At 62.8% G+C, this 57,671-nt stretch carries 33 protein-coding genes, 2 tRNA genes and 4 rRNA genes (1 of these 39 cut by a window edge); 19 read left to right on the top strand and 20 right to left on the bottom strand.

What is annotated here, in order from left to right; all coding sequences use genetic code 11:
• Both ACYUME_RS01270 and ACYUME_RS01265 read left to right on the top strand, forming a co-directional pair.
• A protein-coding gene (locus ACYUME_RS01270) for an immunoglobulin-like domain-containing protein (RefSeq protein WP_460417851.1) crosses the window boundary here: on the top strand, positions 1–11,854 show its 3' portion. It extends 4,769 nt beyond the left edge of the window; 11,854 of the gene's 16,623 nt are visible here — the last part of the coding sequence; its start codon lies beyond the left edge, outside the window; the stop codon is at positions 11,852–11,854.
• 162 nt (positions 11,855–12,016) lie between these two features.
• Positions 12,017–12,358: a tryptophan synthase subunit beta gene (locus tag ACYUME_RS01265; protein ID WP_279888350.1), complete on the top strand. Its 342-nt coding sequence runs from the start codon at positions 12,017–12,019 to the stop codon at positions 12,356–12,358.
• A gap of 103 nt (positions 12,359–12,461) precedes the next feature.
• On the opposite strand, the gene lapD is transcribed toward ACYUME_RS01265, so the two are convergent.
• Positions 12,462–14,408, bottom strand: a complete 1,947-nt coding sequence (gene lapD / locus ACYUME_RS01260; protein ID WP_460417849.1) for a cyclic di-GMP receptor LapD — start codon at positions 14,406–14,408, stop codon at positions 12,462–12,464.
• A gap of 10 nt (positions 14,409–14,418) precedes the next feature.
• Positions 14,419–15,120, bottom strand: coding sequence for a cysteine protease LapG (gene lapG, locus ACYUME_RS01255; RefSeq protein WP_460417847.1), 702 nt, complete (start codon positions 15,118–15,120; stop codon positions 14,419–14,421).
• 269 nt (positions 15,121–15,389) lie between these two features.
• Between lapG and ACYUME_RS01250 the strand changes: the two genes are divergently transcribed.
• The 6 genes from ACYUME_RS01250 to ACYUME_RS01225 all read left to right on the top strand — a co-directional run bounded on the left by ACYUME_RS01250 (position 15,390) and on the right by ACYUME_RS01225 (position 22,958).
• A complete protein-coding gene (locus tag ACYUME_RS01250; protein ID WP_279888341.1) occupies positions 15,390–16,082 on the top strand; it encodes a GntR family transcriptional regulator in 693 nt (230 codons plus the stop codon).
• A 78-nt stretch (positions 16,083–16,160) separates the two neighbouring features.
• Positions 16,161–16,718: a thioesterase domain-containing protein gene (locus tag ACYUME_RS01245; RefSeq protein WP_460417845.1), complete on the top strand. Its 558-nt coding sequence runs from the start codon at positions 16,161–16,163 to the stop codon at positions 16,716–16,718.
• 598 nt (positions 16,719–17,316) lie between these two features.
• Positions 17,317–18,093, top strand: a complete 777-nt coding sequence (locus tag ACYUME_RS01240) for a DUF3050 domain-containing protein (protein ID WP_460417844.1) — start codon at positions 17,317–17,319, stop codon at positions 18,091–18,093.
• Positions 18,090–19,019: a diiron oxygenase gene (locus ACYUME_RS01235; protein WP_279888346.1), complete on the top strand. Its 930-nt coding sequence runs from the start codon at positions 18,090–18,092 to the stop codon at positions 19,017–19,019. Before ACYUME_RS01240 ends, ACYUME_RS01235 begins: the two co-directional genes overlap by 4 nt.
• Before the next feature lie 10 nt (positions 19,020–19,029).
• Positions 19,030–22,461 carry an amino acid adenylation domain-containing protein gene (locus ACYUME_RS01230; protein ID WP_460417843.1) on the top strand — a complete coding sequence of 1,144 codons (3,432 nt, stop codon included), beginning with the start codon at positions 19,030–19,032 and terminating at the stop codon, positions 22,459–22,461.
• A 29-nt stretch (positions 22,462–22,490) separates the two neighbouring features.
• Positions 22,491–22,958: an SRPBCC family protein gene (locus tag ACYUME_RS01225; RefSeq protein WP_279888348.1), complete on the top strand. Its 468-nt coding sequence runs from the start codon at positions 22,491–22,493 to the stop codon at positions 22,956–22,958.
• A 371-nt stretch (positions 22,959–23,329) separates the two neighbouring features.
• On the opposite strand, the gene rrf (ACYUME_RS01220) is transcribed toward ACYUME_RS01225, so the two are convergent.
• The 8 genes from rrf (ACYUME_RS01220) to ACYUME_RS01185 all read right to left on the bottom strand — a co-directional run bounded on the left by rrf (ACYUME_RS01220) (position 23,330) and on the right by ACYUME_RS01185 (position 32,151).
• Positions 23,330–23,445, bottom strand: a 5S ribosomal RNA gene (rrf, locus tag ACYUME_RS01220).
• A gap of 109 nt (positions 23,446–23,554) precedes the next feature.
• Positions 23,555–23,670: ribosomal RNA gene (gene rrf, locus ACYUME_RS01215) — 5S ribosomal RNA — on the bottom strand.
• A gap of 164 nt (positions 23,671–23,834) precedes the next feature.
• Positions 23,835–26,727, bottom strand: a 23S ribosomal RNA gene (locus ACYUME_RS01210).
• Positions 26,728–26,971: 244 nt separating this feature from the next.
• Positions 26,972–27,047 (bottom strand) — tRNA-Ala (locus ACYUME_RS01205).
• Between the two features lie 6 nt (positions 27,048–27,053).
• A tRNA-Ile gene (locus tag ACYUME_RS01200) sits at positions 27,054–27,130 on the bottom strand.
• A 77-nt stretch (positions 27,131–27,207) separates the two neighbouring features.
• Positions 27,208–28,744, bottom strand: a 16S ribosomal RNA gene (locus ACYUME_RS01195).
• Together the 16S, 23S and 5S rRNA genes with 2 tRNA genes alongside form the textbook arrangement of a ribosomal RNA operon.
• A 987-nt stretch (positions 28,745–29,731) precedes the next feature.
• Positions 29,732–30,952, bottom strand: a complete 1,221-nt coding sequence (locus tag ACYUME_RS01190) for a CaiB/BaiF CoA transferase family protein (protein ID WP_460417841.1) — start codon at positions 30,950–30,952, stop codon at positions 29,732–29,734.
• A gap of 17 nt (positions 30,953–30,969) precedes the next feature.
• Positions 30,970–32,151 (bottom strand): acyl-CoA dehydrogenase, encoded by a 1,182-nt coding sequence (locus tag ACYUME_RS01185; protein WP_460417839.1) that lies wholly within the window; start codon positions 32,149–32,151, stop codon positions 30,970–30,972.
• Positions 32,152–32,314: 163 nt separating this feature from the next.
• Here ACYUME_RS01185 and ACYUME_RS01180 point away from each other — a divergent pair, with 163 nt between their 5' ends.
• The 5 genes from ACYUME_RS01180 (at position 32,315) to ACYUME_RS01160 (ending at position 38,221) form a co-directional block, all read left to right on the top strand.
• Positions 32,315–33,214 carry a LysR family transcriptional regulator gene (locus tag ACYUME_RS01180; RefSeq protein ID WP_460417838.1) on the top strand — a complete coding sequence of 300 codons (900 nt, stop codon included), beginning with the start codon at positions 32,315–32,317 and terminating at the stop codon, positions 33,212–33,214.
• A gap of 439 nt (positions 33,215–33,653) precedes the next feature.
• Entirely contained in the window at positions 33,654–34,775 is a 1,122-nt protein-coding gene (locus tag ACYUME_RS01175) for a Re/Si-specific NAD(P)(+) transhydrogenase subunit alpha (RefSeq protein WP_460417836.1), read from the top strand.
• An 11-nt stretch (positions 34,776–34,786) separates the two neighbouring features.
• Positions 34,787–35,101: an NAD(P) transhydrogenase subunit alpha part 2 gene (locus ACYUME_RS01170; RefSeq protein WP_008097413.1), complete on the top strand. Its 315-nt coding sequence runs from the start codon at positions 34,787–34,789 to the stop codon at positions 35,099–35,101.
• Between the two features lie 2 nt (positions 35,102–35,103).
• Positions 35,104–36,540: an NAD(P)(+) transhydrogenase (Re/Si-specific) subunit beta gene (locus tag ACYUME_RS01165; RefSeq protein ID WP_279888403.1), complete on the top strand. Its 1,437-nt coding sequence runs from the start codon at positions 35,104–35,106 to the stop codon at positions 36,538–36,540.
• 187 nt (positions 36,541–36,727) lie between these two features.
• Positions 36,728–38,221, top strand: coding sequence for an acetyl-CoA hydrolase/transferase family protein (locus ACYUME_RS01160; protein ID WP_279888405.1), 1,494 nt, complete (start codon positions 36,728–36,730; stop codon positions 38,219–38,221).
• Between the two features lie 152 nt (positions 38,222–38,373).
• Here ACYUME_RS01160 and ACYUME_RS01155 read toward each other — a convergent pair whose 3' ends face one another.
• Complete coding sequence (locus ACYUME_RS01155) at positions 38,374–40,041, bottom strand: putative bifunctional diguanylate cyclase/phosphodiesterase (RefSeq protein WP_279888407.1); 1,668 nt, start codon at positions 40,039–40,041, stop codon at positions 38,374–38,376.
• 256 nt (positions 40,042–40,297) lie between these two features.
• Between ACYUME_RS01155 and rep the strand changes: the two genes are divergently transcribed.
• Together rep and ACYUME_RS01145 are read left to right on the top strand one after the other, a co-directional pair.
• The gene (gene rep / locus ACYUME_RS01150) at positions 40,298–42,307 is read left to right on the top strand and encodes a DNA helicase Rep (RefSeq protein WP_050707509.1); all 2,010 of its coding nucleotides are present in this window, start codon (positions 40,298–40,300) and stop codon (positions 42,305–42,307) included.
• Positions 42,308–42,371: 64 nt separating this feature from the next.
• Positions 42,372–42,944 carry a xanthine phosphoribosyltransferase gene (locus ACYUME_RS01145; protein WP_460417835.1) on the top strand — a complete coding sequence of 191 codons (573 nt, stop codon included), beginning with the start codon at positions 42,372–42,374 and terminating at the stop codon, positions 42,942–42,944.
• Positions 42,945–43,098: 154 nt separating this feature from the next.
• Here ACYUME_RS01145 and ACYUME_RS01140 read toward each other — a convergent pair whose 3' ends face one another.
• The 5 genes from ACYUME_RS01140 to dadA form a co-directional block, all read right to left on the bottom strand.
• Positions 43,099–44,958, bottom strand: a complete 1,860-nt coding sequence (locus tag ACYUME_RS01140) for an acetyl-CoA hydrolase/transferase C-terminal domain-containing protein (RefSeq protein ID WP_460417834.1) — start codon at positions 44,956–44,958, stop codon at positions 43,099–43,101.
• 168 nt (positions 44,959–45,126) lie between these two features.
• A complete protein-coding gene (locus tag ACYUME_RS01135; RefSeq protein WP_279809024.1) occupies positions 45,127–45,531 on the bottom strand; it encodes a c-type cytochrome in 405 nt (134 codons plus the stop codon).
• Between the two features lie 154 nt (positions 45,532–45,685).
• Positions 45,686–46,234: a cupin domain-containing protein gene (locus tag ACYUME_RS01130; protein WP_011536384.1), complete on the bottom strand. Its 549-nt coding sequence runs from the start codon at positions 46,232–46,234 to the stop codon at positions 45,686–45,688.
• Between the two features lie 107 nt (positions 46,235–46,341).
• Complete coding sequence (alr, locus tag ACYUME_RS01125) at positions 46,342–47,415, bottom strand: alanine racemase (RefSeq protein WP_279888934.1); 1,074 nt, start codon at positions 47,413–47,415, stop codon at positions 46,342–46,344.
• 196 nt (positions 47,416–47,611) lie between these two features.
• A complete protein-coding gene (gene dadA, locus ACYUME_RS01120) occupies positions 47,612–48,913 on the bottom strand; it encodes a D-amino acid dehydrogenase (RefSeq protein ID WP_460417832.1) in 1,302 nt (433 codons plus the stop codon).
• 156 nt (positions 48,914–49,069) lie between these two features.
• Here dadA and dadR point away from each other — a divergent pair, with 156 nt between their 5' ends.
• Positions 49,070–49,558, top strand: a complete 489-nt coding sequence (gene dadR / locus ACYUME_RS01115; RefSeq protein WP_039581953.1) for a transcriptional regulator DadR — start codon at positions 49,070–49,072, stop codon at positions 49,556–49,558.
• 4 nt (positions 49,559–49,562) lie between these two features.
• Here the strand turns inward: dadR and ACYUME_RS01110 are convergent, their stop codons facing one another.
• Positions 49,563–49,916, bottom strand: coding sequence for a YkgJ family cysteine cluster protein (locus tag ACYUME_RS01110; RefSeq protein WP_460417829.1), 354 nt, complete (start codon positions 49,914–49,916; stop codon positions 49,563–49,565).
• A 173-nt stretch (positions 49,917–50,089) separates the two neighbouring features.
• Here ACYUME_RS01110 and ACYUME_RS01105 point away from each other — a divergent pair, with 173 nt between their 5' ends.
• On the top strand, positions 50,090–51,382 hold the full coding sequence (locus tag ACYUME_RS01105; RefSeq protein ID WP_460417828.1) for an NAD(P)/FAD-dependent oxidoreductase: 1,293 nt from the start codon (positions 50,090–50,092) through the stop codon (positions 51,380–51,382).
• A 31-nt stretch (positions 51,383–51,413) separates the two neighbouring features.
• Here the strand turns inward: ACYUME_RS01105 and ACYUME_RS01100 are convergent, their stop codons facing one another.
• Positions 51,414–51,644, bottom strand: a complete 231-nt coding sequence (locus tag ACYUME_RS01100) for a DUF1127 domain-containing protein (RefSeq protein WP_460417827.1) — start codon at positions 51,642–51,644, stop codon at positions 51,414–51,416.
• Between the two features lie 178 nt (positions 51,645–51,822).
• Here ACYUME_RS01100 and ACYUME_RS01095 point away from each other — a divergent pair, with 178 nt between their 5' ends.
• Complete coding sequence (locus tag ACYUME_RS01095; RefSeq protein ID WP_460417825.1) at positions 51,823–53,253, top strand: aminotransferase-like domain-containing protein; 1,431 nt, start codon at positions 51,823–51,825, stop codon at positions 53,251–53,253.
• Between the two features lie 52 nt (positions 53,254–53,305).
• Positions 53,306–54,856: a phospholipase D family protein gene (locus tag ACYUME_RS01090; RefSeq protein ID WP_460417823.1), complete on the top strand. Its 1,551-nt coding sequence runs from the start codon at positions 53,306–53,308 to the stop codon at positions 54,854–54,856.
• A gap of 44 nt (positions 54,857–54,900) precedes the next feature.
• Here ACYUME_RS01090 and ACYUME_RS01085 read toward each other — a convergent pair whose 3' ends face one another.
• Positions 54,901–56,265 carry a GTPase/DUF3482 domain-containing protein gene (locus tag ACYUME_RS01085; RefSeq protein ID WP_460417822.1) on the bottom strand — a complete coding sequence of 455 codons (1,365 nt, stop codon included), beginning with the start codon at positions 56,263–56,265 and terminating at the stop codon, positions 54,901–54,903.
• Positions 56,258–57,649, bottom strand: coding sequence for a DUF2868 domain-containing protein (locus tag ACYUME_RS01080; protein ID WP_460417820.1), 1,392 nt, complete (start codon positions 57,647–57,649; stop codon positions 56,258–56,260). The genes ACYUME_RS01085 and ACYUME_RS01080 overlap by 8 nt, the downstream gene beginning before the upstream one ends.
• Between the last annotated feature and the right edge of the window lie 22 nt (positions 57,650–57,671).

The raw sequence follows: 57,671 nt of genomic DNA, 5'->3' as shown, positions 1-57,671 counted from the left end.
CCAGCAGCCAGCGTTCACTGTCAAAGTCAGCCAGAAGCTGGACCACGACCTGACCGTCACCCTCTCGAACGGTGACAAGGTCGTTATTCCGGCCGGTCAGACCGAAACCGAGTACAAGGCCAAAGCCCAGGGCGACGACGTCTTCAAGGACGGCGACACCCTGACTGTCGGCATTACCGATGCCGCCGTTGATGGCAAAACCTTCGAGAATCTGGAGTTCGGTGGCGATGCCAGCGTCCAGATCACTGACACCATCAGCGAAGTCGTCGCCACCTTGTCTGCTGACAAGACCACCGTCACCGAAGGCGGCCAGATCACCTACACCGTGACCCTGACCAATGCCCAGGGCCTGGCGGTCACCGGCCACAATGGCCTGACCTTCACCCTCACCGACGGCACCAAGGTCACCATCCCAGCTGGCAGCGCCAGTGGCACCTTCACCATCACCGCTCCAGACGATGTGTTCGTTGGCGGTCAGCCTTCGATCGTGAACAAGATCGAATCGGTGGTTGGTGACGACAACTTCGAGAAGCTGACCCTCGGCAAAGACGAAGTGAAAACCGAGGTTACCGACGAGCCAGGTACTGGTACTCCAGGCACTGACAACGAAGGCGACAAGGTCACCGTCACCATCGTCGGCAAAGGTGGCGTCACCGAAGACCAGCAGCCGGCCTTCACCGTCAAAGTCAGCCAGAAGCTCGATCACGATCTGACCGTCACCCTCTCGAACGGCGACAAGGTCGTGATCCCGGCTGGTCAGACCGAAACCGAGTACAAGGCCAAAGCCCAAGGCGACGACGTCTTCAAGGATGGCGATACCCTGACTGTCGGCATTACCGATGCCGCCGTTGATGGCAAAACCTTCGAGAATCTGGAGTTCGGTGGCGATGCCAGCGTCCAGATCACTGACACCATCAGCGAAGTCGTCGCCACTTTGTCTGCTGACAAGACCACCGTCACCGAAGGCGGCCAGATCACCTACACCGTGACCCTGACCAACGCCCAGGGTCTGGCGGTCAACGGCCACAATGGCCTGACCTTCACCCTCACCGACGGCACCAAGGTCACCATCCCAGCTGGCAGCGCCAGTGGCACCTTCACCATCACCGCTCCAGACGATGTGTTCGTTGGCGGCCAGCCTTCGATCGTCAACAAGATCGAATCGGTGGTTGGTGACGACAACTTCGAGAAGCTGACCCTCGGCAAAGACGAAGTGAAGACCGAGGTTACCGACGAGCCAGGTACCGGCACTCCGGGTACTGACAACGAAGGCGACAAGGTCACCGTCACCATCGTCGGCAAAGGTGGCGTCACTGAAGACCAGCAGCCAGCCTTCACCGTCAAAGTCAGCCAGAAGCTGGACCATGACCTCACCGTGACGTTGAGCAACGGCGACAAGGTCGTTATTCCTGCCGGCCAGACCGAAACCGAGTATAAGGCCAAGGCCCAGGGCGACGACGTCTTCAAGGACGGCGACACCCTGACCGTCGGCATCACCGATGCTGCCGTTGATGGCAAAACCTTCGAAAACCTCGAACTGGGCGGTGACGCTTCGGTTCAGATTACCGACACCATCAGTGAAGTCGTCGCCACTCTGAGCGCCGACAAGACCACGGTTTCGGAAGGTGGCCAGATCACCTACACCGTGACCCTGACCAACGCCCAGGGCCTGGCGGTCACCGGCCACAACGGCCTGACCTTCACCCTCACCGATGGCACCAAGGTCACCATTCCAGCTGGCAGCGCTAGCGGGACCTTCACCATTACCGCGCCGGACGATGTGTTCGTCGGCGGTCAGCCGAGCATCGTCAACAAGATCGAGTCGGTGGTCGGCGACGACAACTTCGAGAAGCTGACCCTCGGTGATAACACCATCACCACGACTGTGACTGACGAGCCGGGTACCGGCACTCCGGGCACCGACAACGAAGGCGACAAAGTCACCGTCACCATCGTGGGCAAAGGCGGTGTCACCGAAGACCAGCAGCCAGCGTTCACCGTCAAAGTCAGCCAGAAGCTGGACCATGACCTCACCGTCACCCTCTCGAACGGCGACAAGGTCGTTATTCCAGCCGGCCAGACCGAAACCGAGTACAAGGCCAAAGCCCAGGGCGACGACGTCTTCAAGGACGGCGACACCCTGACCGTCGGCATCACCGATGCCGCCGTTGACGGCAAAACCTTCGAAAACCTCGAGCTGGGCGGTGATGCTTCGGTTCAGATCACCGACACCATCAGCGAAGTTGTCGCCACCTTGTCTGCGGACAAGACCACCGTCACCGAAGGTGGCCAGATCACCTACACCGTGACCCTGACCAATGCCCAGGGCCTGGCGGTCACCGGCCACAATGGCCTGACCTTCACCCTGACCGATGGCACCAAGGTCACCATCCCAGCTGGTAGCGCCAGTGGGACCTTCACCATCACTGCGCCGGACGATGTGTTCGTTGGCGGCCAGCCTTCGATCGTCAACAAGATCGAATCGGTGGTTGGTGACGACAACTTCGAGAAGCTGACCCTCGGCAAAGACGAAGTGAAGACCGAGGTTACCGACGAGCCAGGTACCGGCACTCCGGGTACTGACAACGAAGGCGACAAGGTCACCGTCACCATCGTCGGCAAAGGTGGCGTCACTGAAGACCAGCAGCCAGCCTTCACCGTCAAAGTCAGCCAGAAGCTCGATCACGATCTGACCGTCACCCTCTCGAACGGTGACAAGGTCGTTATTCCGGCCGGTCAGACCGAGACCGAGTACAAGGCAAAAGCCCAGGGCGACGACGTCTTCAAGGACGGCGACACTCTGACCGTCGGCATTACCGATGCTGCCGTTGACGGCAAAACCTTCGAAAACCTCGAACTGGGCGGTGACGCTTCGGTTCAGATCACCGACACCATCAGTGAAGTCGTCGCCACTCTGAGCGCCGACAAGACCACGGTTTCGGAAGGCGGCCAGATCACTTACACCGTGACCCTGACCAACGCCCAGGGCCTGGCGGTCACCGGCCACAACGGCCTGACCTTCACCCTCACCGACGGCACCAAGGTCACCATTCCAGCCGGCAGCGCTAGCGGGACCTTCACCATCACGGCGCCGGATGACGTGTTCGTCGGTGGCCAGCCTTCGATCGTCAACAAGATCGAGGGTGTCACGGGTGCGGACAACTTCGAGAAGTTGACCCTGGGTGATGACACCATCACCACCACCGTGACCGACGAGCCAGGTACCGGCACTCCAGGCACCGACAACGAAGGCGACAAAGTCACCGTCACCATCATCGGCAAAGGTGGCGTTACCGAAGACCAGCAGCCGGCCTTCACTGTCAAAGTCAGCCAGAAGCTCGATCACGATCTGACCGTCACCCTCTCGAACGGTGACAAGGTCGTTATTCCGGCCGGTCAGACCGAGACCGAGTACAAGGCAAAAGCCCAGGGCGACGACGTCTTCAAGGACGGCGACACCCTGACTGTCGGCATTACCGATGCCGCCGTTGACGGCAAAACCTTCGAAAACCTCGAACTGGGCAGCGATGCTTCGGTTCAGATCACCGACACCATCAGCGAAGTCGTTGCGACCCTGAGCGCCGACAAGACCACGGTTTCGGAAGGCGGCCAGATCACCTATACCGTGACCCTGACCAACGCCCAGGGCCTGTCGGTCACCGGCCACAACGGCCTGACCTTCACCCTCACCGACGGCACCAAGGTCACCATCCCGGCCGGCAGCGCCAGCGGGACCTTCACCATCACCGCCAAGGACGACGTGTTCGTTGGCGGTCAGCCGAGCATCGTCAACAAGATCGAGTCGGTGGTCGGCGACGACAACTTCGAGAAGCTGACTCTGGGTGATAACACCATCACCACCACCGTGACGGACGAGCCGGGCACCGGTACTCCAGGCACCGACAACGAAGGCGACAAAGTCACCGTCACCATCGTCGGCAAAGGTGGCGTCACCGAAGACCAGCAGCCGGCCTTCACCGTCAAGGTCAGCCAGAAGCTGGACCATGACCTCACCGTGACGTTGAGCAACGGCGACAAAGTCGTTATTCCTGCCGGCCAGACCGAAACCGAGTACAAGGCAAAAGCCCAGGGCGACGACGTCTTCAAGGACGGCGACACCCTCACCGTCGGCATCACTGATGCCGCCGTTGATGGCAAAACCTTCGAAAACCTCGAACTGGGCGGCGACGCTTCGGTGCAGATCACCGATACCATCAGCGAAGTCGTTGCGACCCTGAGCGCCGACAAGACCACGGTTTCGGAAGGCGGCCAGATCACTTACACCGTGACCCTGACCAACGCCCAGGGCCTGGCGGTCACCGGCCACAACGGCCTGACCTTCACCCTCACCGACGGCACCAAGGTCACCATTCCAGCTGGCAGCGCTAGCGGCACCTTCACCATCACCGCGCCGGACGATGTATTCGTCGGTGGCCAGCCTTCGATCGTCAACAAGATCGAATCGGTGGTTGGTGACGACAACTTCGAGAAGTTGACCCTGGGTGATAACACCATCACCACCACCGTGACGGACGAACCGGGTACCGGCACTCCAGGCACCGACAACGAAGGCGACAAAGTCACCGTCACCATCGTCGGCAAAGGTGGTGTTACCGAAGACCAGCAGCCAGCGTTCACCGTCAAGGTCAGCCAGAAGCTCGATCATGACCTCACCGTCACCCTCTCGAACGGCGACAAGGTCATTATTCCAGCCGGCCAGACCGAGACCGAGTACAAGGCCAAGGCCCAGGGCGATGACGTCTTCAAGGATGGCGACACCCTCACCGTCGGCATCACTGATGCCGCCGTTGATGGCAAAACCTTCGAAAACCTCGAACTGGGCGGTGACGCTTCGGTTCAGATCACCGACACCATCAGCGAAGTCGTTGCGACCCTGAGCGCCGACAAGACCACGGTTTCGGAAGGCGGCCAGATCACCTATACCGTGACCCTGACCAACGCCCAGGGCCTGTCGGTCACCGGCCACAACGGCCTGACCTTCACCCTCACCGACGGCACCAAGGTCACCATCCCAGCTGGCAGCGCCAGCGGGACCTTCACCATCACGGCGCCAGACGATGTGTTCGTCGGCGGTCAGCCTTCGATCGTGAACAAGATCGAGGGCGTCACCGGTGCGGACAACTTCGAGAAGTTGACCCTGGGTGATAACACCATCACCACCACCGTGACTGACGAACCGGGTACCGGTACTCCAGGCACCGACAACGAAGGTGACAAAGTCACCGTCACCATCGTCGGCAAAGGTGGCGTCACCGAAGACCAGCAGCCAGCCTTCACCGTCAAAGTCAGCCAGAAGCTGGACCATGACCTCACCGTGACGTTGAGCAACGGCGACAAGGTCGTTATTCCTGCCGGCCAGACCGAAACCGAGTACAAGGCCAAAGCCCAGGGCGATGACGTCTTCAAGGATGGCGATACCCTGACTGTCGGTATCACTGATGCCGCCGTTGACGGCAAAACCTTCGAAAACCTGGAGCTCGGCGGCAACGCCAGCGTGCAGATCACCGACACCGTCAGCGAAGTCGTCGCGACCCTGACCGCCGACAAGACCACCGTCACCGAAGGCGGCCAGATCACCTACACCGTGACCCTGACCAATGCCCAGGGCCTGTCGGTCACCGGCCACAACGGCCTGACCTTCACCCTGACCGATGGCACCAAGGTCACCATCCCAGCCGGCAGTGCCAGCGGCACCTTCACCATCACCGCCAAGGACGACGTGTTCGTCGGCGGTCAGCCGTCGATCGTCAACAAGATCGAAAGCGTCACCGGTGCGGATAACTTCGAGAAGCTGACCCTCGGCAAGGAAACCCTGACCACCACCGTCACCGACGAGCCGGGCAGCGGCACGGGCACCGGTACCGGCAACCAGGGCGACAAGGTTTCCGTCACCATCGTCGGCAACGGCGCGGTCACCGAAGATCAACAGCCAAGCTTCACCGTCAAGGTCAGCCAGAAGCTCGACCAGCCGCTCACCGTCACCCTGTCCAACGGCGACAAGGTGGTGATCCCGGCCGGCCAGACCCAGGTCGAGTACAAGGCCAAGGCCCAGGGCGATGACGTCTTCAAGGACGGCAGCACCCTCACCGTCGGCATCACCGATGCCGCCGTTGAAGGCAAGACCTTCGAGAACCTGGAGCTCGGCGGCAACGCCAGCGTGCAGATCACCGACACCGTCAGCGAAGTCGTCGCCACCCTGACCGCCGACAAGACCACCGTCACCGAAGGCGGCCAGATCACTTACACCGTGACCCTGACCAATGCCCAGGGCCTGTCGGTCACCGGCCACAACGGCCTGACCTTCACCCTCACCGACGGCACCAAGGTCACCATCCCGGCCGGCAGCGCCAGCGGCACCTTCACCATCACCGCCAAGGACGACGTGTTCGTCGGCGGTCAGCCGTCGATCGTCAACAAGATCGAAAGCGTCACCGGTGGTGACAACTTCGAGAAGCTGACCCTCGGCAAGGAAACCCTGACCACCACCGTCACCGACGAGCCGGGCAGTGGCACGGGCACCGGTACCGGCAACCAGGGCGACAAGGTCTCCGTCACCATCGTCGGCAACGGCGCGGTCACCGAAGATCAACAGCCAAGCTTCACCGTCAAGGTCAGCCAGAAGCTCGACCAGCCGCTCACCGTCACCCTGTCCAACGGCGACAAGGTGGTGATCCCGGCCGGCCAGACCCAGGTCGAGTACAAGGCCAAGGCCCAGGGCGATGACGTCTTCAAGGACGGCAGCACCCTCACCGTCGGCATCACCGACGCGACCGTAACCGGCAAGACCTTCGAGAACCTGGAGCTCGGCGGCAACGCCAGCGTGCAGATCACCGACACCGTCAGCGAAGTCGTCGCCACCCTGACCGCCGACAAGACCACCGTCACCGAAGGCGGCCAGATCACTTACACCGTGACCCTGACCAATGCCCAGGGCCTGTCGGTCACCGGCCACAACGGCCTGACCTTCACCCTCACCGACGGCACCAAGGTCACCATCCCGGCCGGCAGCGCCAGCGGCACCTTCACCATCACCGCCAAGGACGACGTGTTCGTCGGCGGTCAGCCGTCGATCGTCAACAAGATCGAAAGCGTCACCGGTGGTGACAACTTCGAGAAGCTGACCCTCGGCAAGGAAACCCTGACCACCACCGTCACCGACGAGCCGGGCAGTGGCACGGGCACCGGTACCGGCAACCAGGGCGACAAGGTCTCCGTCACCATCGTCGGCAACGGCGCGGTCACCGAAGATCAACAGCCAAGCTTCACCGTCAAGGTCAGCCAGAAGCTCGACCAGCCGCTCACCGTCACCCTGTCCAACGGCGACAAGGTCGTGATCCCGGCCGGCCAGACCCAGGTCGAGTACAAGGCCAAGGCCCAGGGCGATGACGTCTTCAAGGACGGCAGCACCCTCACCGTCGGCATCACCGACGCGACCGTCACCGGCAAGACCTTCGAGAACCTGGAGCTCGGCGGCAACGCCAGCGTCCAGATCACCGACACCGTCAGCGAAGTCGTCGCCACCCTGACCGCCGACAAGACCACCGTCACCGAAGGCGGCCAGATCACTTACACCGTGACCCTGACCAATGCCCAGGGCCTGTCGGTCACCGGCCACAACGGCCTGACCTTCACCCTCACCGACGGCACCAAGGTCACCATCCCGGCCGGCAGCGCCAGCGGCACCTTCACCATCACCGCCAAGGACGACGTGTTCGTCGGCGGTCAGCCGTCGATCGTCAACAAGATCGAAAGCGTCACCGGTGGTGACAACTTCGAGAAGCTGACCCTCGGCAAGGAAACCCTGACCACCACCGTCACCGACGAGCCGGGCAGTGGCACGGGCACCGGTACCGGCAACCAGGGCGACAAGGTCTCCGTCACCATCGTCGGCAACGGCGCGGTCACCGAAGATCAACAGCCAAGCTTCACCGTCAAGGTCAGCCAGAAGCTCGACCAGCCGCTCACCGTCACCCTGTCCAACGGCGACAAGGTCGTGATCCCGGCCGGCCAGACCCAGGTCGAGTACAAGGCCAAGGCCCAGGGCGATGACGTCTTCAAGGACGGCAGCACCCTCACCGTCGGCATCACCGACGCGACCGTCACCGGCAAGACCTTCGAGAACCTGGAGCTCGGCGGCAACGCCAGCGTCCAGATCACCGACACCGTCAGCGAAGTCGTCGCCACCCTGACCGCAGACAAGACCACCGTCACCGAAGGCGGCCAGATCACCTATACCGTGACCCTGACCAACGCCCAGGGCCTGTCGGTCACCGGCCACAATGGCCTGACCTTCACCCTCACCGACGGCACCAAGGTCACCATCCCGGCCGGCAGCGCCAGCGGCACCTTCACCATCACCGCCAAGGATGACGTGTACGTTGGCGGTCAACCGAGCATCGTCAACAAGATCGAGTCGGTCACCGGTGGTGACAACTTCGAGAAGCTGACCCTCGGCAAGGAAACCCTGACCACCACCGTCACCGACGAGCCGAGCGGCCAGGGCGACCTGACCACCGTCGGCATCAGCGGCGACACATCGGTGACCGAAGGCGACACCGCCCACTACACCCTGACCCTGAGCAACCCGTCGAAGTCGGAGGTGACCATCACCCTGACCTACAGCGGCACCGCCACCGACGGCCAGGACTTCACCGGCGTAGTCACCGTGAAGATCCCGGCGGGCAGCACCGGTACCACCTTCGACATCAAGACCATCGACGACAAACTGGTCGAAGGTTCGGAGAACTTCACGGTCAAGATCAGCGGCGCCACGGGCGGCGGCTTCGAGAACCTGCAGGTCGACTCGGGCAAATCGAGCGTCACCACCACCATCATCGACAACGACCACATGCCGGTGTCGACCGGCGGCGCCGTGACCGGCAGCGAAGACACCGACTACGTGTTCAAGTGGGGCGACTTCAACGTCACCGACGCCGACGGCAACACCGGACTGTCGGTGACCATCAGCAAGCTGCCGGACCTCGGCAGCCTGAAGTTCTTCAATGGCACCTCGTGGGTCGATGTCTCGCTGAACCAGAACATCAGCCAGGCCGACATCGCCGCCGGCAAGCTCAAGTTCGTGCCGCTGGCCAACCAGTCGGGCGCCGACGGCTACGGTGGCACCGGGGTGGGCAACAAGCAGGCCGACTACGCGCAGATCAAGTACAAGCCCAACGACGGCACCAACACCGGCGGCGAAGTGACCATGAAGGTCGACATCACGCCTGTGGCCGACAAGCCGGACCTGAACATCGGCAACAACAACGTCAACTCGATCGGCCTGCTCAAGGAAACCTGGAACAGCCTCACCGGCCTGGGCAGCGGCGGCAACGGCATCACCGGCGACGCACTGAAGAACGTCTTCAGCAACTCCGGCAATGCCAGCAAGAGCGAGACCGTCACCGGAGTCGACACAGTCGCCACAGTGACGCCGGGCAGCGGCTCGAAAACCTCCGGCCTGATCTACCTCGAAGCCGGCAAGACCTACTCGTTCAGCGGCACGGCCGATGACAGCCTGCAGATCGTCGTGGGCGGCAAGAACGTCGCCAGCGGAACCTGGGGCAATGCCAGCGGCGCGATTTCCGGCAGCTTCACTCCGACCACCAGCGGCTACTACACCCTGGAGATCTACAACGCCAACCAGTCGGGCCCCGGCAGCCTGGACGTCAACATCAAGGTCGGCAACGGCGCGGTCACCGACCTCAACAGCTCGAACATCCCGATGTACCCGAGCGTCAAGGATCTGGCCAACGCCGGCGTGACCGTTGGCGACCTGCACGGCAGCAACAACCAGGGCTACTACGACGGCTACAAGCTCAACGAGGGCAGCGAGAACGGCGCGCCGGTCAAGCTGGTGGGCATCAGCACCAACCTGACCGACACCGACGGTTCGGAAAGCCTGAGCGTCAAGCTCAGCGGCATTCCGGCAGGCTCGGTGATTGCCGACAACGCCGGCCACACCTTCACCGTCGGCAAGGACGCGGTGGACGTCACCGGCTGGAACCTCGGCAGCCTGACCATCAAGCCGCCGGCTTACTACCACGGCCAGTTCGACGTGAAGGTCAGCTCGACCTCCAGCGAAAGCGTCGGCGGCAGCACCGCGACCAGCGAAGGCACCATCAAGGTCACGGTCTACCCACAGACCTACACCACCAGCAACCTGTCCTCGGACAGCGACAACATCACCGGCACCGACGGCAACGACGTAGTGGTGTCCGATGTCAGCGGCCTGCACGTGGTGCCCGGCCAGGACTACAACCTCGCCTTCATCGTCGACACCTCGGGCAGCATGGGGACGTCCGGCGTGGATGCGGCGAAAAAATCCATGGAGTCGGTGTTCAAGACCCTGGCCGCCAGCGTCAAGGGCGATCAATCGGGTACGGTGAACATCCTGTTGGTGGACTTCGCCACTCAGGTCAAGAGCAGTGTTGCGGTCACGCTGAACGATGCTGGCCTGCAGCAATTGCTCAATGCACTGAATTCGCTCAAGGCGGACGGCGGCACCAACTACGAGGATGCCTTCAAGACCACGGCGAACTGGTTCCAGTCGCTCAAGACCGCTGGCAACACCGGCAACAACCAGACATTCTTCATTACCGACGGCAAGCCGACCTACTATCAGGGCAACGAGCAGGGCAACCCAACCCTGGGCACCACGGGTACCAGCTTCGACAGCTACCTGGCTTCGATCAACTACAAGCCAGGGATGACCGTCAGCAAGTACCTGGACAACACCAACTACATCACCATCGACAGCAACGGCACGATGACCGTGCAGACCAACAGCTGGGGCAGCTGGCGTACCACGCTGTCCGGCGACATTCGCGCCGACGGTGTCGGTGGTTATGAAATGTCGACGCGCGGTGGTCTCGGCTACGACACCAACAGTGCCACTCAGAACAACTCGCTGGACAGCTTCAAGCTGCTCTCGGGCCTGTCCACTGTCGAGGCCATCGGCCTCAACAGTGGCGTCAACAGCAACGACCTGAAGCCATTCGACACCGACGGCAAGCCCCAGACCAACATCGACCCGAGCCATCTGGCCGAGGCCATCCTCGGTCATACCGAAGTCACCCAGCCGGGCAACGACACGGTCAACGGCGGCGACGGCAACGACATCATCTTCGGCGACCTGATGACCTTCGACGGTGTGGCCGGTACCGGTGTCGAGGCGATCCGCGGCTATGTCGCCAACAAGCTGGGGGTCGACGCGGGCGATGTGGATGCGCGGGCGATGCACAAGTACATCAACGAAAACTATTCCGAGTTCGATATCTCGCGCAGCAACGATGGCAGCGACACCCTGCTCGGCGGTAACGGCGACGACATCATCTTCGGCCAGGGTGGCAACGACTACATCGATGGCGGCAAGGGTAACGACATCCTGCTCGGCGGCACCGGCAACGACACCCTGCTCGGCGGTGAAGGCAACGACATCCTGTTTGGCGGTGCCGGCAACGACATCCTCAACGGCGGCAAGGGTGACGACATCATGACCGGTGGCACCGGCGCCGACACCTTCGTGTGGAAGGCCGGCGACCTGGGCAACGACGTGATCAAGGACTTCAAGGCCAGCGAAGGCGACCGCCTCGATCTGCGCGACCTGCTGCAGGGCGAGAAGGCCAGCACCATCGACAACTTCCTGAAGATCACCACGGTCAACGGCGAGTCGACCCTGCAGGTCAGCACCGAAGGCAAGCTCAACGCCGCCGGTGGCCTGGCCAACGCAGACGTGACCATCAAGCTCGAAGGGGTGAACTGGTCGAACACCACGATCAACTCGTTGATCAGCGGCGCCGACCCGACCATCAAGATCGATAATTCCAACAGCTGATCCCTCACCCCCGACCACGGCCCGCAAGGGCCGGCGTCGGGGGCATGGGCTTTTCCAGCCATCCCTTCACGCGCATACTCGTGCGCCGGGCTGACAGGCCCGGTGAACTTTGCCTATGCTGCTGACTACCTAGAAGGATTCATCGTGACGAGGGACGCCGCCATGTTCTACGTGCAACGCAACGCTGACGGCCAGTTGCAGCGGGTAGAAGTCGCCGAGTTCGCCGGTTTTACCGACATGGTCCCGGCAGATAATGCCGAGATCCAGGAATGGTTCGCCGACGACGTCGTGGAAAACAGCCTCAGGCAGCTCAAGCAGAGCGACCTGGACATGATCCGGGTACTGGAAGACCTGATCGAAGTGCTGACCGCCAAGGGCGTGTTCAGCATCACCGACCTTCCCCCCGGCGCTCAGGCCAAGCTGCTCAACCGCTCCACCGCGCGCAAGGCGCTGGGCAGCCTGAACAACCTGATCGAAGAAGACGAGGAAGGCGGGTTGATCTGATCACTGCGCTTTAGACACATCTCCTGTGGGAGCGGGTTTACCCGCGAATACGTCAGTACAACCACCGACGCTTTCGCGGGTAAACCCGCTCCCACGGGCCCGCTCAACGCCAGGGCGCCGGCTCGCCCACCAGTTGCCCCTGAATCCCTTGCACCCCCATCTCCCGCAATACCTTCAGCTCCCCTTCGGTCTCCACCCGCTCGGCGATCAGCGGCAGGTCGATGCTGTGCGCCGCCCGCTGAATGGCCTCGATGAACAGGCGCTTGTGCCGCTCGTGGTCGATGTTGCGGATATAACCACCGTCGATCTTCAGGTAGGCCAACCCCAGGTGCGCCAGGTTGCCGATCATGCTGAAGCGACCGCCGAAGCGCTGCAGCGCCAGGCCGAAGCCCAGACCTCGCAGGCGACGGGTCAGCTGCTCCAGCACGGACTGCTCGGGTAGTTGCTCCTCGCCGATCTCGAACGTCAGCCGCGGGCCCAGCGTGCTGTTCTGCCCCAGCAGCTCATACACCCGCTGCAGCGCCTTGGGGTCGGCCAGGGTCGCCGCGGACAGGTTGAGCGCCAGCGACTCGCCATGCCCGTGCAGGTGCTTGAGCACCTTCTCCAGCACCAGCAGATCCAGGCGTGGCATCCAGCCGAAGCGCTCCAGCCATGGCAGGAAACGGCCGGCTGCCAGGGCCTCGCCGTGCTCGTCGTGCAAGCGCGAGATGACCTTGTAGTGCAGCACCCGCTCCGGCGCCTTGGCATCCACCACAGGCTGGAAGAACAGTTGGAACTGCCCCTTGGCCAGGGCCTGGTCCAGGCGCGTATGCCAGGCGTGATGACTGTCGGCGGCCTGGCCGGCAGCGCCCTGCTCCAGGCAGACCCAGCCCGGCGCGGGCTGGCTCTCGGCCCGGGCCAGGGCCTCGTCGGCCAGCTTGAGCAGCGCCTGTGGCGCATCGCCCGGCGCGTAGGGAGCAAGGCCGATGCAGGCCACCGGGTCGACATCGCTGGCACCGGTTTCGTGCAAGCTCTGCAGGGTGGCTTCCAGGGCCTGCGCCAGGTGGATCGCTTCGTCGTGGACCATGCCCGGCGCCAGCACGGCGAACTCGCCGCCGCGGCTGCGGGTGATCAGGTCCTTGGTTTCCGGGAAGTTCACACAGGTGCGACGCAACTGCTCGCCGACCGCCTGCAGCAGCTGGTCGGTGCGCTGGCCGCCCAGACGGGCATTGAGACCCGCCAGGTCCTGCACACGCAACAACAGCAGGTAACCGGCGCGCCCCTCCTCCACGTTGCTGACTCGGGCATTGAGCTGCATCTCGAAGTAGCGCCGGTTGGCCAGCCCCGTCAGGCTGTCCTGATAAGACTCGGCACGCAGCTTCTCGCTGCGCTCGGCCTGCTCGGTGAACAGTGCCTTGAGCTTTTCGACCATCTGGTTCATCGCTTGCACCACCCGGCGCAGCTCGGGCGTGCGTGGCAGCTCCGGCAGGCTGAGAAACTCGCGGCGGGCAATGGCGTGGGACTGCGCGACCATGTAGTCCAAGGGACGCAGCTGGCGACGCAGCAGCAGCGCCCCGAGCACGGCGCTGACCGCACCGCACAGCAGCAGCCAGCCCAGGCTGCCCAGGGCGCTCTGCCAGAGCTTGGCCAAGGCGAACATCGGGTGGCTGATCACCTCGACCCGCGCCGCCTGCTGCCAGCCTCGGCTGACGATGGCATCGCCCCCCGCCGGCTCCAGGCCGATCAGGTGAATGAACCAACCTGGTACCCCGCCGCTGTCAGGCTCGGCGTGACGCTCGACCAGCACGGCGTTGGAGCCCAGGTCGATGACCTTGATGCTCGAGTAATAGCCACTGTCGAAGATCGAACTGACCATCAGCTCGACCATCGCCGGATCGTCGATATTCGGCGTCAGTGACAGCGCCAGCGCCGTGGCCGCATCCTGGGCATGGGAGCGCAGCTGGTTGACGTACTGGCTGCGTGAGCTTTCCAGGCTGACCATGAAGCTGCCGCCGAAGGCAACCACCAGGAACAGGCAAATGGCAAGCAGCAATTGTTTGAACAGTGACATCTGTGCTCCTTCAGTAAACCGGTTCGGCCGGGAAGCCTTCGGCCTGCATTTTCTTCAGCAAGTCCTGCCAGCGCGACAGGCGCTTGGTGTCGCCGACCTTCTTGTTGCCGGCGGCGCCAGTCAGCCACAGGCCTTCGCCGTTGAAGGCATACACCGGCAGCAGGTCGGTACGCTGGCTGGCCGGCTTGATCGCGTCCATCAGGCTGTCGAGCACCAGCGGCTGGGCCTGTGGGTTTGAATAATAGGTCAGGACCATGTGCGCTCGATTCTGGCGCAAAGCCTTGACGTAGGTGATACGCAGCTTTTCGGCGGGGATGCCCATGCGTCGCAGGCTGAAGTACTTGGCAATGGCGTAGTCCTCGCAATCGCCCGCGCCCTTGAGCAGTGACTGCACCGGGGTGGCCCAATAGTCGACCTCGTGCCAAAGGTCGATGTCCTCGACATAGCGCAACTGCTTGTTGAAGAACAGGTTGACCACCTGCAATTGCTCCATCTCGCTGCCTTGCTTCTGCGTAGCCAGCAGATTCTGCCAGGCATCGATGCGCCCCTGCCCGGCGCCCAGAGGCCCGTAAAGAGCCTGCGCCCGGCGGCTGATCTGGGAAAAGTCCCAGTCCGCCTGGATACCGCCCAGCAGCAGGCAGCCCAGCAGCAGGGCAAGCCCCAGCCGGCGCGCGGTCGCATGCAAGGTCCAAGGTATCGCCACTGCGAACACCCGTTCAGATCAATCGAAAGCAGCGATGGTGCGGGCAGATGAGGCAAAAGACAATGGCACCATGCGATCATGCTGCCAACTGTCGGCAAACCCTCTTCGTACAAGGGGCGGCGCGTTTGTCCGGCTTCCCAAGGCTGGCGTCATGCTTCACGATAGCCGCGTTTCGTGCCGGCGCTTCGTCGCGCTCCTGATCAATCCGTTTGACAAGCCCCCCCATCCCTCACTAGGGTTATTGGATCCAATTTTCATGTTGCCGAGGCGAACCCCGCGTGGCTGAGAAACCCAAACTCCTGAGCACCGTGCTGGGTAGCGAGCAGGTACCGCCGCATCTGGCCCGCGGTGTCATCGAAGAACGCCTGCGCAGCGCCATCCTCGACGGTCGCCTTCCCCCAGGCACGGCCCTGCGTCAGCAGGAACTGGCCACCCTGTTCGGCGTCAGTCGCATGCCGGTGCGCGAAGCCCTGCGCCAGCTCGAGGCCCAGTCCCTGCTGCAGGTGGTGATGCACAAGGGTGCGGTGGTCGCGCCACTGATCGGCGAAGACGCGGTCGATACCTATGCCCTGCGGGTCATCCTCGAGACCGAGGCCCTGCGCCAGTCGATCCCCTTGCTGGATGCCGACGATATCGCCGCGGCCCGGGGCTATATCCGTCAACTGGAAAGCGAGACGCGCCACGCAGAGATCGGCCGCCTCAACCGCCTGTTCCACATGGCACTCTACAGCAAGGCGCAAAACCAGAAGCTGCTGCGCATGATCGAAATCGAGCTCAACGAAGAGGAGCGCTTTCTGCGCTTCCATCTGTCTTCGATGGGGCTGGGCAAGCTCACGCAGGATGACCACATCGCCTTGGTCGATGCCGCCAGCGACAAGCTGGTGGACCAGGCCGTCGCGCTGCTGGAAGCACACCTGAACAATGCAGCCCGCACGATCAGACGCTACCTCGATCGGCAAGCGGCCGACTGAGCCAGCAGCCCCCATGACCAGCCGTTCTGGCTGCGTGGTTCCGGGGAAGTGACCCGGCAACAAGGAACAGCAGTGCCGATGCGACAGGAAGCGACGCCCGAACAATCGTCCAGGATCCGCCTGATCTGCCTGGCCTGTACCCGGCCGCAGATGATTCAGTACCGGACCTGGGCGCAGACGCTCAGCGACCCTATCGAGCTGATTGCCGTGGATGTACCGTCCGCCGTCCAGCCCAGCACGCTCGCCACTGCGTACCCGTCCGCTGCCCTCGCCGAGATCCTGGCCGAGCGGCTGCAACCTTATCTCGCGCAACCTCACGCCGTGTTCGGCCAGGCGGCAGGCGCACCTCTGGCCCTGGCCTTGACCCAGCTGGCACAAGACAAACACCCAGGGCAAACCCGTCACTTGTTTGTTTCAAGCTGTGACAGCCCCGAGCTCAGCGCCGCACCGGTCATCCAGGTCCCCATGACCGTGCTCTATCCCCCAGGTTCGATGGCCGCCATGCTCGGCTGGCACGCCCCGGCCCGCCGTGCGCTTGAGTTGATCGAGTTGCCGCTGCCCTCGGCCGGTAGCTCCCTGCTCAACCAGCGACTGGTGCGCATCTTCAATACCCACCTCGGTTTGCTCAGCTTCTAGGTTCAGCCTCGCGCAAACACCGCCTAGATTCGGGCATTTCCACTGCTTGGCCAGTAACGTGCCATGGCAGTGCCAGCATTTTCGGCACACTCTACTCCCCGCAGCGGCCACTGATCATCAGTAGCGGGCCTGGCCGACTGCCTTTTCATTCACCTGCAGAAGGAGTCTGCCACCGGGCAAGGACCGCACGCGATCAGCCGCCCTGAAAAATGACACCTCCCCAACTCCATTCACCAGTGCTCCGAGTGAGGCATTCACTCTGCGTATTTTTCTGATCGCCAGTTATCGGAAGGGGCACTTATTGCCAAAATAAAACTTATTAAAAGTTTTATATGGGCAACTATTGCCAACAATAAATCGGCGCAACCAAATAATTAAAAAAACAATTGCAGGGAACTTTAAGTTTGTTCTAACTTTTATATCGCCAGCCACAGGCGGCCCGCGACACCGTGAGCGCAGGCTTTACCGCGCCTTGGCAGCCTTTGCATAGCGTTAAACATCGAAACTTAGTTCGAGGCGCCCACTCGCCCGAAATTTGCAAACACGCGAACTTGCATTGTTCACCAACTCTTCCATACCGATAACAAAGGACACATCCATGAGCACATTGAAGCGCACGCTTTCCGAAAAGAAACATGAACTTTCCCGTCATCCGCTATTCTCTGAAATCGACTCGCTGGATACCCTGCGCCGGTTCATGGAAACCCATGTATTCGCCGTCTGGGACTTCATGTCGCTGACCAAGCGACTGCAACAGGAACTTACCTGCGTCAGCCTCCCTTGGCTGCCGCCGACGGACCCCGCCGCCGCGCGCCTGATCAACGAGATCGTCCTGGGCGAGGAGTCGGACGACCGCCTGGAGCACGGCCACTACAGCCACTTCGAGCTTTACCTGGATGCCATGCGCGAAGTCGGTGCCAGCACCCAGGCCATCGAACGCTTCATCGCCCTGCAGCAGCAAGGGGTCAACGCACTCGACGCCCTGCAACGCGTCGGCGCCAGCGAAGCGGCGCAGCGCTTTGTCCGCGATACCCTGGAAGTGGCCCTGGACGCGCCGGCGCATCGCGTCGCAGCCGCCTTCCTGCATGGCCGAGAGAGCGTGATCCCGACGATGTTCCAGCAGATCCTCGACGAATGGGGTATCGGTAGCGAACAGGCGCCCACCTTCCGCTACTACCTGCAACGCCATATCGAAGTCGACTCCGAGGACCACGGCCCCGCCGCCGAACAGCTGCTGGCCCGCCTGGTCGATCACGATCCGGTACGCCAAGAGGACGTCTACGTGGCAGCGATCGCCGCGGTGGACAGTCGCATGGCCCTCTGGGACCGCCTGCGCGCCACGCTGCAAACGCCAGTTGCCGAGGTTGCGCAATGAATGCCCTCGAATACCGCTCCTTCGCCGACGCCTGGGAAGAGCGGGCGACCATCCGCACCCGGCCCCGCCGCCGAGTGGAGGATGACCAGCGGCTGATCTATCCGCTCAGCCGCCAGCCGCTGGTGCTCGGCGCGACGTTCCAGCGCGAATGCCCGCACTTGCGCGACTTCGTGCTGGTGCAAAGCCTCTACAAGTTCATCAACGACGTGGTGATCTTCGAGACCGAGATCGTCGACCGCACCGCCCGCCGCATCGCCAAGGACCGCTTTGCCGTGCGCTTCCCTTTCGCCTGCCGCTACGACGCGATGACCGTCGTCGTCGACGAGGACTACCACGCGCTGGTGGCCATGGACTTCCTGCAGCAGACCATCGCCCTCACCGGGATCGAGCCGATCGCCCTGCCCCAGGAGATCGAGCTCAGCCGGGCCATCCCGGCCGTCCTGGGGCTGGTGCCCGAGGCCCTGCGCGATGCCCTGGAGCTGATCTGCGTGGGCATCGCCGAGAACACCCTGACCGACGATGTCGCGGCGTTCGCCCGTGACGACTCGGTCAAGCCCTCGGTGAAAGGACTGATGGCCGACCACCTGCTCGATGAGGGCCGCCATTCGAGCTTCTGGGCCCGGCTGACCCGCCTCTACTGGCAGGCCGCGCCGCAAGCCGACCGCCAGGCGCTGGCCGAGGTGCTGCCGGTGTTCCTGCGCCAGTACCTGACCAACGACATCCAGCAAGCCTTCGATTTCGCCCTGATCGCCACGCTGCCGGTGAGCGAAGCGGTGCGCCAGGCGCTACGCGAGGAGGCACAGGGGCTGGCCTATCCGATCAATCACCAGCATCCGCTGCTGGGCAACATCCTGCGCTTCTTCCGCGGCAGCTCGATGCTCGAGTCGCCCTGCGTGCAGCAAGCGTTGCGCGACTACCTGCCCTGAGGACATTTGCATGAGACGCCTCGACATACTCCTGGTGGGTACCAGCCCCACCCTGGGGGAGTTTGCCCACCGGCTCGACGAACAAGGCCATGGCAGCGCCATCGCCGACAACGGTGACGCCGTGCGCCGGCAGCTCTCCATCGACCCTGACCTAGTGGTGGAAGACGGCAGCCTGGCACTGAACAGCAGCGACTGGCAGGCACTGGGCAGCACACCGCTGCTCAGGCTGCGCCTGGGAGCCAGCTTCGCCGAAACCCTGCCGCGCGTGGAGGTCCTGTGCTGGTGCGGCAGTGCCAGTGCCCAACGCCTGATCGCACGGATGGCCTTGTCAGCGCCGGCTTCCGGGAATGGGCAGCAGTTGCGTGAAGACGCCCGCCAGGCCCTGTACGACCAGCTGGCGTTGCAGGTCAGCCGCCAGGCCCGCAATCCGCTGTACTTGCCGGAGGCTCCCGCGATCAGCCCCGGCGTACAGGAGCGCGAGCATGGCCTGGACTGGCTCGAAACCCTGGCCTATCGGCATCCGTTCAACCGCACGCTGCGTGCCGATCTGCTGGAGCAGGCCGAAACCTGCCTGGTCGAGCAGCTGGAGCATAGCCTGCGCGCGTACGCCGAACGTCCTGCCATCAGCCATTCGAGCCTGCGCTGCAGCTACCAGCAACTGCACGCCCGCGCCATCGGCATCCAACGGGCGCTGCAACCGCTGCTGTCTGCCAGTGGACGGCAGCAACCGGTGGTTGCCGTGTGCATGGACAAATCGCCAGCGCTCTATGCCAGCCTGCTGGCGGTGCTGGGCTGCGCGGCCATCTACCTGCCCCTGGATCCAGGCACTCCGGCCGAGCGCCGACGCCGTATCCTCGAAGACGCCGACGCCTGCGTGCTGCTGCATGACGGCCAGGGGCCTGTGGATATCACCCAGCTGGACGTGCGTGACCTGCCGGCCGCCCAGGACCGGCCGCTGCCGAACCTGGCCTTGCATGACACCGGCTCGGAACAGCCCTGCGTGGCGATCTATACCTCCGGTACCACCGGCCTGCCCAAAGGCGTATTGCTCAGCCGGCGCAATCTGGCGCACTTCACGGCCTGGTACCGCGAGCATGTCGCGCTGGACGGGCACAGCCGGGTCCTGCAGTTCTCCACCATTGGTTTCGATGCCTCCCTGCTGGATATCCTGCCGACCTTCATCTGCGGCGCCGAGCTGGTGCTGCCCGATGAAGACCAGCGGCGCGACCCTCAGCAGCTGGTGCAACTTATCCACAGCCGGGAAATCAGCCACGCCTTCCTGCCACCGGCACTGCTGAGCATCCTGCCGCGCGAGGCGCACCTGGGCCTGAAGCACCTGGTCACCGGTGGCGATGTCTGCGAGCCGGAGGTCATCGCCCGATTGGCCGGGCAATGTCGGATGCACAACATCTATGGTCCGACCGAAACCAGCGTACTGGCCACCACCCGGGTATTCGCCGCCACTGACGGCAACCGCAACCTGGGCGTGCCGATCGCCAACACCCAAGTGCTGATACTCGATGAGACATTGCAGCCGGTGCCTGAGCAGACCCCCGGCGAGCTGTACATCGCAGGTCCTGGAGTCGGCCTTGGCTACCTGAACAATCCGATTCTGAGCAGCGAACGCTTCATCGAGCTGCAACTGCCCAATGGCCATGCGCTGCGCGCCTATCGCACAGGTGACATCGGCAAGTGGACCGCGCAGGGCATCGAATTGTCTGGCCGGCGCGACAACCAGGTGAAGATCCGCGGCTTCCGTGTCGAACCGGAAGAGATCGAGCATTGCCTGCGTGATAGCCGACTGTTTGCCCAGGTCGCGGTGGTCATCGACGCACAGCGTCGCATTCTCGCCTTCGCCGCCAACCCCGAAGGCGACGCTGCCGAGGAGCGACTGCGCGAGCATGCCGAACGCTGGCTGCCCGACTACATGCGCCCGATGTTCTACCAGACGCTGGAGCGGATGCCGTACACCGCGAACGGCAAAGTCGACCGCCAGGCACTGTCGATGCAGCCTCTGGCCCTGCCAAGCAGCCAGCGGCTGCAACCGCGGACCACCACCGAGCAGCGCTTGCGCAGCCTGTGGGCTGAGCTGCTGGAGCTGCCCGAAGTCGATATCTCCATCGACGACAGCTTCTTCAACCTCGGCGGTCATTCGATTCTGCTATCGCGTCTGCTGCTAGAGGTTCGTCAGCAGTTCGGCCAAGGCGTAGCGATCAACCGCTTCATCGAGCAGCCGACCCTGCAGCGCCTGGGAGCGCTGCTGGACGGCGACGATGATGCCCTGCAGTCCTCGTTGGCCCTCCTGGAACAGGACGCCAATCGCGAGCTGGACCTGCAGGTGCTGCCGATGGAGTGCCTGGGTGATGTGCATAAAGTGATCGTCACCGGCGCGAACAGCTTCCTCGGCGTGCATCTGGTCGAGGCCTTGCTGGAGTGGGGCGCCACCGAAGTCGCCTGCCTGGTACGCCGCGCCGGTGGGCAGTCCGCCGAGGAGCGCTTCGCCCAGGCCCTGCGGGACAACCACATCACCCTGGACGTGCACCGGGTACGGGTGTTCGAGGCCGACCTGCGCAAGCCACGCCTGGGGCTGGCCCAGACCGACTACGACTACCTGGACAGTCAGTACGGCGCGCTATTGCACAACGCCGCGCAAGTCAACCATGTACTCGACTACCAGGTGCTGGCGGCGGACAACATCGATCCCCTGTTCGAGTGCCTGCGGCTGTGCGAGGGCCGGCGCAAGAAGATCTTCAACTTCGTCTCGACCTTGTCCGCGTGCAGTGCCGTGGACAGCAGCGGGCGCGTGCTGGAGAGCGATCCGGCGAACACCCCACCGATCTACATCCGCAATGGCTACAACCTCAGCAAGTGGGTAGGCGAGCGCATCCTCCGCCGTGCCCGCGAGCAAGGTGTGTGGGTCAACCTGTTCCGCCCCGGCAACATCACCTTCGATAGCCGTACCGGTGCCTGCCAGCCCCAGCGCAACCGACTGATGCTGATGCTCAAGGGCTCCTTGCAGCTGGGCCAGGTGCCAGGGCTGGAGATCGACTTCGACCTCATGCCGGTGGATTTCCTATCCCGCTTCATCGCTTTCCACAGCAGCCGCCACCAGGCCGGCCAGTGCGTGTTCAACCTGCACAACCCCGAACCTCTGCGCTGGCGGGATTACCTGGCGTCGTTCCGCGAGCAGGGGCATGCCTTCGAGCTGGTCAGTGTCGAGCAGTGGCAACGCCAACTGGGGCGCGTCGATCGCGACAACGCGCTGTATGACGTCCTCGGTTTCTACCTCGACGGTTTCGAGGAAGACATCGGTGACATTTCCGACATTGCCCACGACAACGCTCGCGCCGGGGTGGACCGCATGGGCACCCATTACCCAAGCAAAAGCCCGGAGCTGCTGCGCCGTGGCTGTCGCTATCTGGCCGACATCGGCTTCATCTGATCCCTTACACACAACAGGAGCAACAAGACATGCAAGCACTCAAGCCCGATACCCTGATCCGCAATCCGCAAGGCTGCCTGGTGGTTTCCAGCGTAGAGATCGCTACCTCAGCCGCCAGCGTGTGGAACATCGTCGGCAACTTCGCAGGCTTCCCGGTTTTCATCCCGGCGCTGGCGCATATCGAGATGACAGGCAGCGGCGTGCGCTCGATACGCAAGAAACTGTTCAAGGATGGCAACGTGGTGATCGAGCAGCTGAACAGCCGTGATGAGCAGGCCATGAACATGACCTGGAGCCTGATCTACACCAGCCTGAACATCGGCAATCTGTGGGCCGCCATGGAAGTGCAGGCGATCGATGCCAGCCGCAGCCGTGCGACCTGGACCATCCAGGCCGAGCCCTGGGAAGGTGGCCCAGAGGCCCTGCCGGGCTTCCAGGCCTTCCTGCAGGGCTTTGCCGATGAGGCGATGGGCAATGTGCGTAATCTGCTGAGCTGATACCACTGCCAGGGGCGTATGCCCTGATAACAAAAAAGGCCGCTCCCAACCGGGAGCGGCCTTTTTTTGTCTTGGATATCAGGGGTCGGGGATAGCCGTTCGGACTGCGCTGACGCGCAAGGAACAGCGCTCGCTGGTAATCCACGCACTCTGTGCGAGCGGGCTTGTCGGGGCGCCGAACCGCCGCGAACACCGGCGTAGCCGGTGCCAGGCTCTGCGTTGGATTCTTCGCGGGTAAACCCGCTCCCACAGGGGTCGTGCTGTGCCTGTGAATGCTGTTCCCTTCACGGCCCGCACAGGGAGCTCGTGCATCGAAACCCTGAAAAGACAAAGCCCCCGACCGCATCGCGATCAGGGGCTTTGGATTTGAATCTTGACGATGACCTACTCTCACATGGGGAAACCCCACACTACCATCGGCGAGGCGTCGTTTCACTGCTGAGTTCGGGATGGGATCAGGTGGTTCCAACGCTCTATGGTCGTCAAGAAATTCTGTGTGCCGAACCGTCCTGGGGACGTGTCAGCGAATCTCTGTACTCTCTACTTAAAGACAAAACCCCTACCTGCTCGCGCAGATAGGGGTTTTGCGAAATGAATCTTGACGATGACCTACTCTCACATGGGGAAACCCCACACTACCATCGGCGATGCATCGTTTCACTGCTGAGTTCGGGATGGGATCAGGTGGTTCCAATGCTCTATGGTCGTCAAGAAATTCTGTTGCCAGAAGATCCAGATGGATACTCTAGCGAATTCGGATATGTGAATTTGTGGCTCTTTATTTCAAGAGCAGCGAACTTTCGGGTCTTTCGTCTTCACCACCACAATTTGGCGTACTACTGATTTAACAGCAGGCTCAAATTGCTTGGGTGTTATATGGTCAAGCCTCACGGGCAATTAGTATTGGTTAGCTCAACGCCTCACAGCGCTTACACACCCAACCTATCAACGTCGTAGTCTTCGACGGCCCTTCAGGGAGCTCAAGGCTCCAGTGAGATCTCATCTTGAGGCAAGTTTCCCGCTTAGATGCTTTCAGCGGTTATCTCTTCCGAACATAGCTACCCGGCAATGCCACTGGCGTGACAACCGGAACACCAGAGGTTCGTCCACTCCGGTCCTCTCGTACTAGGAGCAGCCCCTCTCAAATCTCAAACGTCCACGGCAGATAGGGACCGAACTGTCTCACGACGTTCTAAACCCAGCTCGCGTACCACTTTAAATGGCGAACAGCCATACCCTTGGGACCGGCTTCAGCCCCAGGATGTGATGAGCCGACATCGAGGTGCCAAACACCGCCGTCGATATGAACTCTTGGGCGGTATCAGCCTGTTATCCCCGGAGTACCTTTTATCCGTTGAGCGATGGCCCTTCCATACAGAACCACCGGATCACTAAGACCTACTTTCGTACCTGCTCGACGTGTTTGTCTCGCAGTCAAGCGCGCTTTTGCCTTTATACTCTACGACCGATTTCCGACCGGTCTGAGCGCACCTTCGTACTCCTCCGTTACTCTTTGGGAGGAGACCGCCCCAGTCAAACTACCCACCATACACTGTCCTCGATCCGGATAACGGACCTGAGTTAGAACCTCAAGGTTGCCAGGGTGGTATTTCAAGGATGGCTCCATGAGAACTGGCGTCCCCACTTCAAAGCCTCCCACCTATCCTACACAAGCAAGCTCAAAGTCCAGTGCAAAGCTATAGTAAAGGTTCACGGGGTCTTTCCGTCTAGCCGCGGATACACTGCATCTTCACAGCGATTTCAATTTCACTGAGTCTCGGGTGGAGACAGCGCCGCCATCGTTACGCCATTCGTGCAGGTCGGAACTTACCCGACAAGGAATTTCGCTACCTTAGGACCGTTATAGTTACGGCCGCCGTTTACCGGGGCTTCGATCAAGAGCTTCGCTTGCGCTAACCCCATCAATTAACCTTCCGGCACCGGGCAGGCGTCACACCCTATACGTCCACTTTCGTGTTTGCAGAGTGCTGTGTTTTTAATAAACAGTCGCAGCGGCCTGGTATCTTCGACCGGCATGGGCTTACGGAGCAAGTCCTTCACCCTCGCCGGCGCACCTTCTCCCGAAGTTACGGTGCCATTTTGCCTAGTTCCTTCACCCGAGTTCTCTCAAGCGCCTTGGTATTCTCTACCTAACCACCTGTGTCGGTTTGGGGTACGGTTCCCAGTTATCTGAAGCTTAGGAGCTTTTCTTGGAAGCATGGCATCAACCACTTCGCGCTCTAATGAGCACTCGTCATCAGCTCTCGGCCTTGAGATCCCGGATTTGCCTAAGATCTCAGCCTACCACCTTAAACTTGGACAACCAACGCCAAGCTGGCCTAGCCTTCTCCGTCCCTCCATCGCAATAACTGGAAGTACAGGAATATTAACCTGTTTTCCATCGACTACGCTTTTCAGCCTCGCCTTAGGGACCGACTAACCCTGCGTCGATTAACGTTGCGCAGGAAACCTTGGTCTTTCGGCGTGCGAGTTTTTCACTCGCATTGTCGTTACTCATGTCAGCATTCGCACTTCTGATACCTCCAGCAAGCTTCTCAACTCACCTTCACAGGCTTACAGAACGCTCCTCTACCGCATCACCAGAGGTGATACCCGTAGCTTCGGTGCATGGTTTGAGCCCCGTTACATCTTCCGCGCAGGCCGACTCGACTAGTGAGCTATTACGCTTTCTTTAAAGGATGGCTGCTTCTAAGCCAACCTCCTAGCTGTCTAAGCCTTCCCACATCGTTTCCCACTTAACCATGACTTTGGGACCTTAGCTGACGGTCTGGGTTGTTTCCCTTTTCACGACGGACGTTAGCACCCGCCGTGTGTCTCCCATGCTCGGCACTTGTAGGTATTCGGAGTTTGCATCGGTTTGGTAAGTCGGGATGACCCCCTAGCCGAAACAGTGCTCTACCCCCTACAGTGATACATGAGGCGCTACCTAAATAGCTTTCGAGGAGAACCAGCTATCTCCGAGCTTGATTAGCCTTTCACTCCGATCCACAGGTCATCCGCTAACTTTTCAACGGTAGTCGGTTCGGTCCTCCAGTCAGTGTTACCTAACCTTCAACCTGCCCATGGATAGATCGCCCGGTTTCGGGTCTATACCCAGCGACTAAAGCGCCCTATTAAGACTCGCTTTCGCTACGCCTCCCCTATTCGGTTAAGCTCGCCACTGAATATAAGTCGCTGACCCATTATACAAAAGGTACGCAGTCACCTAACAAAGTAGGCTCCCACTGCTTGTACGCATACGGTTTCAGGTTCTATTTCACTCCCCTCTCCGGGGTTCTTTTCGCCTTTCCCTCACGGTACTGGTTCACTATCGGTCAGTCAGTAGTATTTAGCCTTGGAGGATGGTCCCCCCATGTTCAGACAAAGTTTCTCGTGCTCCGTCCTACTCGATTTCACTGGCAAGAGATTTTCGTGTACGGGGCTATCACCCACTATGGCCGCACTTTCCAGAGCGTTCCACTAATCTCAAACCAGCTTAAGGGCTGGTCCCCGTTCGCTCGCCACTACTAAGGGAATCTCGGTTGATTTCTTTTCCTCAGGGTACTTAGATGTTTCAGTTCCCCTGGTTCGCCTCTTGCACCTATGTATTCAGTACAAGATACTCAGCTTATGCTGAGTGGGTTCCCCCATTCAGAGATCTCTGGATCACAGTCTGTTTGCCGACTCCCCAAAGCTTATCGCAGGCTACCACGTCTTTCATCGCCTCTGACTGCCAAGGCATCCACCGTATGCGCTTCTTCACTTGACCATATAACCCCAAGCAATCTGGTTATACTGTGAAGACGACATTCGCCGAAAATTCGCATTTCGCTCATTGCTGAGCAGAACTCACAAATTTTACCTTAGCCTGAATAACCAGCAGTGAAACTGGCATTCAGTCTATCTATCACATATCCGAATTTTTAAAGAACGATCTGACAAAAGTCAGAAATCAACATTCATCAACGAATGCTCATTTCTAAGTTCTGATCAACTAGACACTACTGCGAAAGTGGTGGAGCCAAGCGGGATCGAACCGCTGACCTCCTGCGTGCAAGGCAGGCGCTCTCCCAGCTGAGCTATGGCCCCGCATATTGGTAGGTCTGGGCAGATTTGAACTGCCGACCTCACCCTTATCAGGGGTGCGCTCTAACCAACTGAGCTACAGACCTATATAGGGTCTTGATCGTCTTCACATATGAATCAAGCAATTCGTGTGGGAGCTCATCAGTAGGCTGATGTCTTCGATTAAGGAGGTGATCCAGCCGCAGGTTCCCCTACGGCTACCTTGTTACGACTTCACCCCAGTCATGAATCACACCGTGGTAACCGTCCTCCCGAAGGTTAGACTAGCTACTTCTGGTGCAACCCACTCCCATGGTGTGACGGGCGGTGTGTACAAGGCCCGGGAACGTATTCACCGCGACATTCTGATTCGCGATTACTAGCGATTCCGACTTCACGCAGTCGAGTTGCAGACTGCGATCCGGACTACGATCGGTTTTGTGAGATTAGCTCCACCTCGCGGCTTGGCAACCCTCTGTACCGACCATTGTAGCACGTGTGTAGCCCAGGCCGTAAGGGCCATGATGACTTGACGTCATCCCCACCTTCCTCCGGTTTGTCACCGGCAGTCTCCTTAGAGTGCCCACCATAACGTGCTGGTAACTAAGGACAAGGGTTGCGCTCGTTACGGGACTTAACCCAACATCTCACGACACGAGCTGACGACAGCCATGCAGCACCTGTGTCAGAGTTCCCGAAGGCACCAATCCATCTCTGGAAAGTTCTCTGCATGTCAAGGCCTGGTAAGGTTCTTCGCGTTGCTTCGAATTAAACCACATGCTCCACCGCTTGTGCGGGCCCCCGTCAATTCATTTGAGTTTTAACCTTGCGGCCGTACTCCCCAGGCGGTCAACTTAATGCGTTAGCTGCGCCACTAAAATCTCAAGGATTCCAACGGCTAGTTGACATCGTTTACGGCGTGGACTACCAGGGTATCTAATCCTGTTTGCTCCCCACGCTTTCGCACCTCAGTGTCAGTATCAGTCCAGGTGGTCGCCTTCGCCACTGGTGTTCCTTCCTATATCTACGCATTTCACCGCTACACAGGAAATTCCACCACCCTCTACCATACTCTAGCTCGCCAGTTTTGGATGCAGTTCCCAGGTTGAGCCCGGGGCTTTCACATCCAACTTAACGAACCACCTACGCGCGCTTTACGCCCAGTAATTCCGATTAACGCTTGCACCCTCTGTATTACCGCGGCTGCTGGCACAGAGTTAGCCGGTGCTTATTCTGTCGGTAACGTCAAAACAGCAAGGTATTAACTTACTGCCCTTCCTCCCAACTTAAAGTGCTTTACAATCCGAAGACCTTCTTCACACACGCGGCATGGCTGGATCAGGCTTTCGCCCATTGTCCAATATTCCCCACTGCTGCCTCCCGTAGGAGTCTGGACCGTGTCTCAGTTCCAGTGTGACTGATCATCCTCTCAGACCAGTTACGGATCGTCGCCTTGGTGAGCCATTACCTCACCAACTAGCTAATCCGACCTAGGCTCATCTGATAGCGCAAGGCCCGAAGGTCCCCTGCTTTCTCCCGTAGGACGTATGCGGTATTAGCGTTCCTTTCGAAACGTTGTCCCCCACTACCAGGCAGATTCCTAGGCATTACTCACCCGTCCGCCGCTGAATCAAGGAGCAAGCTCCCGTCATCCGCTCGACTTGCATGTGTTAGGCCTGCCGCCAGCGTTCAATCTGAGCCATGATCAAACTCTTCAGTTCAATACTGCTTGGGTTTTTAAGAAACCCTAAACTTGGCTCAGCAATCTCAAATGACTATGTGATTTCTCGCATGGCCACTTGTGATGCTGATAATCTTGGCGACTATCAGTCCGTACTCACAAGCACCCACACGAATTGCTTGACTCAATTTGTTAAAGAGCGTTTGGTTAAGAGCTTTTCGTCTCAACCGAGGCGCGCATTCTACGCTTTCCTCATTTCGTGTCAAGCATTATTTTCGAAGTTTTTCGTTCAACTTCAAACACTTGACTCGCTGCGATCTCTCGTAGCGGGAGGCGAATCATACAGCGTTACAACCTGCTGTCAACTGCCTTTTTCACCGCTGCCGATCGTGAGATCGAAGCCCTTTCAGCTCCTTCTAACTCGCTAACTCTTTGAATCTCAAGGAGTTTCGCGTTCCGTTGTCGCTGGAAGTGGGGCGCATTATAAGGGGATCTGAAAGCGCGTCAACCTTTAATTTCAAGAAAATGAAATATTTAGCGAAAGGACCGCGTCAGGGCCGCCAGGGGCCCGCCACAACCCTTGCAGCGCCTATCAGATCGAGCGCCGCCCGCGCGGCGCATCGCGACGCAAGGCCGCTCCTACATTTGTTGCAACGTGCCGAACCTGTCAGGCCATGGTTGCCCGCCTTGGTGCATGCCTTGAGACAGGTGAGGCGCCAGTGGTGCCCACACTGAAACCGCGTCGAATCAACAAGGCGGACCAGGTGATGGCCCAGGAGCGATTGGCCCGAAACAAATGTAGGAGCGGCCTTGCGTCGCGATGCGCCGCGCGGGCGGCGCTCGATCTTGTAGGCGCCAGAGAAACCTCGGCGGACACTTCTGAGACACACCACGATCCCTCGGCGAACACCCCACACACAACCCAATCCCAAGGCAGGCCCCTACCAGCCATGACACCTATATAAGCAGCCCCAGAAACAAAAACGGGAAGGCCTACCGGCCTCCCCGTCTCTCTACATATAGCGCGTCACAACACCCCAGCACCCCGAAGCCGCTGCACCGCCTCCCCATCCAACCCCAGCACATCCCCCAGCACCGCCTCGGTATGCTCCCCCAGCAACGGCGGCGCCTGCCGATACTCCACCGGCGTCTCCGACAACCGGATCGGGCTGGCTACCTGCGGCACGCTACCCGCCAACGGATGGGGAACATTCACCGCCAACCCTCGGGCCAACACCTGCGGATCCTGGAACATCTGCGCCAGGTCGTTGATCGGCCCGCACGGCACGCCCGCCTTCTCCAGCTCACTCACCCACTCGGCCGTAGTCTTGAACACCGTGGCCTGACGAATCAGCGGAATCAGCTCGGCACGGTTGGCCACCCGCTGTTTGTTGGTGGCGAAGCGCGGGTCATCCGCCCAGTGCGCCTGCCCGGCCACTTCCGCGAACTTGCGGAACTGCCCGTCATTGCCCACGGTAAGAATGAAGTTGCCATCGGCCGTCGGGAAATCCTGATACGGCACAATGTTCGGGTGCGCATTGCCCAGTCGACGAGGCGCAGTACCCGTGGTGAGGTAGTTCATTGCCTGGTTGGCCAAGCAGGCTACCTGCACATCCAGCAGCGCCATGTCGATATGCTGGCCGATACCAGCCTGGTCACGGTGCGCCAGGGCCGCGAGAATTGCCACGGTGGAATACAGCCCCGTGAGGATATCGGTCAGCGCCACCCCCACCTTCATCGGCCCGGCCCCTTCCTCCCCGTCCGGGCGACCGGTCAGGCTCATCAGCCCTCCCAGCCCCTGGATCATGAAGTCGTAGCCGGCACGCTTGGCATACGGCCCGGTCTGGCCGAAGCCGGTGATCGAGCAGTAGATGAGCTTCGGATTGACCGCCTTCAGGCTTTGATAGTCCAGCCCATAGGCAGCCAGTCCGCCTACCTTGAAGTTCTCGATGACGATATCCGACTTGGCTGCCAGCTCACGTACCAGGCGCTGCCCTTCCGGCTGGGTGAAGTCGATGGTCACTGAGCGCTTGTTGCGGTTGGCCGACAGGTAGTAGGCCGCCTCGCTGGTGTTTTCGCCCTGGGCATCGCGCAGGAAAGGCGGCCCCCAGGAACGGGTGTCGTCACCCGCCCCCGGACGCTCGACCTTGATCACATCGGCGCCAAGGTCGGCCAGGATCTGGCCGGACCATGGGCCGGCCAATACCCGGGAAAGGTCCAGCACCCGCAGATGGGAAAGCGCGCCCATGGCCTGGCTCCTCTCTATTAGTAGAACGCCTGGATGCCGGTCTGCGCGCGCCCGAGGATCAGCGCATGCACGTCGTGGGTGCCTTCATAGGTGTTGACCACCTCGAGGTTGACCAGGTGACGGGCCACGCCGAACTCGTCGGAGATGCCGTTGCCGCCCAGCATGTCGCGGGCCATGCGGGCGATGTCCAGGGCCTTGCCGCAGGAGTTGCGCTTCATGATCGAGGTGATCTCGACGGCCGCAGTGCCTTCGTCCTTCATCCGCCCCAGGCGCAAGCAGCCTTGCAGGGCCAGGGTGATCTCGGTCTGCATGTCGGCCAGTTTTTTCTGGATCAGCTGGTTGGCAGCCAGCGGACGGCCGAACTGCTGGCGGTCCAGCGTGTACTGGCGCGCCGTGTGCCAGCAGGCCTCGGCGGCGCCCAGAGCGCCCCAGGAGATGCCATAGCGGGCCGAGTTCAGGCAGGTGAACGGGCCTTTCAGGCCACGCACATCCGGGAAAATGTTCTCTTCCGGCACGAACACGTTGTCCATGACGATCTCGCCGGTGATCGAGGCGCGCAGGCCGACTTTGCCGTGGATGGCCGGAGCACTGAGGCCGTCCCAGCCTTTCTCCAGCACGAAGCCGCGGATATCGCCAGCATCGTCCTTGGCCCAGACCACGAACACGTCGGCGATCGGGCTGTTGGTGATCCACATCTTGCTGCCGGTCAGGCGATAGCCGCCATCGACCTTACGCGCCCGGGTGATCATCGAGCCCGGGTCGGAGCCATGGTTGGGTTCGGTCAGGCCGAAGCAGCCGATCCACTCGCCACTGGCCAGCTTCGGCAGGTACTTCTGCTTCTGCGCCTCGGTCCCGAACTCGTTGATCGGCACCATCACCAGCGACGACTGCACGCTCATCATCGAGCGGTAGCCGGAGTCGATGCGCTCCACCTCACGGGCGATCAGGCCGTAGCACACGTAGTTCAGGCCGCTGCCGCCATACTGCTCGGGGATGGTCGCGCCGAGCAGGCCGACTTCGCCCATCTCACGGAAGATCGCCGGGTCCGTCTGCTCGTGGCGGAACGCCTCCAGCACACGGGGTGCCAGCTTGTCCTGGGCGAACTGATAGGCGCTGTCGCGGACCATGCGCTCTTCTTCAGTGAGCTGCTGGTCCAGCAGCAGCGGATCGATCCAGTTGAAGCTTGCCTTGCCAGCCATGTGCGGATTCCTCGAAAGATGGGAACGAATTGTTGTGCTGGATTGATCCTAGGCCTGATCGGCCCGCGGGACAAACGAGGATTGCGCACGGTTTAGTGATATTTTCTCACTTCGTGATCATCGAAATACCCTGTTCACCGCCCGACAAGTGAGGTTGACGTACATGCGCCGCAAGATTCCCAGCACCACCGCCCTGGTCTGCTTCGAGGCGGCCGCGCGTCACGAGAGCTTCACCAAGGCCGCCCAGGAACTGGCCTTGACCCAGGGCGCCGTCTGTCGGCAGATCGGCGGCCTGGAAGCCTTCCTCAATGTCGAACTGTTCCGCCGCTCGCGCCGGGGCGTGAAGCTGACCGAAGCCGGGCTCTCCTACAGCCGCCAGGTGGCCACGCAGCTGGATGCGGTGGAGCGCGACACGCTTTCGGTGATGCGCCAGCAAGGCGCCAACGTGATCGAGCTGGCGGTGGTGCCGACCTTCGGTACGCAATGGCTGCTGCCGCGCCTGAAGGACTTCCAGCAACGTCACCCGGAGGTCACGGTCAACCTGACCAACCGCACCCGCCCCTTCCTGTTCGCCGACACGCCCTTCGATGCCGCGATCTACTTCGGCGACGCCGACTGGTCCGGCACCCAATCTCACCGACTGATGGGCGAAAACCCCATGCCGGTGTGCAGCCCCGCCCTCCTGGATGGGCGAACTTGCCTGGACGCCCAGCACATCGCCGAGCTGCCTCTACTGCAACAGACCACGCGCCCCTACGCCTGGCGGCAGTGGTTCGACAGCCTGGGCATGAGCGTCGCGCGCGACATGACCGGTCCGCGCTACGAACTGTTCTCGATGCTGGCCCAGGCCGCCATGCACGACATGGGCGTCGCGCTGATTCCGCCATTCCTGATCCAGCGCGAGCTGCAGGAGGGCCGGTTGCTGGTCGCTAACAGGCATGCCCTGTCCAGCGACAAGGCCTACCATCTAATGATTCCCGAGCGAAAGGTGGAGTCTGCGTCGCTACGGGCGTTTCGTGATTGGCTGGTGTCGGTGGCGCAACAATACACCGCCATCGACTGAAGCCGAAAACAGATAAGCTGACTCCGTAGTCAATTATTTTGAACACCTACAGATATATGGTTTTGTCGCAAATTCGTAATCTGTTCCGGCTAGCGGAAAAACCCTATCAACCCTAGTAGCTACGCGGGTTTGCGGCTTATTTTGCGACATTCACAACGCCACGAACGAAAACAGCCGAATTTTTTTCATTTTTTCCCCTAAGCTGCGAAGAGCGCGTACTTGACGGGCTGGACCGGAATCGTTGCGACATACGGTCACAGGGTGACTTGTAGTTTTGAGTTCGTTTCGCTTCAGAACCTGTTGAAGGCCCCTGGGTTCGTCTGCAAAATGCCTCCCCCGCCCCGGATCCGGCGGGGTCGTGCTCTACGACCGCCCAGCCGCACCACCCGAAGTGCGCTGGTTTCCATAAAGACAAAAGGTCACCGCAGGAGACAAAGTCGTGCACATTGGTGTTCCTCTCGAGACGCAGACGGGTGAGACAAGGGTCGCCGCGACCCCGGAAACCATCAAGAAACTGGTTGGCCAGGGCCATCAGGTCACCGTGCAACGGGGGGCGGGGCTCAAGGCCGCCATTCCGGACAGTGCCTATGAAGCCGCTGGCGCCACGCTGGGCGAGGCCGCCGATACCTTCGGCGCGCAACTGGTGCTCAAGGTGGTCGCGCCCAATGACCAGGAACTGACGCTGATCAACAGCGGCAGCCTGCTGGCAGGCATGCTCAACCCGTTCGACAATGAACTGATCGCCAAGATGGCCGAACGCGGCATCACCGCCTTCGCCCTGGAGGCCGCGCCACGCACTTCGCGGGCCCAGAGCCTCGATGTGCTGTCGTCCCAGGCCAACATCGCCGGCTACAAGGCCGTGCTGCTGGCGGCTCACCACTATCCACGCTTCATGCCCATGCTGATGACCGCCGCAGGCACCGTGAAGGCCGCCCGCGTACTGGTCCTCGGCGCTGGCGTGGCCGGCCTGCAGGCCATCGCCACGGCCAAGCGCCTGGGCGCGGTGATCGAAGCATCGGACGTGCGCCCGGCGGTGAAGGAGCAGATCGAGTCGCTCGGCGCCAAGTTCATCGACGTGCCCTACGAGACCGATGAAGAACGCGAATGCGCCGAAGGCGTCGGCGGCTACGCCCGGCCGATGCCGGCCAGCTGGATGCAACGCCAGGCCCAGGCGGTGCACGAGCGCGCCAAACAGGCCGATATCGTCATCACCACTGCGCTGATCCCCGGACGCAAGGCGCCGACCCTGCTCAGCGCCGAAACGGTGGCGCAGATGAAACCTGGATCTGTGGTCATCGACCTGGCTGCGGCCCAAGGCGGCAACTGTCCGCTGACCGTGGCCGATCAGGTGGTGACGCACAACGGCGTGACCATCGCCGGCCCGACCAACCTGCCGGCCCAGGTCGGCGCCGATGCCTCGGCGCTGTACGCGCGCAACCTGCTGGACTTCATGAAGCTGCTGTTCGACAAGGACGGCAACCTGGTCATCAACCTCGAAGACGACATCGTCGCCGCGTGCCTGATGTGCCGCGATGGCCAGGTCGTGCGCAAGAACGGCTAAGGAGCACGACAATGGAAGACATGCTGATTTCCCACGGCATCTACAACCTGATCATCTTCGTGCTGGCCATCTACGTGGGCTATCACGTGGTGTGGAACGTCACCCCGGCCCTGCACACCCCGTTGATGGCGGTCACCAACGCCATTTCCGCGATCGTCATCGTCGGCGCCATGCTGGCCGCCGCGCTGACCGTCACCCCGGCCGGCAAGGTCATGGGCACCCTGGCCGTGGCACTGGCCGCGGTCAACGTGTTCGGTGGCTTCCTGGTCACCCGCCGCATGCTGGAAATGTTCAAGAAGAAAACCAAGAACGAGGCGCAGAAGTAAGCATGAGCATGAATCTGGTAACGCTTCTGTACCTGGTCGCCTCGGTCTGCTTCATCCAGGCGCTCAAGGGCCTCTCGCACCCGACCACTTCACGCCGCGGCAACCTGTTCGGCATGATCGGCATGGGCATCGCCATCCTCACCACGGTAGGCCTCATCTATAAGCTTGGGGCCGAGCTGGCCACTGCGGGCATCGGCTACGTGATCGTCGGCCTGCTGGTCGGCGGCAGCGCTGGCTCGATCATGGCCAAGCGCGTCGAGATGACCAAGATGCCCGAGCTGGTCGCCTTCATGCACAGCATGATCGGCCTGGCCGCGGTGTTCATCGCCATCGCCGCCGTGCTCGAGCCGCAATCGCTGGGCATCGTCGCCAGCATCAGCGACCCGATCCCCACCGGCAATCGCCTGGAGCTGTTCCTCGGCGCGGCCATCGGTGCCATCACCTTCTCGGGTTCCGTGATCGCCTTCGGCAAGCTGTCGGGCAAGTACAAGTTCCGTCTGTTCCAGGGCGCACCGGTACAGTTCGCCGGCCAGCACAAGCTGAACTTGATCCTGGGCCTGGCGACCATCGCACTGGGGCTGCTGTTCACCTTCACCGGCCACTACAGCGCCTTCACCTTGATGCTGGCCCTGGCCTTCGTCATGGGCGTGCTGATCATCATCCCGATCGGCGGCGCCGACATGCCGGTGGTGGTGTCGATGCTCAACAGCTACTCGGGCTGGGCAGCGGCGGGCATCGGCTTCTCGCTGAACAACTCGATGCTGATCATCGCCGGTTCCCTGGTCGGCTCCAGCGGTGCGATCCTCTCGTACATCATGTGCAAGGCGATGAACCGCTCGTTCTTCAACGTCATCCTCGGCGGCTTCGGCGGTGACACCGATGCCGGCGCCGCGCAAGGTTCGAAAGAACAGCGCCCGGTGAAGTCCGGCTCGGCCGACGACGCCACCTTCCTGCTGAGCAACGCCGACAGCGTGATCATCGTTCCGGGCTACGGCCTGGCGGTGGCCCGCGCCCAGCACGCGCTCAAGGAGCTGACCGAGAAGCTGACCCACAACGGTGTGACCGTGAAATATGCGATCCACCCGGTGGCAGGGCGCATGCCGGGACACATGAACGTGCTGCTGGCCGAGGCCGAGGTGCCGTACGACCAGGTGTTCGAGATGGAGGACATCAACGCCGAGTTCGGCCAGGCCGACGTGGTGCTGGTGCTGGGCGCCAACGATGTGGTCAACCCGGCGGCGAAGAACGATCCGAAGTCGCCGATTGCCGGCATGCCGATCCTCGAGGCCTTCAAGGCCAAGACCATCATCGTCAACAAGCGCTCCATGGCCAGCGGCTACGCGGGCCTGGACAACGAACTGTTCTACCTGGACAAGACCATGATGGTGTTCGGTGACGCCAAGAAAGTCATCGAGGACATGGTCAAGGCCGTAGACTGACCCGGCCTAACCCATATAGAAGCGCATAAGGCCCCTGGGGAGATATTCCCAGGGGCCTTTTCATTTGCTTGATCCAGATCAACGGCTCTACTTCCGACCTTCGCCTACGACCATGGTCGCGGGACGGTTCCGGGTGAAATCTCTAGACTGCGCTTCCAGTAGCCTCAGTAGCCCGAGATAACAATCCATGTACCGTGATCGTATCCGCTTGTCCTCCCTGCACAGCAAGGTAATGAGTGCGGCTGACGCCGCTGGCCTGATCCAGGACGGCATGACCGTCGGCATGAGCGGCTTCACCCGCGCCGGCGAAGCCAAGGCCGTGCCCCACGCACTGGCCGAACGCGCCAAACAGTCGCCACTGAAGATCAGCCTGATGACCGGCGCCAGCCTGGGCAACGACCTGGACAAGCAACTGACCGAAGCCGGCGTGCTGGCCCGACGCATGCCGTTCCAGGTCGACAGCACCCTGCGCAAGGCCATCAACGACGGCAAGGTGATGTTCATCGACCAGCACTTGTCGGAGACCGTCGAGCAACTGCGCAACAAACAGCTCACCCTGCCGGACATCGCCGTCATCGAAGCGGTGGCGATCACCGAGCAAGGCCATATCGTGCCGACCACCTCCGTGGGCAACTCGGCCAGCTTCGCGATCTTCGCCAAGCAGGTCATCGTCGAGATCAACCTGTCGCACAACGCCAACCTCGAAGGCTTGCACGACATCTATATCCCGACCTACCGCCCGACCCGCACGCCGATCCCACTGGTGAAGGTGGACGATCGCATCGGCAGCACCGCCATCCCGATCGATCCGGCCAAGATCGTCGGCATCGTCATCAGCGACCAACCGGACTCGCCGTCCACCGTGCTGCCACCGGACCACGAGACCCAGGGCATCGCCGACCACCTGATCGCCTTCCTCAAAGGTGAAGTGGACGCCGGCCGCATGAGCAACAACCTCGGCCCGCTGCAGGCCGGCATCGGCAGCATCGCCAACGCGGTGATGTGCGGCCTGATCGAGTCGCCGTTCGAAAACCTGACCATGTACTCCGAAGTGCTGCAGGACTCGACCTTCGACCTGATCGATGCCGGCAAGCTGAGCTTCGCCTCGGGCAGCTCGATCACCCTGTCGAGCCGCCGCAACGCCGATGTGTTCGGCAACCTGGAGCGCTACAAGGACAAGCTGGTGCTGCGCCCGCAGGAAATCTCCAACCACCCTGAAGTGGTGCGTCGCCTGGGGATCATCGGCATCAACACCGCGCTGGAGTTCGACATCTACGGCAACGTCAACTCGACCCACGTCTGCGGCACGAAGATGATGAACGGCATCGGTGGCTCCGGCGACTTCGCCCGCAACGCCCACCTGGCGATCTTCGTCACCAAGTCGATCGCCAAGGGCGGCGCGATTTCCAGCGTGGTGCCGATGGTCAGCCACGTCGACCACACCGAGCACGATGTGGACATCCTGGTGACCGAGGTGGGCCTGGCCGACCTGCGTGGTCTGGCACCGCGCGAGCGCGCCCGGGTGATCATCGACAACTGTGTGCACCCGGACTACCGCGCGGCGCTGAACGATTACTTCGAGCGCGCCTGCCAGCGCGGCGGGCATACGCCGCACATCCTGCGCGAAGCGTTGAGCTGGCACGAGAACCTGGAAGAGACCGGGCGCATGCTGGCCGGTTGATCATCTTCATGGCTTGAAATTGCCGGGGGCGCTTCGCGCCCCTTTCCGACCGGTCCGACGCCTCGGCAAGGCCGCTCCTACAAAGGGTCGCGATCGTCTGTAGGAGCGGCCTTGCGTCGCGAAAGGGCTGCAAAGCAGCCCCAATGCGTAATCTACAAGGTCTGCGCCAGGCTCGGACTCGGCACCTGCGACAGGTACTCGATCAACGCCCCCACCGGCAACGGCCGGCTGACCAGGAACCCCTGCACCTGGTCGCAACCGAACGCCCGCAGCAGCGCCAGTTGCTCCTCGCTCTCCACGCCTTCGGCCACCACCTCCAGGTTGAGGTTGTGCGCCAGGTTGATCATGGCGTGCACCAGCTTGGCGTTCTCTTCCCGTTGCTCCATGCCGCCGACGAAGCTGCGGTCGACCTTGAGCAGGGTGATCGGCAGGCTGTTCAGGTGCACGAACGACGAGAAGCCAGTGCCGAAGTCGTCCAGCGAGAAGCGCACGCCCAGGCGCCCCAGGGCATCCATGGTCTGCCGTACCAGCTCGTTGCGGCGCATCACCGCGGTTTCGGTCAGCTCGAATTCCAGCCAGCGGGCATCGACACCGTGCTCGACGATCAGCCGGCTGAGGGTGGCCAGCAACTGGCTGTCCTGGAACTGGCGGAAGCTCAGGTTCACCGCCATGTGCAGCGGCGCCAGCCCGCGTTCGCGCAACGCCTGCATATCGCTCAACGCCCGTGAGATCACCCAATAGCCGAGCGGCACGATCAGCCCGCTCTGCTCGGCCAGTGGCACGAACTCGCTCGGTGCCAGCAGGCCGCGTTCAGGGTGGTTCCAGCGCACCAGCGCCTCCAGCCCGACGATGCGACCATCGGCGAGGTTCAGCCGCGGCTGGTAGTGCAGCTCCAGCTCGTCACGGCGCAGGGCACGGCGCAGTTCGCTTTCCAGGTCGGCAAGGCTGCGGGCATTGCGGTTGATGCGCTCATTGAACACATGGAAGGTGCAGCCCTGATTGCCCTTGGCCTGCCGCATGGCGATGTGCGCATGCCACATCAGCGGATCGGCCCCGGCCTGGGCGCGGGCATGGGCGATCCCTAGGCTGCACCCGAGCAGCAGGCTCTCGCCGTCGATCCAGTAGGGTTCGGTAAGTGCCTCGGTGATGCGCTCGGCCATCCATTCGGCGCGGTTGGGGTCGCGGCGGGTGTCGATCAGCAGGGCGAACTCGTCGCTGCCCAGACGCGCCAGCTGATCGCCGGCCTCCAGCTGATGCTTCAACCGGGCCACGACCTGCAGGATCAGGCGATCGCCGCCCTGATGGCCAAGGGCGTCGTTGACGTGACGGAAGTTGTCCAGATCAAGGTGGCCCAGGGCCAGGCCACGGCCTTCGTTCTCGGCCAGGCGTGCGGTCAGCAGTGCCTGGAAGCCCTGGCGGTTGGCGATACCGGTCAACGGGTCCTGTTCGGCCAGGCGCTGCAGGGTCGCCACCAGCACGCCGCGCTCGCGCACATGGCGCAGGCAGCGGCGCAAGGCATCGGGGGTCAATTGCGCCAGCACCAGCCAGTCGCTGACGCCAACCGGCGGGCTCGTCGGCTCCTGCTCCAGCAGCAGGATGGTCGGCAGCTCGCAACGCCCCGGCGCCGGCTGCAGCTCGGGCGTGGCCAGCACCACGGCCTGGCGGTCGTTGGCGAACAGGCTGTCCACCGCCGCCCAGTTCGGCGCGGTCAGCAGCACGGCGCTACCGCCCATCGGCTGCAGGCATTCGCGCAGACGCGCAGCCCATTCCGACTCATCGGCCAACAGCAGCAAACGCAGGGGTTCGACAGGCGTGGACAAGCGGGCTCCTTGGATATGGGCGGTGGAACGGCGAGCGCGGGCAATCCTACCCGATTAACTGGAAATGATTTTCACTTTTAGTCATTGCCCATCCCTGGCCGGCATCCCGACGCAATCTGACGTGCATCCTGCGCGAAAGTAGCAGAACCGGCAAATCCGATTCGCGCCCTGCATCACAACGTCAGACGGTCGCGCATTAACCGGTCCATGCCTGCTAGAATGCGCGGCTATTTTCTGGTTACCCCCGGTTTCTAGCATGTCCCGACTCAATCCCCGGCAACAGGAAGCCCGAGACTACGTCGGCGGCCCTCTTTTGGTGCTCGCCGGTGCAGGCTCCGGCAAGACCAGCGTGATCACGCGCAAGATTGCCCACCTCATCCAGAACTGCGGCATCCGTGCCCAGTACATCGTGGCGATGACCTTCACCAACAAGGCCGCGCGCGAGATGAAGGAGCGGGTCGGCACCCTGCTGCGTCCGGGGGAAGGCCGGGGCCTGACGGTGTGCACCTTCCACAACCTGGGCCTGAACATCATCCGCAAGGAGCACGAGCGCCTGGGCTACAAGCCGGGCTTCTCGATCTTCGACGAATCCGACATCAAGGCGCTGCTGTCGGACATCATGCAGAAGGAATACTCCGGCGACGACGGCATCGACGAGATCAAGAACATGATCGGTGCCTGGAAGAACGACCTGATCCTGCCGCCCGAGGCCCTGGAGAAGGCGCGCAACCCGCGCGAGCAGACCGCGGCCATCGTCTACACCCACTACCAGCGCACGCTCAAGGCGTTCAACGCGGTGGACTTCGACGACCTGATCCTGCAGCCGGTCAAGCTGTTCCAGGAGCACCCCGATGTGCTCGAACGCTGGCAGAACCGCGTGCGCTACCTGCTGGTGGACGAATACCAGGACACCAACGCCAGCCAGTACCTGCTGGTGAAGATGCTGATCGGCATGCGCAACCAGTTCACCGTGGTCGGCGACGACGACCAGTCGATCTACGCCTGGCGCGGCGCCCGCCCGGAAAACCTGATGCTGCTCAAGGAGGACTACCCCTCCCTGAAGATCGTCATGCTCGAGCAGAACTACCGCTCCACCAGCCGTATCCTGCGCTGCGCCAACGTGCTGATCGCCAACAACCCCCACGCCTTCGAGAAGGAGTTGTGGAGCGAGATGGGCGTCGGCGACGAGATCCGCGTGATCCGCTGCAAGAACGAGGAAGCCGAGGCCGAACGCGTGGCCATGGAAATCCTCACCCTGCACCTGCGCACCAACCGTCCGTACAGCGACTTCGCCATCCTCTACCGGGGCAACTACCAGGCCAAGCTGATCGAACTGAAGCTGCAGCACCACCAGGTGCCGTACCGCCTGTCCGGTGGCAACAGCTTCTTCGGCCGCCAGGAGGTCAAGGACCTGATGGCCTACCTGCGCCTGTTGGTGAACCCGGACGACGACAACGCCTACCTGCGGGTGATCAACGTGCCGCGCCGCGAGATCGGCTCGACCACCCTGGAGAAGCTCGGCAACTATTCCACCGAGCGCGGCATCTCGATGTACGCCGCCAGCGAGGAGCTGGGCCTGGGCGAGCACCTGGACGCCCGCTACACCGAGCGCCTGCAGCGCTTCAAGCACTGGCTCGACGGGGTGCGCCACAAGGTCGCCCTGGAAGACCCGATCGCCGCGCTGCACGAAATGATCCGCGACATCGACTACGAGAACTGGATCCGCCAGCAGACCGCCAGCGACAAGGCTGCCGAATTCCGCATCAGCAACGTCTGGTTCCTGGTCGAAGCGCTGAAGAACACCCTCGAAAAGGACGAAGAGGGTGACATGACCATCGAGGACGCCATCGGCAAGCTGGTGCTGCGCGACATGCTCGAGCGCCAGCAGGAAGAGGAAGAAAACGCCGAAGGCGTGCAGATGATGACCCTGCACGCCTCCAAGGGCCTGGAATTCCCCTACGTGTTCATCATGGGCATGGAGGAGGAGATCCTCCCCCACCGCTCGAGCATCGAGGCCGACACCATCGAAGAGGAACGCCGCCTGGCCTACGTGGGCATCACCCGCGCGCGTCAGACCCTGGCCTTCACCTTCGCCGCCAAGCGCAAGCAGTACGGCGAAATCATCGACTGCACGCCGAGCCGGTTCCTCGACGAACTGCCGCCGGACGACCTGGCCTGGGAAGGCCTGGACGATGCGCCCGTGGAAGTGAAAGCCGCGCGCGGCAACAACGCCCTGGCCGATATCCGGGCAATGCTCAAACGCTGATCAACCATTACTCTTTAACTTTGCCGCTATTTGCGGCCACCTTTGCTACATCGAGGAATACACAGTGGAAGCACTGCAGCAGAAGATTCGCGAAGAAGGCATCGTGCTTTCCGATCAAGTTCTCAAAGTCGATGCGTTTCTCAACCACCAGATCGACCCGGCGCTGATGCAGCTGATCGGTGACGAGTTCGCCCGCCTGTTCGCCGATTCGGGCGTGACCAAGATCGTCACCATTGAGGCCTCCGGCATCGCCCCGGCGGTGATGACTGGCCTGAAGCTCGGCGTGCCGGTGATCTTCGCGCGCAAGCACCAGTCGCTGACCCTGACCGAGAACCTGCTGACCGCCTCGGTGTACTCCTTCACCAAGCAGACCGAGAACACCGTGGCCATCTCGCCGCGCCACCTCAACAGCAGCGACCGCGTGCTGGTGATCGACGACTTCCTGGCCAACGGCAAGGCGTCCCAGGCGCTGATCTCGATCATCAAGCAGGCCGGCGCCACCGTAGCCGGCCTGGGTATCGTCATCGAGAAGTCGTTCCAGGGCGGCCGCGCCGAGCTGGACAGCCAGGGCTACCGCGTCGAATCGCTGGCCCGGGTCAAGTCGCTGGCAGGCGGCGTGGTGACCTTCATCGAGTAAAGCCTTGCTCGTACCCTGTAGGAGCGGCCTTGTGTCGCGAAAGGGCCGCAAAGCGGCCCCGGCGATCTGTGCATGAACGCTGAAATCCTGGGGCCGCTACGCGCCCCTTTCGCGACACAAGGCCGCTCCTACAGGGGGCCAGGAATGCCCGGTATCATCGCGTCGCCTGAAGCGCCGCCAGCAGCAACCGCTGATACAGCTCCTCTTTCAAACCCTGCGGATTATCCAGCTTCATCCGCGCCAACTGTGCCTCATACCCCTCGGGCCCCGGCGCATCCAACGCTGCCTTGCCCAGCTCCAAGACCTCGCTCAGCTTGAACTTGCTCTTCAACCAATTCAGCGCCCGCAACAGATCCCGCTCTTGCGCCGTGAAATCAGTCCCCAGTGGATACTCCGGAAACAGCCGTGCATGCCGTGCCCGAATGGCCTCGAGCCGCTCAGGCGTATTGTCCATGAACCGCGCATCCAGCTCGAAGTCCTTTGCCAGCTTGCCCGCCGCCTTGGCCTGCTCCATCAGCTCGCGCTGAAAACGTGAGTCACTGATCGCCAGCAACCGCGCAATCACCTCGCTGTCGGTCTGCCCGCGCAGGTCGGCGATGCCGTACTCGGTGATCACGATGTCGCGCAGGTGCCGGGGTATGGTGCAGTGGCCGTAGGTCCAGTAGAGATTCGAAGTGACCTCGCCACCGGCCTCGCGCCAGCTGCGCAGCAGCAGGATCGAGCGACCACCCTCAAGCGCGTGCCCCTGGGCGACGAAGTTGTATTGCCCACCCACGCCGCTGAGCACCCGGCCATCCTCGAGCTGGTCGGCGACCCCCGCGCCCAGCAAGGTCATGCCGAATACCGTGTTGATGAAGCGCGCGTCCCGTCGCTGGCGGCGCTTGAGGTCTTCCTGGCCGTAAAGTTCGTTGATGAAACTGATAGCGCTCATGGCAAAGCGAGCGCGCTGCGCCAGGGGCATTTCGCGCAAGCGCTGATAAAAGGCCCGAGGGCCGAGGATGAATCCGCCATGGATCAGCACACCGCGCTCGTCGGCCGGGCGTCGCACCACGCCGGCCTCGGCCAGGGCCAGCAAGCCGTTGACGAACATCTCGCTGCAGCCATACAGCCCCTGGGCGAAGGTATCCAGCCCGCCTTCCTGTTCGATCAGCGCCTGCCACGGGTCGATCTCCAGTTCATCGAGCAGCGCTCGATAGCCTTCGTTGTCGCCCTGGCGTGCCAGCAATGCCGCCGTCACCGCGTCGCCCATGGCACCGATGCCGATCTGCAGGGTGCCGCCATCGCGTACCAGCGTGCTGGCGTACAGGCCGATGCAGTGGTCCTGGGCGTTCACCGGCATGTTCGGGGTGGAGAACAGTCGGCGATGCTCGGGCTGGTCGATCAGCAGGTCGAACTGCGCCACGTCCAGTTCCGAATCGCCAGGCATGTAGGGCAGCTCGTCGTGGACCTGGCCCAGCATCAGGATGGTCTCTCCCGCAGCACGGCGCCGGGCGATCATCGGCAGCAGGTCGAGGGTGATGTCGGGATTGCAGGCCAGGCTCAGGTGGTCGGGCCTTTCGGGCGTGGCCGCCAGCAGTTGCGCGATCAGGTTAAGGCCCTTGGCGTTGATGTCGCGGGCGGCGTGGCTGTAGTTGCTGCTGACGTAGTCCTGTTGCGCCGGCGCGCTGTGCAACAGGCTGCCGGGTTGCATGAAGAACTGCTCGACGCGAATGTTGGCCGGCAAGGTATCGGCACGCAGGTCGGCAAGGTAGGTGAGCTCTTCGTAGTCGGCGAACACGCGCTCGACGAAGGGTTCGAGAAAACGGCGCTGCAGGCCGTCGCCCAGCGCAGGTCGGCCAAGGGACAGAGCCGTATAGATCGTCAGGCGACGCTCGGGCAGCTCGCGAATGCGGGCGTACAGCGCATTGACGAAGGCGTTGGGCTTGCCCAGGCCCAGGGGCAGCCCCATGTGGATATGCGCGGGCAGGCGCTGCAGGACCTCGTCCACGGCCTGGTCTATGGAACAGCGCTGCATCGGAGCCTCCTGGAACATCTAGGGTTCAGGGGTTGGACATGAATCATGGCAGGTTGGTTGCTGTGCTGTCCCCTGTGGGAGCGGGTTTACCCACGAAGAGGCCGGCACAGGCAGCACAAAAACAAAAGCCCGCCATCAATGGCGGGCTTTACTCGAATCAGGTCAGGCTCACAGCCCCGACATCTTCTTGATCGCACCCTTGAGGTCTTCATCCGAGCAATCGGCGCAAGTGCCCTTCGGCGGCATGGCGTTGATGCCGGTGATGGCCTTGGCCAGGATGCCATCGAGACCACCCTGGTGGTCGGCGCGCTCCTTCCACGCGGCGGTGTCGCCAATCTTCGGCGCGTTCAGCAGGCCCGTGCCATGACAGGCATTGCAGTGCTTGGCGATGATCTCGTCCGGCGTCTTGGCCCCGCCGCCGCCGGCAGTGGCGACCACTTCCATGCCCTTGCACTCCTGGCCCTGGACGCACACCTGGCCGACCGGCGCGAGGCGCTTGGCGATGTCGTCGTTGGTTGCAGCGGTTGCGCTCATTGCCCAAAGGGCGAATACGGCTGCTGGTACGGCCAGCATCTTCTTGATTTGGTTCACGCGAACACCCTCATGGTGGCTAATCACGCCCGCGGCCACGGAATCGCGAGCGTTGAAAAGTATAGCGGCACTGCACAAAGCGTGGAACGACCACACTCGGGGAAAGGGTATTGGCGAATCAATGCACTGCGCTGGATCAAAAGTTCGACGGAGTCGCCGCGCTGATCAGCCGAGCCGGCTCTTCGAATGGATTGCGAAAACGGTGCGGACGGGTGCTCTCGAAGTAGTAGCTGTCGCCGGCTTCGAGAATGAAGGTCTCGGTACCGACCACCAGTTCCAGACGGCCTTCGAGCAGGATGCCGGTTTCTTCGCCGTCATGGGTGAGCATTTCCTCGCCGGTGTCGGCACCCGGTGGGTAGACCTCGTTGAGGAAGGCGATGGCCCGATTCGGATGCGACTTGCCGACCAGCTTCATGGTCACCGCGCCATCGGAGATGTCGATCAGCTCGTGGGCCTTGTAGACGATCTGGGTGGGGCTTTCCGGTGCCAGTTCAACCGAAAAGAACTCGACCATGGACATGGGAATGCCGCTGAGCACCTTGCGCAGGGAGCTGATCGACGGGCTCACGCTGTTCTTCTCGATCATCGAGATGGTGCTGTTGGTCACGCCCGCGCGCTTGGCGAGTTCGCGCTGGGACAGGCCCTTGAGCTTACGGATGGCTTGCAGTCGTTCACCGACGTCCAAAGCTTGCGCCTCCAGAAACGGTCGAGGTGGGGAAGTGTGAACGATATGATGGCAATGCCGTTCAGTATTTACAACACACCGCCCCGCAGCCTGTCCGCTTCGGCGCCCTATTCGCCGATATAGTCCAGTGGCACGCGCTTGAGGTTGCAGAAGATCTGGTACGGAATGGTCCCGGCCTGCAGCGCCACGTCACTGGCCAGCACCTGCTTGCCCCACAGTTCCACCGGGCTGCCGATGGTGGCCTCGGGCACCTCGGTGAGATCGACGCAGAGCATGTCCATCGACACCCGGCCGATCAGCTGGGTGCGCTTGCCGGCCACGACCACCGGAGTACCGGTGGGCGCCTGGCGCGGGTAGCCGTCGGCATAGCCCATGGCGACCACACCGACCCGGGTCGGACGCGGGCTGACGAACCTGGCGCCGTAGCCCACCGGTTCACCGGCCGGCAGTTCACGCACGCTGATGATGCGCGATTGCAGGGTCATCACCGGCTGCAGGCGCGCGGCTTCGGCCTGGGCCTGCTCGAACGGGGTGGCGCCGTAGAGCATGATGCCCGGGCGTACCCAGTCGCTCTTGATGCTCGGCCAGCCCAGCACGGCCGGCGAGTTGCGCAGGCTGCACTCGGCGACCAGGCCCTGGCGGGCGGCCTCGAACACGGCGACCTGCTGCTCGGTGGCGCTGGCATCGAGCTCATCGGCGCGGGCGAAGTGGCTCATCAGCACGATGCGCGAGACCTTGCCGCTGGCCAGCAGCCGCTGGTAGGCATCCTGGTAGTCCTTGGGATGCACACCGACGCGGTGCATGCCGGTGTCCATCTTCAACCACACAGTCAGCGGCTTGTGCAGCGACGTCTTTTCGAGCGCCTCCAGTTGCCACGGCGAATGCACCACGCACCACAGGTCATGCTCGGCGATCAGCGCCAGCTCGCTGGCCTCGAAGAAGCCTTCGAGCAGCAGCACCGGGGCCTTGATGCCTGCCGCGCGCAGTTCCAGCGCTTCCTCGATGCAGGCCACGGCAAAGCCGTCGGCGTCTGGCTCCAGGGCCAGGGCGCAACGCACCGCGCCATGGCCGTAGGCATCGGCCTTGACCACGGCCAGGGCCTTGGCGCCGGTCAGCTCACGGGCCAGGCGGTAGTTGTGACGGAGGGCTTGGAGATCGATCAGGGCACGGGCGGGACGCATGGCGGCAGCCTTCTGGCAGTTCTGGTTATCGGTAAAGCCCCGGCGCGGCAGATGGGGGTAGGTACCCACCGCGCCGGGGTGAGGGAACAGGTCAATCGGTTTCGGGCCTCATCGCGGGGCAAGCCCGCTCCCACGATCACTGTCGAGGTTCGGTGGGAGCGGGCTTGCCCCGCGATGAGGCCAACAGCATCAATGCTTACTGGTGCGCCGGCGCCGGCTGGCCTTGGCTGGCCGCTTCGCGGCTGTTGCCATAACGCGAGATGTCCAGGCCTTCGGCACTGATCTGCGGCTTCTTGCGCGCGATCAGGTCGGCCAGCAGGCGACCGGAACCGCAAGCCATGGTCCAACCCAGGGTGCCGTGACCGGTGTTGAGGAACAGGTTACGGAACTTGGTCGCACCGACGATCGGGGTACCATCGGGGGTTGCCGGGCGCAGGCCGGTCCAGAAGCTTGCCTGGCTCAAGTCGCCGCCGCGAGGATAAAGGTCGTTGACGATCATCTCCAGCGTTTCGCGTCGACGCGGGTTCAGCGAAAGGTCAAAACCGGCGATTTCAGCCATGCCGCCAACACGGATGCGGTTGTCGAAACGGGTGATCGCGACCTTGTAGGTCTCGTCGAGAATGGTCGAGGTCGGCGCCATGTCGCCGTCGGTGATCGGCACGGTCAGCGAGTAGCCCTTGAGCGGGTACACCGGGGCCTTGATGCCCAGAGGCTTGAGCATCTGCGGCGAGTAGCTGCCCAGGGCCAGCACGTAGCGGTCGGCGGTTTCCAGCTTGCCGTCGATCCATACGCCGTTGATGCGATCGCCGGCGAAGTCCAGGCGCTGGATGTCCTGGCCGAAGCGGAACTCGACGCCCAGCTTGATGGCCATTTCGGCCAGCTTGGTGGTGAACAGCTGGCAGTCGCCGGTCTGGTCGTTGGGCAGGCGCAGGGCGCCGGCGAGGATGTCCTTCACCCCGGCCAGGGCCGGCTCGACGCGGGCGATGCCGTCGCGGTCGAGCAGCTCGTAAGGCACGCCGGATTGTTCCAGCACGGCAATATCCTTGGCCGCGGCGTCCACCTGTGCCTGGGTGCGGAACAGCTGGGTGGTGCCCAGGCTGCGGTTTTCGTAGGCAATGCCGGTTTCCGCGCGCAGCTCGTCGAGACAGTCACGGCTGTACTCGGACAGGCGCACCATGCGCTCCTTGTTCACCGCATAGCGACTGGCGGTGCAGTTGCGCAGCATCTGCGCCATCCACAGGTACTGGTCGACATCGCCGGTCAGCTTGATGGCCAGGGGCGCGTGGCGCTCGAGCAGCCACTTGATGGCCTTGAGCGGCACGCCCGGGGCGGCCCAGGGCGAGGCATAGCCGGGCGAGATCTGGCCGGCGTTGGCGAAACTGGTTTCCATGGCCACCGCCGGCTGGCGATCGACCACCGTGACCTCGAAACCTTGCCGGGCCAGATAGTAGGCACTGGCGGTTCCGATCACACCGCTACCAAGTACCAGAACTCGCATTGTTGTATCCCTCGCACGCGGCTTGCCGCAGTCTTTTGTTGATATGGCATGGTTGCGCGCAGTATAAGAATCTCCGACCAGTGCTATTCACTATATAAGCGCCTATATTTGGCGAGAATTCTCGGCAAAATCGCCTTTCACGGAGGGGCATCCCCTATGAGAACCCAGCACCAGAGCAAACGTGAACTGGACAAGATCGACCGCAACATCCTGCGGATCCTGCAGAGTGACGGGCGCATCTCCTTCACCGAGCTGGGCGAGAAGGTCGGGCTGTCCACCACCCCCTGCACCGAGCGCGTGCGCCGCCTGGAACGCGAGGGGATCATCATGGGCTACAACGCCCGCCTCAACCCACAGCACCTCAAGGGCAGCCTGCTGGTGTTCGTCGAGATCAGCCTGGACTACAAGTCGGGCGACACCTTCGAGGAATTCCGCCGCGCCGTGCTCAAGCTGCCTCACGTGCTGGAATGCCACCTGGTGTCGGGCGATTTCGACTACCTGGTGAAGGCGCGCATTTCGGAGATGGCCTCGTACCGCAAGCTGCTCGGCGACATCCTGCTCAAGCTGCCCCATGTGCGCGAGTCGAAGAGCTACATCGTGATGGAAGAGGTGAAGGAGAGCCTGTGCCTGCCGATTCCGGACTGAGGCTTCAGACCAGCACCTGACGGGTCGTGGCGATGAACTGGTGGACCAGTTGCTCGGCCTCGGGCTCGATGGGTTGTGCCGGACCGCGACCGCGAGGGCAGGCCAGGCGCGGGGTGGTGCCGAACAGGCGACAGATCATCGGGCGTTCTTCGTAGACCGTGCAGCCATTGGGCCCCAGATGCACACAGTCCAGACGCTCCAGGGCAGCCTCCTGCTCGGCCTGGGTCTTGCGCGGCAGGCGGGCCATTTCTTCGGCGGACGTGGTGACTGGGCCGCAGCAGTCATGGCAGCCGGGCTCGCATTCGAACGAAGGAATGAGTTCGCGCAGGAAGTGGATCTTGTGGCTGTTGCAGGACATGGCAAGGTACGAATCAAAGTATCTGCATGGATTATAAGCCCATTCGCGGGTAAACCCGCTCCCACAGGATTCCCAGTGTATTGAGCACCGCGCAGCCCCGTGGGAGCGGGTTGCCCCGGCGCGAAAGCAAAGCTTATCCTCGCCACCTCCCTCCATTCGCTCAGGCCGACTCAATGATCCACAGCGCGCAGCACGCCGCCTCCTACTATGCCGCCAGCAGCGCGCCACACCCAGACCATCCGTTCCTGCAAGGCGAGCACAGCGCCGACGTGTGCATCGTCGGCGGTGGCTACTCGGGCCTGAACACCGCCATCGAGCTGGCCGAGCGCGGCCTGTCGGTGATCGTGCTCGAGGCCCGCAAGATCGGCTGGGGGGCCAGCGGGCGCAATGGCGGTCAGCTGATCCGTGGCGTCGGCCACGGCCTCGAGCAGTTTCTCCCGGTGCTCGGCGAGGACGGCGTGCGCAGCCTGAAACTGATGGGCCTGGAGGCCGTGGAAATCGTCCGCGAGCGCGTCGAGCGCCATGGCATCGATTGCGACCTGACCTGGGGCTACTGCGACCTGGCCAACAAGCCCGCCGAGCTGGAAGGCTTCGCCGCGGACGCCGAGGAACTGCGCAGCCTGGGCTACCGCCACGAACTGCGCCTGGTGCAGCCCGGCGACATGCACACGGTGGTGGGCTCCGATCGCTATGTCGGCGGTCTGATCGACATGGGTTCCGGCCATCTGCACCCGCTCAACCTGGCTCTGGGCGAAGCCGCCGCGGCCAGCCGACTGGGTGTGCACCTGCATGAGCAGTCGGAAGTCACTCGCATCGAGTACGGCGCCGAGGTCAAGGTGCATACCGCACAAGGACGGGTGCGGGCCAAGACCCTGGTGCTGTGCTGCAACGCCTACCACAACGATCTCAATCGCGAGCTGGGCGGCAAGGTGCTGCCCGCCGGAAGCTACATCATCGCCACCGAGCCACTGGGGGAGGAGCGCGCCCGCCAGCTGCTGCCACGGAACATGGCGGTGTGCGACCAGCGCGTGGCCCTGGACTACTATCGCCTGTCAGCCGACCATCGCCTGCTGTTCGGCGGTGCCTGCCATTATTCGGGCCGCGACCCGCAGGACATCGCCGCCTACATGCGCCCGAAGATGCTCAAGGTGTTCCCGCAGCTGGCCGACGTGCGCATCGATTACCAGTGGGGTGGCATGATCGGCATCGGCGCCAACCGCCTGCCGCAGATAGGCCGCCTGGCCAGCCAGCCCAACGTCTATTACGCCCAGGCCTATTCCGGCCATGGGGTGAACGCCACCCACCTGGCCGGGCGCCTGCTCGGCGAGGCGATCAGTGGCCAGCAAAGTGGTCGCTTCGATCTGTTCGCCAAGGTGCCGCACACCACCTTCCCCGGCGGCAAGCTGCTGCGCTCACCGTTGCTGGCATTGGGCATGCTCTGGTATCGGCTCAAAGAACTGGTGTGAGTCGAATTCAGCACGCCCCTGTAGGAGCGGCTCAGTCTTTCCAGAAAGGTTTACGCCCTTCCCGCCACGCCTGTTCCCAGGTCAGGCCGATATCGCGCAGCTGCCGATCATCCAGTTGCAGCAACGCCCTGCGGGTACGCCAGCGATGCAGCATCAGGGCCCAGCGGCTCAGGCCGGTAGACACGCTGTAGACCTTGGCTCGCTCTCCGGCCTCCAGTTCCTTGGCCAACAGTTGCACGCGCACATCGCTCAAGCCACCCATCACTGCGTTCTCCCATCAGTTGATACCGTGGAGAAAGCATGCGCGTTCCTGCTCTCGACAATACAGATCCAACAGACAGTTATTATTTCCATACAGAATTGGCAGAAAGTCGGCTGAATGAAGTATTTTCCAACAATCTGTATTGGTCAGTGCCCCACACAACGCCCAGGAGTATGCCGTGACCCTCTACCTCAACCTGGCCGAACTGCTCGGCTCGCGCATCGAGCAAGGCCTCTACCGACCCGGCCAGCGCCTGCCCTCGGTACGCGCCCTGAGCGTGGAACACGGCGTCAGCCTGAGCACCGTGCAGCAGGCCTACCGCCTGCTGGAGGACAATGGCCTGGTATCGCCACGGCCCAAGTCTGGCTACTTCGTCGCCGAGGATCGCCAGCTCCCCGCCCTGCCCGATATCAGCCGCCCGGCCCAGCGGCCTGTGGATATCTCGCAATGGGAACAGGTACTGGAACTGGTCCGGGCCACCCCGCGCCCGGACGTGATCCAGCTCGGCCGTGGCATGCCCGACGTCGACAGCCCCACGCTCAAGCCGCTGCTGCGCAGCCTGGCGCAGATCAGCCGGCGCATGGACATGCCCGGCCTGTACTACGACAACATCCACGGCAATGCCCTGTTGCGCGAGCAGATCGCTCGGCTGATGCTCGACTCCGGCTGCCGCCTGGGCCCGACCGACCTGATGGTGACCACCGGCTGCCATGAGGCGCTGTCATGCAGCATTCGCGCGGTGTGCGCGCCCGGCGACATCGTCGCGGTCGACTCGCCCAGCTTCCATGGCGCCATGCAAACGCTGAAGGGCCTGGGCATGAAAGCCCTGGAGATTCCCACCGACCCCATCACCGGCATCAGCCTGGAAGCCCTGGAACTGGCCCTGGAACAGTGGCCGATCAAGCTCATCCAGATTACCCCCAGCTGCAACAATCCGATGGGCTACATCATGCCCGAGTCGCGCAAGAAGGCCCTGCTGACCCTCGCCCAGCGCTACGACGTGGCGATCCTCGAAGACGATGTCTACGGCGACCTGGCCTACACCTACCCACGCCCGCGCACCATCAAGTCGTTCGACGACGACGGCCGCGTGCTGCTCTGCAGCTCGTTCTCCAAGACCCTGGCGCCGGGACTGCGGGTCGGCTGGGTGGCGCCGGGGCGCTACCTGGAACGGGTGCTGCACATGAAGTACATCAGCACGGGCAGCACCGCCTGCCAGCCACAGCTGGCGATCGCCGACTTCATCGCCGAAGGCCACTACCAGCCCCACCTGCGCCGCATGCGCAACCAGTACCAACGTGGTCGCGACCAGATGTGCGATTGGATCACCCGCTACTTCCCGTCCGGCACACGCGCCAGCCGGCCTCAGGGCGGCTTCATGCTCTGGGTTGAATTGCCGGAGGGTTTCGATACGCTGCGCCTGAACCGCGCGTTGATGGAACAAGGCGTGCAGATCGCCGTGGGCAGCATCTTCTCGGCTTCGGGCAAGTACCGGAATTGCCTGCGCATGAACTTCGCCGCCCGCCCGACGCCGCAGATCGAAGCCGCGGTGCGCAAGGTCGGTGAAACCGCCCTTCGTCTACTGGAGGCCGAGCACATCGGCGGTTAACGTTGCGCCGCGGTCCAACCCATGAGCCCTTGCTGTACAGGACGATCCTTCCTTGAGACTCCAGCGAGCCCTGCCCCTGCTGCTGGCGCTGCTGCTCGGCCTGTCGGGCTGCGCCAGCGTCGGCACCCCGCGTGAAGTCAGCCAGGCCCTGCCGGCGGCCGACTCGGCGTTCGGTCGTTCGGTGCAGCGCCAGGCCGCTCCCTACGCGGGACGCTCGGGCTTTCGCCTGCTGCCCAACAGCAACGAGGCGTTCCGCGCCCGCGCCGAGCTGATCCGCAACGCCCAGGCGAGCATCGACCTGCAGTACTACATCGTCCACGACGGCCTCAGCACCCGTGCCCTGGTCCACGAACTGCTGCGCGCCGCCGATCGCGGCGTGCGCGTGCGCATCCTGCTCGACGACACCACCAGCGACGGCCTGGACAGCCTGATGGGCACCCTCGCCGCCCACCCGAACATCCATATCCGCGTGTTCAACCCGCTGCACCTGGGGCGCAGCACTGGCGTGAGTCGCGCCGCGGGGCGGCTGTTCAACCTGTCGCGCCAGCACCGGCGCATGCACAACAAGCTGTTCCTGGTGGACAACAGCATGGCGATCGTTGGTGGCCGCAACCTGGGCGACGAGTATTTCGACGCCGAGCCCAACCTCAACTTCACCGACATCGACCTGCTGGGTGTCGGGCCTGTGGCCGAGCAGCTCGGGCACAGTTTCGACCAGTACTGGAACAGCGCTCTGAGTCGTCCGATCGGTGACTTTCTCTGGCGCCAACCCGACGCCCGCGACCTGTTCGCCAGCCGCCAGCGCCTGGAAATCTCCCTGGCCGAGGCGCGGGTCAGGCGCAAGGCGCTGTATGACCGTCTGATGGCTTATCAATCACAGCCGCGCCTGGACGTGTGGCGCAACGAACTGATCTGGGCTCACAGCCAGGCCCTGTGGGATGCGCCGAGCAAGGTGCTGGCAGACGACGAGCCGGACCCGCGCTTGCTGATGAGCCAGCAGCTGGCCCCGGAGCTGAACGGCGTGCACAAGGAGCTGATCCTGGTGTCGGCCTACTTCGTTCCGGGCGAACCGGGCTTGCTGTACCTGACCAGCCGCGCCGACGCCGGCACTTCGGTGAAGCTGCTGACCAACTCCCTGGAAGCCACCGACGTGCCCGCCGTGCATGGTGGCTACGCGCCCTATCGCCGCGCCCTGCTCGAACATGGCGTGCAACTGTACGAACTGCGCCGCCAACCAGGCGCACCACGGCCGCGCCTAGGCTTGCATGGCAGTTCCGATTCGAGCCTGCATAGCAAGGCCATGGTGTTCGACCGGCGCAAGACCTTCATCGGCTCGTTCAACTTCGATCCGCGCTCGGTGCTGTGGAACACCGAGGTCGGGGTGCTGGTGGACAGCCCGGAGCTGGCCGAATACACCCGTGACCTGGCCGTGCAGGGCATGGCGCCGGCACTGAGCTACCAGGTGAAGCTGGTGGACGGGAAACTGGCGTGGGCCACCGAGGACAACGGCCAGCGGCACCTGCTGGTGACCGAGCCCGGGGGGATATGGCGACGCTTCAATGCCTGGATCAGCAAGGCGGTCGGGCTGGAGAAGATGCTGTAGGACGCATCGCGGGGCAGGTCCGCGAAAGGGCCGCCCCTGTCATCTCAAATCTGTAAAACCAATGCCTCCAGCTGTTCTTGCCGCTGCGCCTGGTTCACCTTCGCTCCGGGATTGAGCGTCGACCATTGCGGATGCGCGCGCGCCTTGATCAGGGCCTCGGGCAGCTTGCCCTGGCGCCAGGCTTTCTCATCCGGGGCCGCCAGGCGAATGCTGTCCTGCGCCGCATGCCCGCGCCCGTCCAGCGCCACCATCAACTGCTGCTGACGCAGCGCCAGCAGGCGCAGCACGGTGTCGTCCACGGTCAGCTCACGCTGCCCCTTGAGCTTGCCCATCAACCGCGAACCATAGTTGCGCGCGGTCTGCAGGGCGCCACCGGCAATCGCCCCGGCCAGAGCAGCGGCGCCGAGGGTCAGGCCGCCGACCAGCAGGTCCACGCCCGCGCCCGCCGCCGCCCCGGCAGCCACGCCGCCGCCCAGGCGCACACCCAGCAGTCTCAGGGTTTCCGGATTGAACAGGTCATCGCCCCAGCGTCCGTCGAGTAACGGCAGGTCGCCGGCATTGGCATCTTCACGGCGAAAGGCATAGAGCTTGAGCAGGGCCTCGACGCAGCGCTGCTCGCGTTGCCGCACATCCTGGCGCAAGGCCTCGGTGGCACGGGCCTCGGCGGCGGGCTCGGCCTCGACACTGCGCCGGCAGGCGGCGCAATCGAGCAGCAGTTCGGCGATCAGGCGCTTGCCGCTGCGCTGGCGGGCCAGGCGCTGGGCCTGCTGGTCATCGATCAGGCGCTGCAGGGCCGGGCGGGCATCCTCCAGCAGCAAGGCCAGGCTTTCGTAGAGGCGGCGCTCGCCATCCTCGGGCGGAGCCACGCTGTCGAACCGCACCAGCGCATGCAGGCCCAGGCGCGCCAGAGCCTCGCGCCACTCCGGCTCGCGGTGCTGGCTGCTGGCGACGAAGTTGAGCACCGGCAGCAAGGGCTTGCCGCAACTGGCCAGCACTTCCAGTTCGTCGCGGTACTTGGCCAGCACCGGTTCGCGGGCGTCGATCACGTATAGCCCGGCGTTGCTCGCCAGCAGTTGGCGCAGCACCTTGGCCTCCTGCTCGAAGCGCTGGCGCGCCTCGCTGCCCTGCAGGAAGCGTTGCAGGCGGGCCGGGCCGTCCAGGCGCTCGCCTGGACGCTCCAGACGCTCGAGGTAATCGAGCAGGGCGATGGCATCTTCCAGGCCGGGGGTGTCGTAGAGCTCGAGCAGGGGCTGGCCATCCACCGACAGGCGCGCGCCCTCCACATGGCGGGTGGTACTGGGCCGGTGCGAGACCTCGCCGAAGCCGACGTCACGGGTGAGGGTGCGCAGCAGCGAAGTCTTGCCGACGTTGGTGTGGCCGACCACGGCCAGTTTCAGCGGCTCAGTCATGGCCATGCTCCAGCCAGGTCAGGGGCGAGGTGTCGGCGTGGGGCAGGCCGAGGCGATCGAGAGCGTCGTGCCAGTCGCCCAGGCGCGCGGCGTCAAGGGCCTGGCCAGGTTGCGCCTGCAGCAGCCAGATGCGCGTGGCGCCAGCGTTGCGCGCCAGCTCCGCCAGCAATGCCAGGCTGCCACGGTCGGGGGAGCGGCGTGGGTCGCAGGCGATGGCCAGGCGTGCCGGCGGGAAGCGGCCAAGCTGTTCGAGCAGCTTGTTGCGTGACTCACGGCTGTCGAGCACGCCGGCATCGGTCACGCTGTTCGGCAATGCCGGGGGCCAGGGACGCTGGTCGTCCAACTCCAGGCCCACCAGCAGGGCACCGCTGCTGCCGCTCTCGAGCTGGCCAGCCTCGAACTGCGGCAAAGTCTCGGGGGCCGCGTCCTGCACGCCGATGCGCTCGCTACGGGGCATCAGCGCTTCACGCAATTGCGCATAGCCGGGCAGGTTGAGATCCAGGCCCAGGCGATCGCGACCTTGGCGCCAGCGCCACAGGCACAGCGCGGCCAGGACCAGGCGCGGCAGCAGGCCATAGACCAGCACCACGCCAAGCAACCAGCTGGCCCAGGCCTGGCGCGCCAGCTCCAGCGCCGGCAAGCTGTCGCCGCTGGCACGGATCATCGCCTCGTCCGGCACGGCGAAGCCAAGCAGCGCGGGCAGGGCACCGAGGGCTTGGGTGAGGGCGATGAAGGGTTCGGCGGCGAGCAGGGTGGTTTCCCAGACGAAGCCATAGCGCCGGGTCGCCAGCAACGCCAGCAGCATCGCCAGCGCCGCGAGCATGACCAGGCACCACAGGCCGTGCACCAGCAGGCCGAGCAGCCAGCGATTCAGACGCTGGCGCTGCAGCAGGACGAGCAGGGCCGGGGCCAGCTGCGCAGCCTTGGCATCGCGGGCCAAGCGCTCGCTCAGCCACAGCCACAGGCGGCCCAGCGCCGCGCCCTGCTCGCCGGCGAAGAAAAAGCCGGCGGCCCAGCCGATCAGCAGTGCCAGGTTCAACCCGAGCAGGCTGCCCAGGGCCCAGAACACGTTCACTGGCCGCAGGCCATCGCCCAGCGCGGCCAACCCCAGGCCGGCGCCACTGAGCACGGCGAGCGCCATGAGCGCCAGCAGTGCCAGGCGCGCGCCCTGCTTCCAGTGGCGCAGCGCCGTCGTCATGCCGTCGCGCTCGGCCAGCCACAAGGCGCGCCGCTCGATGCGTGTCGCCAGGTCGCCGCCCAGCTGGCGGGCACGGCGATTGGCTTCCTGATCCTCCAGGGGCCCGGCGTGTTCCTCGCGCAGGCGCACCGCTTCGGTGAGCCAGCGCTTGTCGAGTGGAGTCGGTGCGGTCACAAGCTCTTCCATTGCACAGGTCAGGGCGCAAGCA

The organism is Pseudomonas sp. microsymbiont 2 (genome assembly GCF_054788395.1).
The sequence above is the reverse complement of the archived record's forward strand: the minus strand, read 5'-3'. Positions and strand labels throughout refer to the sequence as shown.

Coding starts and splice junctions, on each gene's coding strand:
- rep (WP_050707509.1), top strand. CDS start 40,298: ATGTCCCGACTCAATCCCCGGCAACAGGAAGCCCGAGACTACGTCGGC.
- ACYUME_RS01240 (WP_460417844.1), top strand. CDS start 17,317: ATGAGCACATTGAAGCGCACGCTTTCCGAAAAGAAACATGAACTTTCC.
- ACYUME_RS01230 (WP_460417843.1), top strand. CDS start 19,030: ATGAGACGCCTCGACATACTCCTGGTGGGTACCAGCCCCACCCTGGGG.
- ACYUME_RS01140 (WP_460417834.1), bottom strand. CDS start 44,958: ATGCAGCGCTGTTCCATAGACCAGGCCGTGGACGAGGTCCTGCAGCGC.
- ACYUME_RS01190 (WP_460417841.1), bottom strand. CDS start 30,952: ATGGGCGCGCTTTCCCATCTGCGGGTGCTGGACCTTTCCCGGGTATTG.
- ACYUME_RS01135 (WP_279809024.1), bottom strand. CDS start 45,531: ATGCTGGCCGTACCAGCAGCCGTATTCGCCCTTTGGGCAATGAGCGCA.
- ACYUME_RS01225 (WP_279888348.1), top strand. CDS start 22,491: ATGCAAGCACTCAAGCCCGATACCCTGATCCGCAATCCGCAAGGCTGC.
- ACYUME_RS01080 (WP_460417820.1), bottom strand. CDS start 57,649: ATGGAAGAGCTTGTGACCGCACCGACTCCACTCGACAAGCGCTGGCTC.
- dadA (WP_460417832.1), bottom strand. CDS start 48,913: ATGCGAGTTCTGGTACTTGGTAGCGGTGTGATCGGAACCGCCAGTGCC.
- ACYUME_RS01085 (WP_460417822.1), bottom strand. CDS start 56,265: ATGACTGAGCCGCTGAAACTGGCCGTGGTCGGCCACACCAACGTCGGC.
- ACYUME_RS01110 (WP_460417829.1), bottom strand. CDS start 49,916: ATGTCCTGCAACAGCCACAAGATCCACTTCCTGCGCGAACTCATTCCT.
- ACYUME_RS01170 (WP_008097413.1), top strand. CDS start 34,787: ATGGAAGACATGCTGATTTCCCACGGCATCTACAACCTGATCATCTTC.
- ACYUME_RS01245 (WP_460417845.1), top strand. CDS start 16,161: ATGCGACAGGAAGCGACGCCCGAACAATCGTCCAGGATCCGCCTGATC.
- dadR (WP_039581953.1), top strand. CDS start 49,070: ATGAGAACCCAGCACCAGAGCAAACGTGAACTGGACAAGATCGACCGC.
- lapD (WP_460417849.1), bottom strand. CDS start 14,408: ATGTCACTGTTCAAACAATTGCTGCTTGCCATTTGCCTGTTCCTGGTG.
- ACYUME_RS01180 (WP_460417838.1), top strand. CDS start 32,315: ATGCGCCGCAAGATTCCCAGCACCACCGCCCTGGTCTGCTTCGAGGCG.
- ACYUME_RS01100 (WP_460417827.1), bottom strand. CDS start 51,644: ATGGGTGGCTTGAGCGATGTGCGCGTGCAACTGTTGGCCAAGGAACTG.
- ACYUME_RS01235 (WP_279888346.1), top strand. CDS start 18,090: ATGAATGCCCTCGAATACCGCTCCTTCGCCGACGCCTGGGAAGAGCGG.
- alr (WP_279888934.1), bottom strand. CDS start 47,415: ATGCGTCCCGCCCGTGCCCTGATCGATCTCCAAGCCCTCCGTCACAAC.
- ACYUME_RS01165 (WP_279888403.1), top strand. CDS start 35,104: ATGAGCATGAATCTGGTAACGCTTCTGTACCTGGTCGCCTCGGTCTGC.
- ACYUME_RS01265 (WP_279888350.1), top strand. CDS start 12,017: ATGTTCTACGTGCAACGCAACGCTGACGGCCAGTTGCAGCGGGTAGAA.
- ACYUME_RS01160 (WP_279888405.1), top strand. CDS start 36,728: ATGTACCGTGATCGTATCCGCTTGTCCTCCCTGCACAGCAAGGTAATG.
- ACYUME_RS01105 (WP_460417828.1), top strand. CDS start 50,090: ATGATCCACAGCGCGCAGCACGCCGCCTCCTACTATGCCGCCAGCAGC.
- ACYUME_RS01185 (WP_460417839.1), bottom strand. CDS start 32,151: ATGGCTGGCAAGGCAAGCTTCAACTGGATCGATCCGCTGCTGCTGGAC.